The organism is Archangium sp., from assembly GCF_036277355.1.
Lineage (GTDB): Bacteria > Myxococcota > Myxococcia > Myxococcales > Myxococcaceae > Archangium.
Window position 1 is genome coordinate 1 of sequence record NZ_DASUNC010000204.1, and the last position, 43,636, is coordinate 43,636.

Genomic DNA, 43,636 nt, shown 5'->3' on the forward strand with positions numbered 1-43,636 from the left:
CCTCGACGCCAGCTGGCCCGAGTACAACCGCCTCTACGCCCACCCCTTCACCTGGTCCTGGACTCGCGCCAAGATGCACTCGTGGGTGGACCGGCACCTGTCCTGACTATGTTGAAAAACTTGTCGGACAGTCCACTAGGCCAGCAGAAGCAGGTTCTTTCAGGCGCCTTCCGGCCGCGGGGCCATCCAACGGGTCCGACCATCGGACCCGTTGCTCCCCCTCGCGGCCGGAGCCGCCGGCTACCGGCCCGGACCTGCCGGCTCGATGGCGAAGATGAGCGTCACCCTCGCCGTCACCGTCTGCTCCTCCGGCTGGATGGGCGTCGTCACGTCCGCCGCGCCTCCCGCTCGCGCCATCTCCAGGCGCGCCACCGCGGGGAAGGGATGCGGCGGCTCGGAGACCGTGCTCGCGTCCAACACCGGCCCCAGCTTCACCCCCAGCGCCGTGGCCAGCACCTGCGCGGATTGCCTCGCCCGCTCCACCGCGTTGCGCAATGCATCCCCCTGCACCACCTCCGGCTTGCTCAGCCCGAAGCGCACCGAGTCCACCCGGTTCGCCCCCGCCCCCAACGCCGTGTCCAGCAGCGTCCCCACCCGCGACAGCTCGCGCACGTGCACCTCCACCAGGTTGCTCACCCGGTAGCCCCTCAGCTTCGGCGCCTCCTCCGGCCTCGGCTGCGGCTGGTACTCCGGGAACACCGAGAAGTTGCGCGTCTCGATCTCCTTGCGCGGAATGCCCGCCTGCACCAGCGCGGCGATGACCTTGTCCATCTTCCGCGCGTTCTCCTCCGCCGCCGCCTTCGCCGTGGGCGCCAGCGTCTCCATCGCCACGTCGATGAAGGCCTCGTCCGGCGCCACCTTCACCTCGCCCACCCCCTCCACCCGGAGGGTGCGCTCCAACGGGCTCACCTGCGGCGCGGGCGGGGGCTGGGGGACGACCCGGGGCTGGGCCTGCGCTCCCAGGGTCAGGGTGCCACCCATCAACAGGACGAGCAGCGGGGCTGTACGCATCACCGGCATCGTGGGCCTCCTCCCGAGGCGGGCTCCGCCTCAAGGTGTGTCCGTGGCAAGGCGCTGGCTCGCACGGACGGAACAGTGGGTTGAATGCTCGCACGGAGGGTAACAGGCGGGGTTCGACCCGAGGCACGAGATACCCTCACCCCGTCCCTCTCCCGGGGGGAGAGGGGAGGACTCGCGAGAGGGAGTTGGGTGGAATCCTCTCGCTCTCCTGGAACCCTCGCTCCCTTCTCGCGGAGCGGTATTCTCGCGCCTGCTTGCCCCGGCTCGCGTGTTCGCGGCCTCGGCCCTGGGGATCTCCATGCGGATACTGCTGTTCCTGGTCGCGCTGCTCTCGGGCGGTTACGCCGGTTACCTCTCCACCGTCGCCAAAACCTCCTACTCGTCCTTCTCGCCCGCCCAGCTCGATCAGATCGAGGCCGAGCAGATGCGGCAGCTCGACAGGACCTCGGGCGACGAGCGCGACAACCACCTCGTCTCCCTCTCCCTCCTCCGCGACGAGCGCACCCGTGTCTCCCGTCTCCCGGTGGCCGGCGGCGTCGCGGGGCTCTCCCTCCTCGGCGCGCTCGTCCTCACGCTCGTGGGCGCGCTCCGCAAGGGCTCGGAGCAGGAGGAGGAGTCGTCTGGCGCTCCGTCCGAGTCCGGTGGCTCCCGGCAGATGGATCGCAACCGGGCCGCGGCGCTCCTCGGCGTGCGCCCCGATGCCCCCCGCGCCGTCATCGAGGCCGCCCTCCAGGCCCAGCTCGCCGAGAAGGATCCCTCGCAGCTCGGCGGGCACGACCCCAGCCTCCGTCAGAAAATCCACCAACAGCGCGAGGAGCTCCAGGCCGCCGCCCATGTGTTGCTGGACCGACGCGAGCTCGCCTTCACACCCGATGGAACCCAGGGCTGAGCCCCATCCGGCGGCCGCCGCTGTCCACCTTCCATCGAACCAGATGTCCCCCGGTCCGTTGCTCCGGGGATGGACGCTGTCCATCCTCCCGACGGCCTCGCCGGATTCTTTCAACCACCCGGTGAGGCCCTGATGTCAGGGGGAACCACACCGTGGCCCAAGACAGCCTCAGCCTGCGCGTCCAGCGCATCTCGCCCGAAGCCGAAGGCATCCTCTCCTACGAGCTCGTCCCCGCGGACGGGGGCGCGCTGCCTCCCTTCGAGGCCGGCTCCCACCTGGATGTCCACGTCCCCGGCGGCTTCCCGCGCCAGTACTCGCTCTGCAACGACCCCGCCGAGACGCACCGCTACCTCATCGCCGTGCAGCGTGACGCCAACGGCCGCGGCGGCTCCCGGGCCATGCACGAGCGCGTCCGCGTGGGCGACGTGCTCACCACGAGCCTCCCCCGCTGTGACTTCCCCCTGCTCCACGCGCGCGGCTACGTGCTCGTGGCCGGTGGCATCGGCATCACCCCGATGCTCTCCATGGCGCACCAGCTCCAGCGGCAGGGCACGCCCTGGCACCTGCACTACTGCACGCGCTCGCCCGAGCGCACCGCCTTCCGCGCGCTGCTCGCCTCACCGGCCTTCGCCGGCCGCGTCACCTTCCACCATGACGGGGGAGACCCGGCCCGCGGGCTCGACGTGAAGGCCCTGCTCGCCACGCGCACCGGCGGCACCCGCGTCTACTGCTGCGGCCCCGCGCCCCTCATGCGCGCCGTGCGCGACGCCACCGTGCTCCACGCCTGGCCCCGCGAGAAGGTCCACTTCGAGGCCTTCTCCGCCGAGGCCACCGGCGCCATCAGCGGCAGCGCCGACACCGGGCTCCAGGCCGTCATCCGCGGCACCGGCGCCACCTCCCCCGTTCCTCCCGGGTAGACGGTGCTCGACCTGTAGAGCGCCTCAGGCCGCCTGGCCCGGCCCTCCGCCGCGGGACCTGGCCACCCAGTCCCGCACCTGCTCGCGCAGTTGCTGCGGATCGAACGGCTTGTCCACCCGCGCGTTCTGCACCGTCTCCATGAAGGAGCGCGCCGCGGGCGTGAAGGCTCCACCCGTGACGAACACCATGCGCTGCGCCACCTCCGGTGCCGACGTCACCAGGTCCGCGTGCAGCTCCATGCCCGTCAGGTCCGGCATCATCAGGTCGCAGAGCACCACGTCCACCTCCGCGCCCTTCGGACCCTTGAGCAGCTCCAGCGCCTGACGCGAGCTCGTCACGACCTCGACGTCGTGCTCACGTGCCAGCGTCCGGCGCAGCGCCGAGCTCACCATCACATCGTCATCGACAATCATTACCCGGCCGCGCACGCGCGCACCCTCCTGCTCTTGTTGCATCGGACGCACTCCCTGGAACTGCCCCACGGGCGCCGCCGCGGCCCGTAGTGTCACACGAACCACGGTCCCCTTGCCCGCCTCGCTCTCCACGGCGATCTCCCCCCCCATGGCCGTGATGAATCGGTGACACAGGGCCAGCCCCAATCCCGTACCCACACCCACGGGCTTTGTGGTGAAGAAGGGGTCGAAGATGCGACCTATCACCTCCGGGGGAATTCCACACCCGGTGTCGCGCACCTCGGCCACCACCCGCTCGCCCTGCACCCGCGTCACCAGGCGCACCTCGTGGCTCGCCGCCTGGCCCTCGGGCAGCGCCTGGGCCGAGTTGATGATGAGGTTGAGGAAGACCTGGGCCAGGCGGGACTCGTTGCCGTCCACCCACGCGGAGTCGCCGTACTCCTTCACCAGCCGGGCCCGGGGCGCCAGCTCGTTGCCGGCCAGCTTCGCCGCCGAGTCCAACACCGCGTGCAGGTCCACCGGCCCGCGCACTTCCTCGTCGCCCCGGGAGAACGTCTTCAGGTCCTGGACGATGCGCCGCACCCGGTCCGCGCCGTGCCGGGCCTCGTTCAGCGCCCGCTCCATGTCCTCCAGCCGCCTGCGGCCCGGGGCATTCAACGGCACGTCCTTCTTGAGCGCCGCCGTCTCCGAGCTGACGTGGTCCAGGTTGGAGACGATATAGGCCAGCGGGTTGTTGATTTCATGGCCCACGCCCGCGGCCAGCGTGCCCACCGCCACCATCTTCCCCGCATGCACCAGCTGGGCCTGGGCCTGGCGCAGGGCGCGCAGGTTCTCGTCCAGCTCGCGGTTGGCCCGGGCCAGCTCGCGCGTGCGCTCCTCCACGCGCGCCTCCAGCCAGCGCTCGCGGCGCTTGAGCCGGCCCACCCGCCACACGTACGCGCCCACGGCCAGCGCGCCCACGCCCAGCGTGCCCAGCGCGTAGAACCACAGCGTCTCGTGGAAGCGTGGAATGACGGTCAGCGCCACCACCGGGCCCGGGTCCGTCCACACCGCGTCCCGGTTGGCCGCCGTCACCATGAAGCGGTAGTCACCCGGAGGCAGGTGCGTGTACGAGACGGAGCGCCGGTCCTCGGCGTCCACCCAGTCCGGGTCCTGTCCCTCCAGCCGGTAGCGCAGCGGCGGCCGCGTGGAGTCCCCCAGCGACAGCGCGGTGAAGCGGAACTCCACGTCGCGCTGCCCCGGCTCCAGCACCAGCCTGCCGGCGAGCGGCACCGGCCGGCCCTGCACCCGTATCTCCTCCAGGCGCGGCTGGGCCAACGGCCGGTGCACCACCAGCTTCGCCGGGTCCACCGACACCAGGCCCCGCAGCGTGGGGAACCACAGCTTCCCGTCGCGCGCGCGCCAGCCCGAGGGGAACATGCCCCCGCTGCACTCGGCGCTGCGCATGCCGTCGCGCCGGTCGAAGAGCAGCGGCCGCACCGTGGTGCGCTGGCCGTTGGCCACCTCCTCCAACTGGTACCGCGGCACGCGGGAGATGCCCCGGTTGCAGCTGATCCACAGGGAGCCCTCGGCGTCCTCGAGGATGCGGAAGACGGCATCGTCCACCAGGCCCTGCGCGGTGGTGAAGCGGGTGAAACGGCCCCCGCGCACCAGCGTGAGGCCCGTGCTCGAGCCCACCCACACGCCGCCGCGCGGGTCCGCGTACACGTCCACCACGCGGTTGCCGGCCAGCCCGTCCGCCGTCGTGTAGTGGGCGAAGGTGCCGCCGGCGGGCAGCCGGTACAGCCCTCCGAAGGAGCCGAACCAGAGCGTGCCCTCGGCGTCCTCGGCGATGGAGACGACGGGCTGCTCCGGGCCGCCCTGCTCCGGGCCGTAGGACGTGAAGGTGCCCTCGTGCAGCCGGCTCAGGCCCGAGAGCGTGCCGAACCACACGTCCCCGCGCGAGTCGGCGAAGAGCGAGAAGAGCACCTCGTCCGGCAGCCCCTGCTCGCGGCCCACCCGCGTGAAGCTCCGGCCGTCGTAGCGGTAGGCGCCCGCGGAGGTGCCCACCCACAGCGTGCCGTCCCGGCCCTCGGCGAGCGCGCGCAGGTTGCCCGCGGGCAGCCCCTCCGCCGGGCCGAAGCGGGTGAGCTCCCCGTCCTTCAGGCGCGTCAGCCCCCCCGCGTGAGCGCCCACCCACAGCGCGCCCTCCCGGTCCTCCAGCACCACCGAGACCAGGTCATCGCCCAGGCCCTCGGGCTGGCCGAAGGGGACGAAGGGCGCGTCGCGCAGCCGGTTGAGCCCGCCCGACGTCGTGCCCACCCAGAGCGCGCCCTCCCGGTCCTCCAGCAGCGACAGCACGCCCGTGCCGGACAGGCCCTCGCGCGGCCCGAGCACCGCCAGGGTGCCTTCCTCCGACAGGCGCACCAGTCCACCCTCCTGGGTGCCCACCCACAGGTTGCCGTCCCGGTCCTCGGCGAGCGCCCGCACCTTGTCGTCCGGCAGCCCGTCGCGTGTGGTGAGGAGCCGGACACGCTCGCCCTGCACGCGCACCAGGCCCGACTCGGTGCCCACCCACAGCGTGCCGTCATGGGCCTCCAGCAGCGCGAGCACCCTCGTCCGGTCCACCGCTCCCGGCAGATGCACCGGCTCCAGCTTCTCCCCGGACAGGCGCGCCAGTCCCCGCTCCGTGCCCACCCACAGGACACCCGCGTGGTCCCTCAGCAGCGCGAGCACCTTCACCGAGGGCAGCCCCGCCTCGGTCCCGTAGCGCCGCGCCCGCCCCTCGCGCACGTGGAAGAGGCCGTCGTGGGTGCCCACCCACATGCCGCCGTCCGTGCCGGGCGTGAGCGCGTCCACCTCCACCTCGCCCGGCCCTTCCTTCAGGGCCACGCGGTGGAAGCGTCCCTCGCGGTAGGAGACGAGCCCCCGCGCCGTGCCCACCCACAGCGTGCCGGCCGCGTCCTCGGCGAGCGCTTCGATGTACTCGTCATGCAGCTCGGGCGTGTTGCGCTGGTCGTAGACGGTGAAGTGCACGCCGTCGAAGCGGACCAGGCCCTCCCAGGTGGCCACCCACAGGTACCCGTCGCGCGTCTGGGCGAGCGCGTACACGGAGTTCTGCGGCAGCCCCTCCACGTCCTTCCAGGCGTCGTGGCTGTATTGGGTGACACGGCGTGCCGGATCGAGCGCGAGCGCGGGAGCGCCCATGCCCATCACCATCGCCAGGGCCAGCATCCGCGGGCCGCACTTGCCGTATCGCCACAACATTCCCGGTAACTTGTGCCATGCCGGACAGCCCTGGAGCAAACCCGACCCCCAGGACAGCTCCGGAAAAGGCCGAGGAGCCGGGCGAGGGACTGCCCCGATGGGTCCTCCCGCGGGAGGGAGGTGCTATAGGGTCGCCCCTCCCCCCGCGATGAACTCCCCGAGTCCCCGGGCCACGCCCGACCCCCTCCCCGAGCCGCCGCTCCCCCCGCCCCCCTTCGAGGAGCCCCGCCGGCGCCGGCCCCGGGCGGACGGGCCGCGGCGGCTGAGCCTGGTGGCGGTGGTGGCGCTGGTGGCCTTCGAGTTCACCGTGCGGGGCAAGGATGCCCCCTGGCGCGAGGCGGTGGCCGCGAGCCTGGCCGGGGCGGTGGTGGCCACCTTCGCCGGAGAGCTGCTGCGCGACGCGTGGGCCTTCCGCCTGCGCCTGTGGCGCCACCGGTGGCCGGATCTGCTCTTCGCCGTGCCGGCGGTGTTCTCGCTGGGAGCGGCGGGGCCCCGGGGAGCGGCGACCCTGCTGTCCCTGCGCCTGCTCGCCCGGGAGCTGATCGACCTGGTGGCCTGGCGCCCGGCCCGTCCCTTCCTCCAGGCGCTGCTGCGCCGCCCGCTGCCGCTGCTGTGCCTGTCCTTCCTGCTCACCATCGCCGGGGGCACGCTGGCGCTGATGTTCCCCGCGGCCACGCGCGACGGGCAGGGCGCGCCCTTCCTGGTGGCCCTCTTCACCGCCACCAGCGCCTCGTGCGTGACGGGGCTGTCCGTGGTGGACCCCGGCAGCTACTTCAGCGCCTTCGGCCACTGGGTGATTCTGGGCCTCATCCAGGTGGGGGGCCTGGGCCTCATGACGCTCACCACCACGCTGGCCCTGGCCTTCCGCAGCCAGCTGTCGGCGCGCACGCGGGGGGCCATGCAGGAGATCCTCGAGGAGGAGACGGTCCAGGGCTTCCAGGGGCTGCTCTACTCCATGTCGCTCATCACCGTGACGCTGGAGGTGCTGGGGGCGCTGGCGCTCTACCCGTCCCTGGGTTTCGCCCCGGACGGGCGGGTGCTGTCCACCTCCGAGCGGGCCTTCTCGGCGCTGTTCCACTCGGTGAGCGCCTTCTGCAACGCGGGCTTCGGCCTGTACCCGGACAACTTCGTGCGCTTCGCGGGCAACCCCGGCGTCAACCTCACCGTCATGGCGCTCATCACCCTGGGCGGCCTGGGCTTCCCCGTCGTCACCTCGCTGCTGGACTGGGAGCTGTGGCGCGAGCGGGGCGTGCGCCGGGGCTGGCGCTTCCTCCCGGTGCACACGCGCGTGGTGCTGCTCACCAGCGCGGCGCTCGCGGTGGGCGGGGCGCTGGCGTGGCTGGTGCTGGAGTGGAACCACTCGCTGGCGGGGCTGCCCTGGGGCGAGCGGCTGTGGGCGAGCTTCTTCCAGAGCGTCTCGCTGCGCACGGCGGGCTTCAACACGGTGGACCTGTCGAAGCTGGGCACGCCCATGCTGCTGTTGAGCCTGGTGCTGATGTTCATCGGCGGCTCGCCGGGAGGCACGGCGGGCGGCGTGAAGACGACGACGGTGGCGGTGCTGGCGTTCACCTTCCGCGCGCTGCTGCACAACCGCTCCGAGGTGGACATCATGGGCCGCAGCGTGCCGCCGGCCACGGTGTACCGGGCGTGCGCGGTGGCGCTCATCTCCTTCGGGCTGCTCTTCGTGCTGGCCTTCCTGCTGTTCGCCGCCGAGCCGGACCTGCCCTTCCGGGACGTGCTCTTCGAGGCGGTGAGCGCCTTTGGCACGGTGGGGGTGACGACGGGGGTGACGCCGCAACTGTCGAGCGCGGGCCGGCTGGTGGTGTGCGCGTTGATGTTCGTGGGGCGGTTGGGCCCCTTCACCCTGGCGCTCGCGGTGGGCCTGTCCAAGGCGCGGGCGAGCTACAGCTATCCCTCGACGAAGATCGTCGTGGGCTGAGGAGCGAGGATGCGCACGTACGTGGTGGTGGGCCTGGGACAGTTCGGCGAGCACGTGGCCCGGCGCCTCACCGAGGCGGGGGGCGAGGTGCTGGCGGTGGACCTCTCGCTGGAGCGGGTGGAGGCCATCAAGGACGTGGTGGTGCAGGCGGTGAGGGCGGACTGCACGTCGGAGGAGGCGATGAAGGCGCTCGGGGTGGGGAAGGCGGAGACGGCGGTCATCGCGCTGGGCGAGGAGGACTTCGAGGCGGCGGTGCTGGGGACGTCGGTGCTCAAGGGGCTGGGGGTGAGGACGGTGGTGGCGCGCTCCTCCAACCGGCAGCGGGGGAAGATACTGGCGCTCGCGGGGGCCACGCGGGTGGTGTACCCGGAGGCGGAGATGGGGGATCAGCTGGCGCGGCTGCTGCTGCACACGAGCATGCAGTCGAGCACGGAGCTGCCCAACGGCTACGCGCTGGCCGAGCTGAAGGTGCCCGAGCACGCGGCGGGCAAGAGCCTGCAGGAGTTGAGGCTGAGGCAGACGCACGGGCTCAATGTCATCGCCATCCAGCACCGGGGCGTGGTGAACGAGCCGATTCCCGAGGCCATGCTCGGCGCGGGGGATGTGCTGCTGGTGGCCGGCCGGGGCGAGCGTGTGGCCGCGCTCGCGCGGCTGTGGGATCCGGGGCGGTAGCGAGGCCTGCTCGAGCGCCCCGCCGTCACGGACCACGAGCCGGAAGGCCGCGGAGAACCGCTACCGCGTCGTCGAAGACCTTGGCGAGGACGGGCTCCGCCGGACGGTGAGCCTCGAGAAGCTCGGTGTCCTCGGGCTTCCCCACGTATTGGAGCAGGACGGCGGCGCGCAGGGAGTCATCGTGAAGGGCGAAGGCTTCCACGCGCCTCCGGGCGACTTCCCGCAGCTCGGCGCGGCTTTCCGGTGGGAGCAGGGGAATCAAGTGCTCCCGGTGCCGCAGGAGCAGGATGAACAGGCGTTCGCAATAGTAGGAGGTCTCTCGATTCACCGCCCCACCGAGCAGCGCATGAGCGGTGGAGATGAAGGCGAGGACGGCCGGGACGAGCGGCTCTGGCACCTCCTCTTCGAGCACCGTGAGAACCTCCGTCTTGCGCTCCACGGACACCGAGCTGTCCAAGGCCCAGGACTGGAGCTCCCCTGGAGACTTCTCGAGAAGCACGAGCAGGCCGCCAAGAGAGTTCATCTCCGAAAGAGCCAACTTCTCCAGACCGCGCCGGACAACGGGGAGCAGCTCGGGGTGGCGTTTGTGCCAGAGGGCACGCGCGAGCGTGTTCACATCTCCCAGGTCCGGCTTGCCGGTGGCCAGCCGTTCGAGCCTGCGAACCAGACTCGCCCGCGCGCTCGTTTCCTCGAGTTCGCCCAGCACCCGGGTGATGGCCTCCGCGACGGAGTCCCCGTCACGGTCCCCGCGAGCTTCCTCGCGTACCAGTTGCTGCTCCAGGCGTCTGGCGCTGGCGGCGCCACCCAGCTCGGCCAGTCCGAGGACCGCGGCCTGCCGCACGAGGCCCTCTTCTGCATCCAACATGGACTCCAGCAGGGCTCGAGCCTTCCGTGGGCCGGGTTGCCGGACCAGGGCGCGGGCTCGCGCCTCCTCGCCGAATCTGCACGCCGCGACCAGCTCTTCCCGCCACTGCTTCACGTCCCACTCTCGCGCCATGGCTCGTCACCTCCTCTCGTCTACGGATAGCTCACCCCTGAGGGGACATGCCGTCTCACCAGGGTCCCATCGAGCATGTACAACTCATGGATGGCTCCCGGGTCCGCTCGGACCATGGAGTCAAACGCCTCCAGTTCCCGCTTCAGATCGCGCGAGTTGGAAACATAGTTGGTGTTGTGCCGCACGCCATCCGGCCGCACGGAGGATGCATCCGGCCTGCGGAACTTGATGCCACGCACGGGATTCGGGTCATCCAGTGGCTGTTGCTGGGCATCCACCTGCTGCTTGTTCTTCCGCAAGCCGGTATGCCCCGCGGCCTCCCGCGTGGCCAGTTCGCCCTCGATGGCCTCGTTGTGAGGCGGGTTCTTCCGGGTATGCGGCGGACCGTAGCGGGTGGATGGTCCGGAAGCACCACCAGGAGAGCCGGAGCTCGTCGAGCACAAGGCAAGGCCAGAGCAGGCCGCGGTCCCAGCGTTCACACCGGAAACGATGAGGGTGCCGTCCGCCATCACCTGGGCGGAGGAGGCGGACTGCTGCAAGAGAACGAGCCCCTCGGACGTCACCGGCGGCAGCAGCCGCCAGATTCCGCCCTCGGGTACCTGGGGAATGAAGCGAGCCAGACCCAGGGTACCCACCGTGACCAGGACGCGGAGATAGGTGCCCCCCATGGCCCTGCCGAAGCGAGCGGAGGCATCCTCGAGCGCTTCGGGTGTCGAGGCGGCTTCCACTTCCCGGTAGAGGCGCAGGCAGGCCAGTGCCACCTGACCGAGCTCCACGAGACCCACGACCAGGGACAGGCGCAGGGTGAGGGTTGCGGCGAAGGCCTTCGAGAAGAACGGCTCGGGCGCCAGCCAGGCGGAGAAGTAGAGGACGATGGACAGGCAGACGCTGATGACGAAAGCGGGAGAGGTGAAGAGGGCGACAGCGGCCTCGCGGATGCCATCGGCCATGTAGCGAGTGGAGAGCTGTAGCGCGAGGAAGAGGCGGCTGGCGGCGAGGGACTCAGGCAGTGGCAGCAGCGGAGGGCCGAAGCGCGACAGAAACTCCTGACGCAGGCGTGACTCCCACGGGGGCACGAGGCCTGGGGAAGCGCGGTCCACTCCTGGTACCTCCAGGAGACGCAGCCGAGGGCCATCTCGAGGCGCGAGGGGCGCGAGGGCATCGAGCAAAGGGCGCACCTCCTCCAGGCGCAGCACCTCCAGCGCCGGGTTGGGCAACCGAGGGGGAAGGAGGAGTTGCCAGCGGTCCTCGGGCAACTCGCGAATGCCCAGGGGCAGCGGTGGCACGAGAGTGGAGCCCGGCGCGAAAGGCTGCTCCTGCTGGGGAGACACAGGCGCAAGGCGCCGCGGAGTCTCGTCAGCGCGCTCGCCTTGCTGCGCGCCATGGACGACACCCCGCGGAGTGACGCACGAGACGCACAGCAGAACGAGGCCCAGGGCCAGGGACAGGCACTGCAGCGTGTGCGCTCTCTTCATGGCTCGAGAGCATGCACCAGCCTCTTCAGCCCGGCACGGCTGGCGCGCCGCTGCTCGGCCTCACGAAACGAACTGGGACCAGAAGCGGATCGGCCGGGCCTGCGCTGGCGGCGGGCCTCCCGGGAGGTTCATCCAGCCCCCCTCCGTTATCGAACCCCGTGAGTGCCCGCTCACCCGCGCTTCCACCGGTCGCGTGCGGCCCACATCGCCTCGCACGCGGCCACCGCGCCCACCTGAAGGTGCACGTCCACCACCCGCGACAGCTGCGTCTGCCCCGGGTTGATCTCCACCGTGGGCCGCTGGCGCGCCACCGCCTCCACCACCGGCGCCGTGATGTACGGGAACAGGCTCGACGTCCCGATCGAGAACACCACGTCGAAGCCCCGGGCGAACTCCCGCTCCATCACCGCCACCTTCTCCGGCGGCAGCAGCTCCTCGAAGAGCACCACCTCGGGGCGCACCACCGAGCCACACCGCGGACAGGACGGCCGGGGCGCCAGGTGCGCGTAGTCCGCCACCCGCTCCTCGAAATCACACCGCGTGCAGCGCAGCTCGTGGATGTCCCCGTGGATGTCGATGACGTTCTTCGACCCCGCCGCCTTGTGGAAGCCATCCACGTTCTGCGTGAGCACCCAGCAGCGCTCGAAGCAGCCCTCCATCCGCGCCAGCACCTCGTGGGCCCGGTTGAACCTGGCCCCACGGCACGCCCGTTCAATCTCGTGCAGGTGCCTCCACGTCAGCTCGGGCCGGCGCCGGAACATGCTCCCCGAGAGCGCCACCTCGATGGGCACGCCCCCCTCCGTCGTCTTCCCGTCGTAGAGCCCGCCAATCCCCCGGTACGTGGGGATGCCCGACTCCGCCGAGATCCCCGCCCCCGTGACGAACAGCACACTCCGGGCCCGGGACAGGTGCTCGATGACTCGCTCGAGGGCTTCTTCCATGGAGTGGAGCGTCGCAGCCCCGGTGCACCCTCGCAACCACGGGGGCAACCCGGGACCCGAGATACCCTCACCCCGGGGGGCGTGCCTCCCCTTTGAACGACGGGGGGCTCCTCTCCCGGGGGGAGAGGGGTTCTCGGCGACATGGGGTGGAGGGAAACGCGTTACTGCTGGGCCTTGGAGAAGATGCGCCGCAGCAGCGCCTCGCCCTCCGAGCGCGGCGGCGCCGCCGACACGAACGCCGGCAACCCATGGCTCTCGGAGCGGACCGCCTGCCCCGGGCTCCCCGCTCGCGACAAGCCCAGGCTCACCGCGTCCTGCTCGGTCATCGACTGCTGTCCTGGCTGGCGGAACATGGGAGAACCCCCTCGAAGGAACGCCGCACCTGACGCAGTATCCCCGCCCGGTCTGACATGTCCGGTCAGCTGACCCCGCACGTGGCTCAGTCCCGGTTGACTTCGCAGTAGGCGAAGTGGATGGCGTTGGTGTCCCTCGGCACCACCAGGTGCTGCACCTTGGACACGAAGCAGGCGCTCGAGTCCGGATCCACCGTGTAGTTGGGCCGGCGGCAGTCCAGCATGCTCCCGTTCTTCGTCGCCGGGTCCAGCAGGAAGTACCCGCCGCACCAGGGCGGCACCACCGTGTCCCCGTCGCTCACCACCGAGGCGTAGTGCACCGGGCCCAGGAAGGTGGCCCCGGGCGTCTCGTCGTTGGAGCCATCGCCCTCGGGCGCCACCCCGTTGAGCTTGCGCAGGAAGGCGCTGTTGGCGCAGTCCTCCGGGTTCACCCCCCCGCAGCCGGTGACGAGCCCGCAGTTGGTGATGCCGTTGTGCGGCGAGGACATCACCACCAGGTCATCCACCCCCCGGTTCGCCAGGAAGCGCGCGTAGTAGCGCGCCGTCACCGTCCCCTGCGAGTGCGCCACCAGGTCCACCGCCGGGCACGCGCCATTCACGCACGGCACCTTCTTGTCGATGAAGGACGCCAGGCACTTCGCGTAGCTCTCGTTGACGTAGCTGGCCGCGTACCCCGGCAGCACCGCGCAGTAGTCCTTCGCGCCGCAGTCACGCGCCGCGTCGAAACGGAACAGGTTGACGCCCTCCGTGTAGCCCCGCGCGCTCCAGCTGGACACCAGCGTGTCCCAACGCGTCGCGTCGTCGTTGCGGCCGTGCACCAGGATGACCGGGTGCTTCGGCGAGACGGTGGCGCACGACGTGGCGCACTGCGCCTTCGCCTCCACCGCCACCAGACACGACATACCCGCGACAAATGCCAGGAAACCCTTCATGGAAATTCCTCCCTCCGGTGAAGCGAGGGACCCCGCGAGCGCTCGAAAGAGCACGGGGAAAACGAGACACCCCCGCCAGGGCCGTCCCCCCCCCAACCAGGGGAGCGCGGTGGCGCTTCACCCACCGTTGCAGCCCCCTTCCACCCGACCACAGCTTGCCAGCGGACACTTGAAAGGAGTCCAAGTCATGAAGTCCATCATCCGTTTGGGGTTGTGTGGGGCGGCGCTGTGGGGCGGCGCGGCCCTGGCAGGCGATGAGTGGAAGGAGCCGGGCTACGGCGGCTCGGGCATCGAGCACGAGAAGTCGGTCATGAAGACCGAGGAGCGCGGCGCCGACAAGGGCCTCTACGTGCTCCTGGGTGGCGGCGCCGAGGGCTACACCGGCGAGCTCGCCTCCGATTTGAACGCGGGCTTCGCCTACGGTGCCACCGTCGGCTTCAAGCCCACCCGCGGCCTGGGCTTCGAGCTGGGCTACAACGGCGGCCTGTCCGACATCGACACGTTCGGGCCGGGCGGCGCGGCGAACGGCGCGGACATCATCCGCAACGGCGGCCAGGCGGCCGTCACCGTCGGCCTCGTCCCGACGAAGCTCCAGCCCTACCTGCTGGGCGGCATCGGCATCGAGAACCACAACGTGCGCGGCATCGCCCCGGTCGCCGGCTTCCAGGACGACACCAGCGGGTACGTGCCGGCCGGCGTGGGCCTGCGCTACAACATCGGCTCGCTGCTCACCGCCGACGCCCGCGTGAGCTACAACATCCCGTTCTCCCAGGACTTCGCCCCCGTCGACAACAACATCGGCAACGGGCGCTACCAGGCCCTGCTGCAGCTGGGCGGTACCTACTAGGCGGACGTGAGCCTCACCACGTGAACCTCACCACGTGAGCCTCACCTGGACCGGGAAGACCCCGGGGGCCCTCGAGCCCCCGGGCCTTCTCGTTCTTGCTTCCGGACTCAGGGGAAGCGCGCCACGAAGGCGCCCAGCTTCGCCCCCGCCGCGCGCGTCGCCGGGTCCAACGGCTTCGCGCCGGCCGCGGGCAGTTGCATCACCAGCTCCAACAGCGCCGGCTTCATCTCCTCCCAGGCGGCGTGGGCCTCGGCCTCGCTCCCGAAGAAGCGGCTGTGCACCAGCCAGCCCGCCACCCCACACGTCACCGCGTAGAAGGAGCGCGCGGGCTCCTCCTCCAGCGTGAGGCGCAACCCCGCCGGGTGCTCCTCGTCCCGGACGATGATGCCCCCTTCCGCCCCGCCCAACCCCAGCGTGCGCCCCTCCTCCACCGGCCTCCAGCTCTGCTCGTCGCTCATCGCCTCACGTGTCTCCCGCGCTCGGGCTCCACCCTCCTCCACCCGGGGCCTCCCCGGCAACACCCCGCCGCCCGCCCGCACGCCGCATTTTCCTTCCATCAACCCCGGCTGATGACCCGCACGGAGCGTATGGATTCCGGCGCTCCATACCGGGAATTGCCAGGAAGACCCCTCGGAATCCACACAAGCAAACGACCGGAATGAAGACGTGGGGCATTTGTATGAGGGGCGCCTCCCAGGCCGCCTGCACACCAGGCGTTCACCTTCTTCCCCAAGAGGAGTCCCACCGCCATGAATCGCATCACCATCGCCGTCCTGTTGCTGTCCGCCGCCACCGGGTGCGGCACGAGCCGTAGCGCGACCGGGAGCGCGCGCGAGGGCAATGGCACCGTGACGGGCATCATCACGCTGGCCGACGAGGTGGGCCCGAAGACGGGAGACTTCTGCGCGGGCCTGGACGTGCGGGTGACGCCCACGGGCGCGCCCCAGGAGGTGCTCGGCGACCGCATGGTGCGCGTGAGCCGCGGGCGCTGCAGCTATCAGGTCGCCAACCTGCCCGCCGGGAGCGAGCCGCTGGCGTTCTCCGTGAAGCCGCCGCCGGCCTGGCAGTGCGCCAATGGCGCCACGCCCACCGTCACCCCGGAGCCGCGGGAGCTGACGCTGCGGGACTACCAGACGGAGACGCGCGACTTCCGCGTGAGCTGCACGGCGCCGTCGGCCGGGACGTCCACGGCCACGCCGTGAGGTAGCCGCGTTCCACCCGGGCCCCGGTGCGCGCCGCGTGCCGGGGCCCGGCCGCTACCGGCGGGAGTCCTCGCCCAGGTGGCACTTCTTGTACTTCACGCCACTGCCGCACCAGCACGGCTCGTTGCGCCCGGGACGGGGGACGCGCCGGGCGGGCGGCGGAGGCAGCAGGTCGCCGCGGGAGAGGATGCTCTTGAACAGCTCGTTCAGCCGGCGACGCGAGCGCAGGGCCCGTTCCACCTTGTCGAGCTGTGCCGCGTCGAGCGTCCCGCCGAGCTGCTTGATGGCGTGCCGCAGCTCGATGATGTTCTGGTTGGCGAACAGGTCCACCGAGTCCTCGTCCACCTCGTGGGCCGCGAGCACGCGCTTCAGGGGCTCGATGGCACGCGGGTCGCCATAGACGGAGAGGTTGATGGCCGCGGCGGCGGGGTCCTCCTCGAGCTGCGCGAGGAGGGCCGTGGAGATGCGCTCGTCCTGGACGCCACAGCGGGACAGCACGGAGAGCAACCCGAAGCGCTCATCCGCGGTCCTCGCGTGGGCCAGGGACTCCAGGGCGGCGGGAGCCACCGCGGGCCCGAGCTCCTCCAGGGCGAAGAGGAGCGCGTCGTAGAGCACCTCGCCCGGCGCGCTGTGCGGGAGCCGCCGTACCATGGCCGAGATGGCCTCGGGCCCCTTGAGCTGCGCCAGCAGCTTCACCGCGTGGATGGGCGCGTAGCCTTCTCCGGGTGCCGTGACGTAGGACAAGGGTTCGTCGAGCAACAGCTCCACCAGGGGCTCCACCGCCTCGGCGCCGCGCGCGAGGATGTCCGCCCGCAGGGACTCGGGGAGCGTCTCCGTGTGCTCCAGGAGCTGGCGCACCAGGGCGCGGGTCTCCGTGTCACCCATGAGGCCAACCTCCCCGGAGGAAGCGGTGGACCTCCTCCACCAACAGGGGATCATTCGCCGCCGCGAGCTGCTCGGGCAGGGCGGAGAGCAGCCCCCAGGCCCGCTCCCACCACTCCGCCCACTCATCGTCCTCCACCAGCCCGAGCCGGAGCAGGTACTCGCCCCACGGACGCAGCGCGAGCGCCGTGGCGGCGTGCACGTGTGGATGCAGGGCGCGCTCCTGGCCCAGACCGCGCACCCAGTGCTCCAGGTCGGTGAGCACGGGCAGGAGCAGGTGCATGGGGCGCTCCACCACGCCGCCGTGGCCCAGGGGACCGGGCAGCAGGTGGAAGAGCTCCGGGTAGAGCAGCTGCGTACGGCCCCACGGCCAGCCCTGCCGCACCCGCAGCTCCGTCTCGAAGGTCATCACCAGCGCGCGTTGCTCGTCGAAGAACGCCTCCGGCGGCAGGCCGAGCAGTGCGTGGCCCTCGCGGCGGACCCAGGGCTTCCGGCCGGTGCGCAGCTCCAGCCCCTGGGCCACCCAGTGCGGCACCGCCCGGTCGAAGAGCGAGAGCTGCTCGTTCAACCGCTCCAGCGACAGGCCCGGCTCCTCGCGCAGCCCCGCGTCCATGCAGGTGAGCACCGCGCGCGTCACATAGTCCACGCGCGTCCACTCGGCGAGCGTCTCGTCCTCGCGCACCTGGGGCCACGCTTCCACGAGGCCCGCGCGCGCCTCGTGGAGCCGGCCCCGGTAGAGACACCACTCGGCCAGAGGCGACACCAGGGCCGCATCCCCCGTCCGCCTCGCCAGCGACACGAGCGCCGCCTTCACGTCCCGCCCTGGCAGCCGCAGCGCCAGCTCCACGCGCCAGGTGCGCACCGCCGGCTCGGCCTCGTACACGCGCGGGGCTCGTGCCTTCCAGGCGTCCAGGAGTGCCTCGAGCTCCGCGTACCGGCCCGATTGATTCAGGGCCTCCTCGACGTGGCTGCCCACCTCGAAGGCGTCCTCCTCGTCGAAGCCCGGGTGGCCGGCCGCCTCGCGCGCCAGCACCAGCTTCTCGTCCACGGAGGCCGCATGCAGGCGCTCGTAGAAGGTCAGCGGCAGCCCTTCCTCGAGCTGTTGATCCCGCAGTGCCTCGTCTTCAGGCCGTTCGTTCCCCATGCCCGGGCAGTGTAGACATGACCGCAAAAGTTGGCACGAAAATACGACCTGGAATGTCAGGTGCGAAGCGGGAGCCCGGGGCAAGAAGGGTGCCTCGGACTTCGGGCCCGGAAGGTTCGCGGTGAACTCCGAGGAGCAGGGGGTACTTACGTCCTCAAACCCTGTGTCGGGTAGCATGCAGTGAAGCAACAGAGGAGGCACGTCGTGCTCTCACCAGAGCTGTTCCAGGGAAACGTAGCGGCGCACCTACACTACGCAGCCAGCCTGCCAGCGGCGGAGGCCCTGAGCATCCTTCGCGGGCGGCTGAACGATGGCTCCTGGAAGGCGGAGGCAAAGCTCTGGATCCAGGTCGCATGCGGACTCGACGAGCGCACACAAAAGCAGGGAACGTCTGTCTCGCTCATCGCCGAGTGCGCCCACCATCTCCTCGGTGAAGAGCTCAGCGTCGAGCTCCACGACTTCCTCCCCCGAGTCTTCGAGGAACTCATCAAAGCTCCTGCGACCGCAGCTGCGACGGGCCCCGTTGTAGCTCGGATGGTGGAGTGGCTCATTGGAAACGCCAGGGCAGGAAACGCGGCCCTGGTCGCCGACATCCTGGACACCGCAACACGTCAGCTCTCCATGTCGGCGGACATGCTGAAGCATCTCCAGAATCTTCAAACAGATCGACAGACTGTCGAAATCTTCCAGGCCTTCGGTGCCTTGGTTGCTGCGGAGAAGCAGGAGACGGCGTCCGCGCCTTCCGGCGAGAGTACCCGCTCGGCCCTCTTCGACGAAAAGACCCGGCGCTCCGAATTGCTGCGCTTCTTCAGACCGCTCGCGCGCTGGCTGCTGGAAAAAGGCGCTGCGGAGCTTCGCCGGGCCGAGCGTGTGGATCTGCTCGTCACGATGCTGGAGTGCCTCGCCGATGGGACGACCGCGGAGCTTCAACTGCTGCTGCGCACCATCTCCTTTCAACCCCAAAAACAAGGAGGATTCTGGCGCAACCACGTGGCCCTCTTCTGGCGTAGCGCGGAGCGGATGCTCGTGGCAGGAGGGAGTAGTTGGACGCTTCTCTGCGAGCTGGTGGCGAGCATGTACCGCGGCAACTGGTTTGCCGAGGATTGCGTCCATCCGCTCACCCACACGGAAGCGCTGCCCCTCGCGCGCGACGCCATTCTTCGAGGCCTTTTCGCCGGCCACTTCGACAGTCTGAAAGACCGATTCCCCTCTGTCGCATGGGGCACCGTCTTCAGTCGTCCTCCCGAGAACCCCGAGGCGATCAGGTTCTCTCATGGCAGCACCCTCGAGCGGGCACGCACCGTATTGAGTCAGCTGGCTGCCCAGAAGGATCCACCGGAAGCCCTGGCATCCTGGGCGCACGTCCTGACTTGCGAGTGGATCCAGGTCCATGGGCTCCGGACGGAGCTCCTCACGCCTTTGCAGCAGTTGGCGGAGTCTCCCGGCATGGGGAGTGCCGTCGCCACGGCATTCCAGAAGCTCCTCGCCGACGCCGTCCAGACCCCTGAGGTCCAACTCGCGCGCCGCATCCTCGAGGATTCTCCCGAGGCGACAAGCGCAGTCCGTGCGGTGCTCTGCCTGGATCTTCATAAGCGGCCCGCAGCCACACCTTCGGCCACCGATAACCGCCTTGGCCTGCTCCTGGAAGAGTTCCAGCGGATCATCCACCTCCCTTGGAGCGAACCGGTCTTCGGCCTCGATCTCGGACGGCTGCTCAGCAACATCCAGGAAGTACGATTCACCGCTCTGGAGGGGGAAGACCTCGTGCAGAAGCAGGAAAGGCGACTCGCCCTCCATGAGCCGCCCTACCGGCAGATGGCTGAAACCATCCAGGAGGAAGAGGAGTTCCTGGCGAACGCCACACTCTACTTCCTGCACGAACTGGTTCATCTGGAGCAGGGAATCGGAGCCAAAGCCTTCGTGGACCGGCTGAGAGAGACGGGGGGCGAGTCCACGCTGATGCACCTCGATCTCTCCGCTGACCATGCCGCAGCCAGACTTGCCCATCAGGCCGTCCCTCGATGGACCCTCACCTGGCTCAAGGATCTTCAGGGCCGCTCCCTGCTCGGCTACCCGGTTGGACGTGGTCACACCGCAGCCTCACGTGACCGCAAGGCGTCCCGGCTCATCTCCCTGCGCCTCGATTATCTGGTACGCGCCGCATCCACTGCTCCCACGTGGAATGAGAAGATCCGCGACGGTTATGTCTTCACCGAGCTCAACCCTGGAGGCGGCGCGATGTTGCTATTCGTCAGCGGCCCACCCGTCTCCCTGGTCGCCAGCACCAGTCTCCATGCCGGGCAAACAGCACACCTGACCTCGGCCATGGATGAGCGCGAGGACACGACAGCCAGGATCGATGAAATCGATTACCTGCTCCGCAGCAGTTTCAGGTTGAACTGAAGGAGCCCTGCACGAAGGTGGCAGAGTACGAGGTGGACCAAGAGATGCGAGTGCTCATACTGATCGCGGTTGCAGCGATGGCAGGCGCCGGATGCGCCCACGCGCAACGAACCGAGGCCCGAATCCATGTCATTTCCGAGGACGCCGTGGGGGTCGGAGAAATGCTCGGACACGGCGGTTCGGGCGACGCCATCTGTCAGGAGGAACTCGAGAAGTGCATGACTCTCTGCTGGGAGAAGTCCCAATGGCCGTACCCTCACAATCCCAAGCAGGCAGGTTGGTACTACAAGCGTTGCACCACAGACTGCAACAAGGACTTCACAGATTGTGAAGAGGAGTACGAAGAAGCTGCGAGAGAGCGAGAAAAGAAACTGAAGTTCTCGCGTATGAATGAAGCAATCGAATGGATCAGGGCGCACAAGAACGAGGTGGCACTTGGAACCGTCGTCATCGTCGCTGGCATTACCTTCGTCCTCACGACGGGCGGCTCTGGCGCGCTGATCCTCGCTCCGCTCGCCCTCTAACATCCACACCCAATGATATACAATCACAAATTCGACGTCGACTCGGTTTTCAACATCCTGCGCACGGTGAATGAGAAATACCAAGAAGGCTCGCCAGAGGACGAAGCGCTCCGAATCGCCGCAGTGGCGTTATTTTACGTCCGTGAAATCCAGAAGCTGGATGATTACCGCGAGTTCTTTCGCTCGTTCTACACTCCCGCCATCGACTATATCGTCGTCGCCCAAACGTTCGCGACACGAGAAGAGGCAGACGCGTGGCTGGCCAGTGGGAAGGCCAGTGATGGCGAACTCGTTAGAATCGCGGGCCAGGGCTTCCAAATCATGCCCGAGCGAAAAGGAACGGGGTTGCGGTTCGTTCGGATGCCCCTTCCGGAGGAACTGATGAAAAAACATCCTCCGGGCACCGAGTAGGAACGCGGGGGATGCACGGGCTCGACCCGGGGAGCCCGGCACCCTCACCCCAACCCTCTCCCGGAGGGCGAGGGAGTGGTTCTTCCGAGCGCCGCCATGAGCGCGGACATCTCTCCCGGCGTGAGCGTCTGGCTCGCCGCCCCCAACGCCCTCGCCGCTCCCGGCATCCCGTCCACCACGCAGCTCGCCCCGTCCTGTGCCACCGTCAGCGCTCCCGTCTGCCTCATCGTCAGCAGCCCCCTCGCCCCGTCCTCCCCCATCCCCGTCAGCAACAACCCCACCGCCCTCGAGCCGAAGAACCCCGCCACGCTCTCGAACAGCGCGTCCACCGACGGCACCGCCACGCCCCTCGAGGGCTGCGTCTGCAGCTTGCCCCCTCGCACCACCAGGTCCCTGTCCGCCGGCGACACGTACACCACTCCCGGCTCCAGCCACTCCCCTCCCTGCGCCGCCACCGTCCGGTGCCCCGTCCCTCCCAGCCACCGCGCGAATCCCGGCTCGAAGCCCCGCACGATGTGCTGCGCCACCACCACTGGAAACGGCGCCGGGGACGGCAGCGCCTTCAACAGCTCGAACACCAGCGGCGGCGCTCCCGTCGAGCCTCCAATCGCCAGCAGCGAGCATGGCTTCGACTCGGGCACCGCGGCCACCTGCGACGGCGGCGGCGGCACCACCGCCGGCATCCGCAGCGACATCCGCCTCCGGCCCAGCACCCGCGCGTGCGCCATCACCCGCACCGTGCGCAGCAGCCGCTCCCGGAACTCCTTCACCGCCTCCAGCCCGCCCACCGTGGGCTTGGCCAGCACGTCCACCGCTCCCGCCCTCAAGGACTCGAACGTCCTGTCCCGCCCCGGCGTCTCCAGCTGCCCGCTGAGCACCACGATGGGACACGGCGCCGTGGCCATGATCTCCGTGATGGCCTCCACCCCGTCCATGCCCCCGGGCAACACCAGGTCCATCAGCACCAGCTGGGGACTCCAGCGCTGCACCGCCACCACCGCGTCGCGGCCATTGGCCACGTGCGGCAGCAGCTCGATGTCCGCCTCCCGGCGCAGAATCTGCTCGAGGAAGGCGACGACCGAACGCGAGTCCTCCACCAGCAACAGCTTCAACGGAGAAGCCTCCCACCGTGACCACGCATGCGTCCACTCCCGTCCCACTCCCGGCGCCACCCCGCGGACGTGACGGGAGAGGTTACCAGGATGCCGGGCGTCCGGGGTCTCCCACCGCCCTCACTTCTTGCCGAAGCCCTTCCCCGGGCCCTTGCGCAGCCGCGCCGTCACCTTCACCAGCGCATCATGCGGGCACACGGTGCGGTGCTTCGCCTTCTCGTAGCCACGCAGGGAGAACTCCACCAGCACCGGCGTCCCCGGCAGGCACTCGAGCCCCACCGACACCGGCGTCTCGCCCTGGTCCTTCCCGTCCACCAGGATGGTGGCCCCGGACGGCTCCGACTCGACCATCAGGATGGCCCCCTCGAAGTCCGCGCGCTCCTCGCGGATGCCCGTCTCCGGCGGCGGCTCCGCCGGGGCCGGGATGCCCGGTGTGGCGTCCTCGGCCGGGCGCTCCACCGGCGCCGAGGAGAAGGTGGGCTGGAGGGTGATCATCCGCGGCCCCGTCGTCAGCTCGCCCTGAAGCAGCGGGCGCACGAACAGCCCCACCGCCACCAGCGCGCTCAGGGCCGAGGCCAGCTTCAGCCCCGCGGCCAGTCCCTCCCACCGCGCGCCCCGACCCGCCGCGGGAGCCGCGGGAGCCGCGGGCGCCACCGGACGCACGGGCTGCGCCGGGACGGCCCCCGCGCCCCTGTTTCCGGAGGGGGACGGACTCGGCTGGGATGCATTGCCACTCACGACGCCACCTCGCACGAATCAGCGCACTCAACCGACCACACGGAAGACCTCACGCAACGTCGTGGTTCCGGCATTCACCTTCGCCAGGCCGGCGGCCAGCAGCGGCACCATGCCCTCGGACACCGCGAGGTCCTGGATGCGCGACGTGGGCACCTTGGTGTGGACGCACTCGCGGATGGCCGGCGTCACCTTCAACACCTCGTAGAGCGCGGCACGCCCCAGGTAACCGGAGCCCCCGCACCGCTCGCACCCCACCGGCACGTAGAAGGGGCCCGTGGTGGGCAGCCCCGCCGCCTCCAGCCGCGCCAGCTCGTCGATCTCCGCGGGGGCGGCCATGCGGCAGTGCGGGCACAGCGCGCGCACCAGGCGCTGCGAGATGATGGCCACCGACGCGGAGGCGAGCAGGAAGGGCTCCACCCCCATCTCGATGAGCCGGTTGAAGGCCCCCGCGGATGAGCTCGCGTGCACCGTGGTGAGCAGCAGGTGGCCGCTGAGGCCGGCCTGGATGGCGGTGCGCGCCGTCTCCGCGTCGCGAATCTCTCCCACCATGATGACGTTGGGGTCCTGGCGCAGCACGGAGCGCAGGCCCTGGGCGAAGGTGAAGCCCTGCTCGGCGTTCACCTGCGTCTGGGAGAAGAGCGGCACGTCGTACTCCACCGGGTCTTCAATGGTGGCGATGCGCGTCAAATCTCCCCGCGTCTGCTTGATGTGGCCGAGCGAGGCATACAGCGTCGTCGTCTTGCCGGCGCCGGTGGCACCCGCCACGAAGATGATGCCCTGGGGCGCGTCCAGCAGGCGCTGGTAGGCGGTGAGGACCTCCGGCGCGAAGCCCAGCCGGGGCAGCTCCGGCAGCCGCACGGTGCTGCGGGCGATGCGCAGCGCCACGGACTCGCCGTGGTTGGTGGGCAGGAGCGACAGGCGGATGTCCGCGGGGCCCTCGGGCGTGCCGAAGGAGAAGTGGCCGTCCTGCGGCCGGTCCGAGCGGAAGAGCACCACCTTGGCCAGCACCTTGAGGCGGTTGATGAGGCGCGGGTGGTGCTCGCGCGGCATCATCATCACCTCCTCGAGCACGCCGTGGACGCGGAAGGCCAGGCGCGTGCCCGTCTCCAGCGGGTGCATGTGCACGTCGCTGGCGCCCACGCGCACGGCCCCATCCAGCAGCACGTCCACGAAGGCAATCATGTCCGGCTCGGGGCGGGAGATGTAGCCGCGCAGCAGGCCCTGCAGCTCGACGAGCATCTCGCGCACGGCGAACGCCGTGTCCGCGTCCACCACCGCCAGCGGCGAGAGCGACGGCCGGCGCGCGAGCACCTGGCGCGAGCGGCGGGCACGCGCCTCCAGGGCGGAGCCCGCGGCGCCCAGCACGAGGCACAGCCCCACGCAGCCCAGCACGGCCGGCGTGAGGGCGAGGCCCAGGTAGCGGCCACCGAGCCGCCGCGCGGTCTCCGCGTCCTGGATGGGATTCTGGGACAGCCACATGCCGATGCTCCCCAGGAACACCAGCACGGCCAGCACCCAGGTGGCCTGGGCGGCTCTTCGGACGGGCAGACTCATTCGGAGCCCCGTACGCTAACAGGCGCCTCCCGCCGCCTCAATGCGCAGACACCCCGCGTGCGGGTCCGCACGCGGCTGGAGCTCGCGCGCGGCACGGCCCACCCGAGGCGGATGGCTCCACGGAATATTCCAGGGTTACAGTGCCCTCCCGAGCGGGCCCGCGCCGAGTCCCGGACGCACTGGACCCGAGAAGGAAGACATGCCGATGAGCCGTCCCTCCCCGCGCACCTGGATGCTGGCGAGCGCCCTCTTGAGCACGTGGGGCCTGTCCTGCACGCCCCCGGAAGAGCCCTTCCCCAACCAGGACGAGCTCGAGGTGCTCCAGAGCCTGCACACCCCCTCGCCCCTGCCGCCGAGGGACCCCACCAACAAGTACGGGGACAACCCGGCGGCGGCCGCGCTGGGCCAGCGGCTCTTCAACGACCCGAGCCTCTCCAGCTGCGGCGACGTCTCCTGCAAGAGCTGCCATGACGGCGAGGGCCGCTCGGTGGACACGGCCGTGGCCCGGGGCTGCAACGGCACGCTCACCGGGCGCAACCCGCCCACGGTGTGGAACGCGGGCTACAGCACCTGGTTCATGTGGGACGGCCGCGCGGACCGGCTGTGGAACCAGGCCCTGCTGCCCCTGCTCAACCCCGTGGAGATGAACTCCAACGCCGGGCACCTCAAGGCGCGGCTGGAGGCGGACTACGCGGACGAGTACCTCGCCGTCTTCGAGAAGGAGATTGGCAAGGAGACCGACCCCGACCGGGTGCTCGCCAACTTCGGCAAGGCCATCGCCGCGTACGAGCGCACCCTCAACCGCCACGACGCGCCCTTCGACCAGGACGTGCGCCGCTTCCTCGAGGCGGCGAAGGCCGGCAAGGCGGAGGAGGATCCCGCATACCTGGGGCTGAAGACCTTCGTGCGCAAGGGCCAGTGCAGCGCGTGCCACAAGGGCCCCATGCTGAGCGACGACCAGTTCCACAACATCGGCGTGAAGGACCTGAGCGACGGCCAGCGCGGCGTGGCGGCGGCGGCCAGCTCGATGCTGGAGTGGACCTTCAACTCGGCGGGGCCGTACAGCGACGCGCCCGGCGGCGTCGAGTCCGCGCGCCTGCTGCGGCTGCGCAACGACCTGAGCCAGAAGGCCCGCGAGCTGGAGGGCGCCTACAAGACGCCCACGCTGCGCAACGTGCAGCTCACGGCGCCGTACATGCACACCGGCGAGCTGAAGACGCTCGAGGACGTCATCGACCTGTACGACAAGGGCGGCGAGCCGGTGGGCAACTACGCGGGCAGGGTCTCGGTCACCGTCAAGCGCCTGGACCTCACCCCCGAGGAGAAGAAGGCCCTGCTCGAGCTGCTCGAGTCGATGACGGGCACGGCGAAGTAGCGTCCACGAAGTTCCTGGACAAGGCCCGAGAGCCCGTGGATGTCCCCTCTCCCTCTGGGAGAGGGAGCATGCGCAACACCGGCGGACTCAGCGGCCAGTGGGCGCGGGGGCCGGCTTCACGTCCGTGTTCTGGCCCGCGACGATGGCCCACTTGCCTCCCGTCTGCTTCAGCACGTAGCGCATGCGGGTGCGCAGCACGCCCGGCTCGGTGGCCTGCACTCCCGGAGGCAGCCCCGTGTAGTTCGTCACCACGTGCTCGGTGTCCACCACCGCCACCCCGGGGGTGACGAAGACGATCTTCCGCACCGTCACCTCCGAGTGGCTGTCCTTGAAGAGGCTCGCGAACACCGCGGCGTGCCGCTTCTGGATCTCCTCACGGCCGCTGAAGACCGTGCCCACGATGTTGATGAACTCGGCGTCCGGCGCGAAGTCCTTGCTCCACGCGGCCGCGTCGTGACGGTTCCAGGCCTCGGTCTGCTCGGCCACGAGCTTGCGCAGGCTCGCCTCGTCGCGGGGCTGGCCCCGGCCCTGCTGGGCCTGGACGGGTGAGGCAACGAGGAACGACAGGACCACGGCCATGACGGCCGAGCTTCGCGCGAAGGTGTTCATGAAGGGCTCCCCTGGAATGCAATGACGGGGGCCCGTTCTACCAGCGCCCCTCGTGCGTGCGAGACATTCCCATTCCCCGGGAGCGCGGGAGCCTCACGCCGAGGACGGAGGCGGCGCGGCGGGGCTGGCGGCTCGGGGCGGCTGGATGAGGGGCCAGGCGCGCTTGAGGGTGACGGCGGCGGAGGCGGCGAGCGCGGCCTTCACGCAATCCCCGGGCACGAAGACGAGCGAGCCCAGCGCGGCCTTGGCCAGCGGCAGCTTCGCGGCCACGGCGAGCCAGGGGATGCCCACGGCATAGAGGACGCAGATGCCACCGAGCACGTTGATGGCGAAGGCGAGCGGCACGGACAGCCGCGACCAGGCGCGCTCGGTGAGCCAGCCGATGAGGAAGGCGGCGGGCAGGAAGCCCACGAAGAAGCCTCCGGTGGGCCCCACGTACACGGCGAGCCCACCATTGCCTCCGGCCAGCAGGGGCAGCCCCGCGGCCACGAGCAGGTGGAAGAGGAGCAGGGACAGCAAGCCCTTGCGCGCCCCGAGGATGGAGCCGGCGAGCATCACCCCGAGCGTCTGCGCGGTGATGGGCACGGGGATGAAGGGCAGCGCGAGCGGTGGTAGCAGCCCGAGCACGGCCATGAGGGCGGCGAACAGGGCGACGTGGACGAGATCTCGGGTCTTCACGAGGGTTCCTCGGGGTCGAAGCAGCGCGCGTCGATGGCATCGGCGAGCGTGTCGGCGGTGCGGAGGGTCTTCACGAGCAGCGGGACGAGCACCGCGACGGGATTGCGCTCGAGGCCGCGCACGCGCTGGGCCTCTTGAATCTCCCGCAGCCACGTGGCGAGCAGGGGGATGAAGCGCAGGGTGAGGGAGAGCAGCAGGCCGAGCCGCGCGGGATTGAGGCCGAAGCGGGCCAGGGGACGCAGGGCCCGCTCCAGCGCGTCGAGCATGTCCGAGGCGCGCGTCGTCAGGGACACGAGCGTGGCGAGCAGCACCAGGACGGCGAGCCGCAGCACGGCCTCGAGCGCGGGCGCCCAGCCGGACACCAGCGCGTGCAGGACGAGGAGCGGGACGAGCACGAAGACGGAGAGGCGGAGGACGGGAGCCACCTCGCGCGGACGCAGGCGGGCGAGCGCGTAGAGGCCGAGCGTGGCCACCAGCGCGCCGGAGAGCACGGGCAGCGAGGAGAAGAGCAGCAGTCCGGTGCCGGCGGCGAGCAGGGCCAGCATCTTCGCGCCCGCGGGGACGGCATGCACGGGCGAGTCCCGGTGGAGGTAGAGGCCGAGGCTCACGTCATCATCCGGACGTAGGCGTCGAGGGCGACGGAGGGGACGTCATCGACGACGACGCGGCCCGCCTCGAAGACGAGCACACGGTCGAAGTCGCGCAGCAGCTCCAGGTCGTGGGAGACGACGATGGCCGTCTGGGGCAGCTCGTGGATGGCCTGCGCGAGCCGGCGCTTGTTGCGCAGGTCCAGCAGCGTGGTGGGCTCGTCGAAGACGATGTAGCGCGGCTCCATGACGAGCACGGAGGAGAGCGCGAGCAGCTGCTTCTGGCCCCCGCTGAGCAGGTGGGCCGGGTGGTGGCGGAAGTCCTCCAGGCCATAGCGGCGCAGCACGGCGGTGACGCGCGCGGAGATGTCGGCCGGCGGCAGCTTGAGGTTCTTCAGCCCGAAGGCGAGGTCCTCCTCGACGGTGGGGAGGACGATTTGATGATCGGGGTTCTGGAAGACGAAGCCCACCTTGCGGCGGATGGCGCGGGCATCCTTCCGGGTGTCGAGCCCTTCCACGAGCACCTGGCCCCGCTCGGGCACGAGCAGCCCATTGAGCAGACGCGCGAAGGTGCTCTTGCCGGAGCCATTGCCGCCCACCACGGCGATGCGGCGCTCGGAGAGGGTGAGCTCGAGCCCCTCGAGGACGGGGCGCTCACCGAAGTGGTGGCTGACGGCGTGGAGTCGAATCATTCGCGACCGCTAAGGCGGGGCGAATGTAACGCCTTTCTGGCTCCATGCACGTCCCCTGTCCCCCAGAGAGGGAGTCCCACGCGCTCAGTGCAGGTGCGAGGGCTCCGGCTCGGTCCCCGTCAGGCCGATACCCGGCTCCGGAGCGTGCTCGCCGGACGTGGCCGGAAGGCGCTCGGGTTGGATGGCCGGGAGCTTGTTCGCATGCAGGCCGGTGATGAGGCGCACGTCCCGCCGCCTGGTCAGGTAGGTGTAGGCCCAGTCCAGCATCACCGCCAGCTTGTTGCGGAAGCCCACCAGGAAGGTGATGTGGATGCCGAGCCACATCAGCCACGCGGGCTTCCCGCTCAGGCGAATCTTGTCGTAGAGCACGCCGATCGCCGAGCCACGGCCGATGACGGCGAAGGAGCCCTTGTCGCGGTAGCGGAACGGCTCCAACGGACGGCCCGCGAGCCGGTAGCGGATGTTCTTCGCCACGTGCCGGCCCATCTGCATGGCCGCGGGGGCGATGCCCGGCACCGGCTTGCCGTCCTGCACCAGCGAGGCGAGGTCTCCAATCACGAAGACCTCCTCATGGCCGGGGATGTTCAGCGGGGGCTCCACCTTCACGCGGCCCGCCTTGTCGACCGGTACGCCCAGCGTCCGGCCCACGGGGGAGGCCGCCACGCCGGCGCCCCAGAGCACCGTGCGCGCCACGATGCGGGTGTCGCCCACGGAGACGCCCAGGTCGTCCACGCCCGTCACCAGGGTGCCGGTGCGCACCTCCACTCCGAGCTTCTCCAGGTCATCGCGCGCCCTCGCCGAGAGCTCCTCGGGATAGGTGTTGAGCACCCGGGGCAGGCCCTCGAGCAGGAGGATGCGGGCCTTCGACGTATCGACGCGGCGGTAGTCACGGGGCAGCGAGTGCCGCGTCATGTATGCGAGCGCGCCCGCCAATTCCACGCCCGTGGGCCCCGCGCCGATGATGACGAAGGTGAGCCACTCGCGCTGACACTCGGGGTCGGGCTCGCGCTCGGCGGCCTCGAGCGCCAGCAGCACGCGCTCGCGGATCTCCCGGGCGTCGTCGATCGTCTTGAGTCCGGGAGCGAATGGGGCCCACTCCGGGTGGCCGAAGTACGAGTGCGTGGCGCCCATGGCGAGCACCAGCGTGTCATAGGGAATCTCCCCGCCATCGGAGATGACCACCTTGCGCGCGAGGTCCACGGAGTGGACCTCGGCGAGCAGCACGGTGGTGTTCCGGCCGCGCAACACCTGGCGGATGGGGGCGGAGATGTCGCCCGGGCTGAGGACGGCGGTGGCCACCTGGTAGAGCAGCGGCTGGAAGAGGTGGTGGTTGTAGCGGTCGAGCACCGTCACTTCCACGGGGGCGCGCTTGAGTCCGAGCGCCGCCTGGAGCCCACCGAAGCCGCCACCCACGATGACCACGTGATGCCTTCCCGGGGTGTTTTCCATGGCGGAAAAGGTGCGGAGCCCGGGGGAATCCGGCCACCGTCCCGGGGGCCCAGCCCGTCTGACGGGGAGCGCCGCCTGCTCGCTCGCCGTCCGGACGAGAAACGAGGCGCCCGCCGAATGCCAGGGAGCCCGAAGGACCGTTTTCAGAATGTCCGCTTCAGCTCCCCCCATCCCAGCTGGAGAGAGGGAGGAAACCCGGACGGAGCAGCCACCAGGTGGTGGGGGTCCGCCAGCCTCCGTGCGGCGTCCTTGTACTCCTCCGTACTCTTCGCGGGCCGCTTGTAATCGGTCTCCTCGTCGACAGGTCCGCTGACGAGGCAGTGGACCCAGGTCTCGATGTTCCGCTTCGGCACGAGGATGCAGATCATTTCGTCCGGGGAACGTCCCTCCAACTCCGCCTCTTGCAACGATTGCTCGAGTTGCTCGAAACGCTGCCGGACAGGAAGGACATCCGCGTCGATGATCGTCACCAGCTTACAGTCCTGCCCCCCTGCACGCCGACGGTGGGTCTGGACCTGCTTCGCATACTGCTCGCGTACGTACTGCTCACCCGCCCCTTTCCCCGCGGGTACGGGGAGCAGACGAATCTTCCCGCGCTCGATGCCACGCTGCCTGAGCCAGGAATAGACGAAGTTCTGGTGCTGCCGGTCCTCGGAGAGCACCACGACCTGAGCGCTATTTCCCATCTTCCCAACCTCGGGCAACGAGCTCCGCGGCAGGCACCGCGGCCTCGGGCGGCGCCTGGAAAGGGCCGACGCGTACAGGGCCATTGGCGATGCGCTCGAACCAGAGTCCCGACTCCGGAGCCAGCAGGTTGATGACCTCGGGATGGTGAGAGATGAGCAACGCCTGGAGGTGCTCCTGCTCACGCAAGGCCAGCAGAAAGGGCTGGATTTCGCTCAACGCCACGAAGTTGTCGGGTTCGTCGAGACAGAGTGTTGCACCAGAGCCAGACAGGAAATGGAGCAGGGTATAGAGACCAATGAGTGCTCGCTGCCCCTCGGAGAGCTCATCGAATGTGTACTCGTCAGAGGCAGAGACGCTCGCACCACTCGCTTCACGCCTCCAGAGCGCGCGAAGCATCCGAATCCCCTCGCCTCCCGACTTGAGGATCAGCGCATCGAATCCATCGAAGATGCCACGCAGATCGTCCCGGAGCCGGACCACTTCATTGAGCCGCTCCTGTGCGAGATGCCGGTACCACGAGGCGAAGTTCGACAGGTCCTCCGCGGGCGTGGCCTGCTCCGCCTCGCTCCGTCCAGTCATGCGGCGCGGATCGATGCGCACGACATACAGGCGCTCGAACCAGCTCGCGAAGCGCCTGAGCTTCGGATGCCAGGGGGCTGAGTCTCTAAAGAAATACAACCCCGTGCGCTCCGGGCCTGGCCAGATCAAGTGGGTTTGACCATCCTGGGCCAGGAACTTCGCGAACTCCTGGCCTGGCTCGTACACGAAGAGCGAAGTCCCCTCGTGATGCAGCGCCTCCCTGTCGACACGACTGCGGCCCTGTTCGGCGTCGTGCTCGACTTCAAGGCGGTAGCGATAGACCTCTCCATCCAGGGACACTTCCAGCTCGAAGACCTGACGGGTACGCCGCTGCCACCGGGTCAGCGTCGCAGGTGGGAAGACCTCGGACACTGCCGCGCCCTGGGACTGGAGCCGACGAAGCGCGGAGAGCACCTCGAAGACGGTCGTTTTCCCCGTCCCATTGCGCCCCATCAACAGGTGCTCCCGGCCAAGGCGCAGGTCGAAATTCACCAGGCACTTGTAGTTATCGACATAGAGACGGGTGAGCATCGGTGACTCCGCGGGCACACGCCGAAGCGTGGTGCGTTCCCAGTCGGGCCGCAGCGGCCAGACAGGCGAGCGGACCCTACCGCATCCGCTCGCCCCCCGCTTGAGAAGCTGTAGCCCCATCCACGCTGGAGGGGCTACCCGCCGTCTACCGCACCAGGTGGAACGCCGTCTGCCGCTGGAAGGCCCAGCGCACCTTGCCGCTCGCATCCAGCATGACGTCCTCCTCCTGCGCCGAGCGCACCTTCTGCCCGCCCCACTCCGCCACCGGGCTCGTCGCCTGCAACTCGATGGAGAACCACTGGTTCGTCATCACCTGGTGGTCACCGTTGCCCGGCACGCCCTCCTGCCGGTCCCACAGGCCGATCATCGGCCCCGCACCGTGCCCGTTGAGGCCAATCGGGTGCGAGTACACCGTCCCCTCAATCCCCTCGGCCTTCATCCGCTCGCGCGAGGCCTTGAGAATCTCATTGCCCGAGCGCCCCGGACGCAGCTCCTCGAAGACGATGTCCTGCAGCCGGTTGGAGCGCGCCAGCGCCGCCTTCAGCCCCGCGGGCGCGTCCGTCTCGCCCTCGCGCAGCACGTAGCCCATGTGCTGCGTGTCCGTGTTCAACCGCAGCGCCGTCACCCCGAAGTCGCAGTGCAGCACATCCCCCCGCTCGATGAGGGGGTCCTCTCCCACGTCCGCCTCCGTCTTCCCCTGCCGCTGCACGCTCACCGACGGCTGGAACCACGTCCCCAGCCCCAGGTCGTTCACCCGCTGGCGCATCCACCACACCACGTCACGGGTGCGCGTCTTCCCCGGCGTAATCACCTGATTGGAGAAGCCCGTCTCGATGATGTTCCACGCCAGCTTCGTCAGGTCCTCGTAGAAGCGCTCCTCGTCCGCGCCCCGCCAGGCGATGAGGTCCACCGGCAGGCCCCCGGACGGCTTCAGCCGCGCCGTCCACTCGGGCCCGAGCGCCTCCGTCATGCCCTCGTACTCGCCATGCGTCAGCCCGTCCGCGAAGGCGAACGTGCGCGACACGTTGATGGCGATGGCCTTCGGCTGCCGCTCCTCCAGCACCGCCTTCAGCACCTTCCACTGGTCCGGGCCCCACAGCTCGGCCTGCCGGGTGACGCCGCCTCCGTCCACCTGCATCTGCGCGCGCCGCGCCTCGTACACCCCGCCCTGCGTGCCCCCGCCCAGCGCGAGCCGCTCCACGCCCTTCTCCGGGCCCCGGTCATGGAACACGTAGATGGTGCGCCGCCGCGCCGCGAACGTGGTGGGCGCCACCAGCGCCGGGAAGACGGGGTCCTCGTTGTACTCGCGCATCGGCACCACCCACATCTCGATGCCGTACTGGCGCATCAACGCGGGCAGCGCCTTGTCCAGGCGCTCGCGCAGCCACTCCTGCTGCCGGGTGGCCTGCTCGCGCAGCGTGCCGAAGGGACGCTCGGGCCGGGTGGCCTCCGGCGCTCGGGAGGCCGGCGCGGGGGTGGCACAAGCGGACGTGAGGAGGAACAGGGGGACGAGGAGACGACTCCGGGTGTTCTTCATGGCCGCGCAGCATCGCACGGACGGGCCCGGCCGGGACTCAGGACGCGGCCTTGACGGGGCTCCCCACCGGGAACTCCAGGCGCAGGCGCGCGCCCCCCTCCTCCCGGTTCTCCGCCACCAGGGTGCCCCCACACTGCTCCACCAGCTCCCGCGACAGGGCCAGCCCCAGCCCCGTCCCCTTCTCCGGGCCCTTCGTCGTGAAGAACGTCTCGAAGAGCCGCGGCAGCACGTGCGGGGGAAATCCCGGACCGTTGTCCTCCACCCGCAGGACGACCCGCCCGCCCTCCTGCGCGCCGATGATGCGCACCTCGGAACCATCGCGGCCTCGCGCCTCCAGCGCATCCCCCGCGTTCACCAGCAGGTTGAGCAGCACCTGCGCCAGCCTCCGGCGCACCGCGAGCACCGGCGGCAGCGCCTCCGGGATGTCCACCTCCAGCCGCGCCACGTGATGGAGCCTCAGCCGGGCAATCCGCACCGCGTCACTCACCACGTCCGCCACCGCGCACTCGGTGGGCTCCTCGGTGTCCATGCGCGAGAAGCCCCTCAAGTCCCCGATGATCTGCCGCACGCGCTCCACTCCCATGCGCGTCTCGCGGAACACCTCCGCCAGATCCTCCCGGGTGGCTTCCCTCGGCTCCGCCAGCACCTCGCGCTCCAGGTAGTCGAGGTTGGCGCCGATGAAGGCCACCGGGTTGTTGATTTCATGCATCACGCTCGCCGCGAGCTGGCCGATGGTGGCCAGCTTCTCCGAGTGCGTCCGGCGGCGCTCACTGATGGCGAGCGACTCGAGGGCCTCGCGGCGCGCGCGCTCCAGCCGGCCCTCGTTCTCCGCCCGCTGGGCCTTGCGGAACTCACTGGCCCCGTACGCGCCGACGAGCGTCACCGTCACCACGACGCCCACCCACAGCAGCACCTGGGACGGCGGGCGTCCCGCCATCCACAGCATGACCGCGGCCCCCGCGCCGCACAGGACGCCGGAGATGGTCGCCGAGAGCGAGTCCTGCGGATAGATGAGGCACAGCAGGAGCGGGAGGCAGGGGAAGAATTGGAAGTACACGCCGTCACAGCCCCCCGACACGAGCACCAGGGCGATGAAGCAGAGGCTGCCCACCGTGCACTGGAAGGCCGTGTGCAGACGCATCGACGGCGCGGAGTGCTCGTCCATCCGCAGCGCGGAGAGGGCCACGGCCAGGGCCCAGACGCAGCGGATGGCGAGCATCCGGAGCTCCGGTCCCACGGCGAGCACGTCCAACACGTATTGGGACAGCAGTGACGGGGCCAGCCAGAGCAACATCTTCCGGCGGGGCCCCCACGTGCCGGACGCCGCCACCTCAGGCGCCGCGGGCCACGGCCCGGCCTGATCCGGATGCTTCGGGGATGGCGCGTCGAGGGGCGGCAACGCCCTCCATCGTACCCGGTTCCCGCCTCGCGGTCCGAGCCCGCCCCTTCCGCGAAGGCGGAAGCGGAGCACCGGCCCCGCTTCCGCGCCTCACCGCCGGGTGAAGGCGAGGTCCTCCGCCTCGTCGAACACGCCGCAGCCCTCCTCGACGCACGGCGGCATCGCCGTGCACGCGCCGCACTCCAGCGTCCCGCCGCACCCGTCCGGCACCGTGCCGCACGCCGCCTCGCACGTCAGCGGCGTGCACACGCCCGGGTCGTACCGCTCGCTCGTGGCCAGCGTGCCCTCCAGGTCGTTGGAGCCTCCCACCACCAACACCGCCCCATCCATCAGCGGCACCAGCCCCGCCCCCCGCCGCGCCTCCCACAGCGACGGCTCCACGCTCCACGTGTCCGCCACCGGGTCATAGCTCTCCACCGACGCCAGCGAGCCCGACATCACGTGGAAGCCCCCCACCACCAGCACCCGCCCCTCGGGCGTCACCAGCGCCCCGTGCGCCTCGCGCGGCATCATCGGCGACGCCGCCAGCTTCCACTCGCCCCGCATCGGCTCGTACAGCTCCGCCGTGGCCGCCGCGCGCGACGTCGTGCCGCCCACCACCAGCACCCGCCCGTCCGGCAGCACCGTCACCGTGTGCCCCGAGCGGTGCGTGCCCGCCGCGCCTCCCACCGGGCCCGTCTTCGTCCACTGGCCACTCACCGGGTCATACAGCTCCGCCTGCAGCCCGCTCACGAAGAGCACCTGGCCGTTGCCCAGCACCACGCCCGTCCGCGCCCCGGCGCGCGCCGACGCCGGCGCTCCCGTGCGCGTCCACTCGCCCGTCGCCGGGTCGAACAGCTCCGCCGAGCGCACCGGGTGCCGGTCCACGTCGAAGCCGCCCGCCACCAGCACCCGCCCGTCCGGCAGCAGCACCGCCGCCGGCTCGTTGCGCGCCTCGCCCATGTCCCGCACGGCCGTCCACCGGCCCGTGCCCGGGTCGTACACCTCCGCGCTCGCCAGCGCGCCGAAGGAGGCCGAGAACGTGCCCCCCGCCACCAGCACGCGCCCGTCCGCCAGCCTCACCGCCGCGTGGTTGCGCCGCGCCGTGCGCATCGCGCCCGTGGCGTACCACTCGCCCGTCTCCGGCTCGTACACCTCGCAGCTCGTCAGCGTGCGGCTGCCATCATGTCCACCCGAGGCCAGCACCCGCCCGTCCGCCAGCGCCACCCACGGCAGCAGCTTGCGCGGCGTGCTCAGCTCCCGGGACACCATCCCCTGCTCCAGCCCGTCCGGCGGCGGCGCCGAGCTGCAGGAGAACACCATCGTGAAGAGCGCCAGCATGGCGCAGGACGTCGAAACCCTTTTCATGACCCACCCACTCCGTTCCGAGACGGACGGGTCTACACGCCGGGTCTGACATTCCCGGCGACGGATTCCTCCATGATTCCAAGTGTTTATCGTCCCATGTATGACAGACCCGTCAGGTGGTGCGCGGGACATGCCGCACCCCGTCATGCGCCTGTCATGGCCGCGTCATGTGCCGCGGCATGTGACGCCTCAGGCGCCCGGGTGGGAGGCCTCCACGTCCTCCAGGTTCACCGGCTCGGCGTCCATGCCGTTGTGGTGGCGCGGCGGCAGCGCTCCGCCGTCGTCGTCCTCCAGCTTCAACAGGTGCGGGGTGCGCTCCAGGTACAGCTCGCCGTCGCGCACGAGGCGCACGTCCGAGAACTCCACGAGGAACTCCTCGCGCGACAACAGGCGCGGCTCGAGCTCGAAGTGCGTCTCGCCCACCGCGCGCACACGGCCCACCCTGCGCCCCTCCATGTCCCGCACCACCATGCCTTCGCGCACGTCGTCCTGCACCACCATGGCATCCTCCTCGGCGAGCCCCCGGGCCCTCCCGTCCCGGTGCGCATCCCTTCTGAGTGGGGAACACCCGGCGCTCCGGCAACCCCTGGCGGCTGGCAGGAAGGGCGGCCCTGGACACGTGCGGAAGCCGGGCCGCCAGGGCTCGCGTTCCGGGCGGTGCCTAACGTTCCTCCGAATGAGAGGAGGAGGCCGTCATGCTCCTGGAACTGACCGCCATCGAGGCCCGTGATCTCAAGGAAGTCCTCGACTCGTCGCTGCGCAAGCTGCTCGACGAAATCGCCCACGCCGACCACCGCGCCTACCGCGAGATGTTGCAGGCGCGCTATGCCCGGCTCGAACAGCTCAACCACCGGCTGGACACGTCCGTGGAGAGCGACCAGGTCTACGCCTGAGCCCCCGCCCGCGCGCTCGAGGCCCTGGGGACCCATACGGCTTCCATGAGGCCGTAAAACACGCGTCCCATGGCATGGCGGTGGCGTCCCACCGCGCCGCCTGAAACGTGCGCGCGTTCTGGACGTCCGGCATGCTTGGACGCACGTGACGACGACCCCGGCCGCCCCCATCCGCTTCCTGCTGTCGCCGTCCCTGGGCGAGGTGAAGGAGCACGTGCGCGCCGAGCTCTTCAGCCGGGCCCTCACCCAGCGGCTGGGCCGGCCGGTGGTGGTGGAGCTCGCCCCCTCGTACGAGGCGCTGGAGCGGGAGCTGGCGGAAGGCCGGGTGGACCTGGCGTGGGCCACGGCCGAGCAGTGCACCGCCTTCGAGCCGCAGGCCCGCGCGGTGCTGCGCGCCGTGCGGGCGGGGCTCTGGTACTACCACGCGGCCCTGGTGTGCCGGGCGGATGCGCCGCTCACGCTGGGGACGTTGAAGGGCACGCGCGCCGCGTGGGTGGCTCCGCGCTCCACCGGCGGCCACCTCATGGCCGTGCGCCACCTGACGGCCCGGGGGCTGTCCGTGGCGGACACCTTCTCCGAGCAGCGCTTCCACGGCACCTACCGCAAGGCCCTGCTGGCCGTGCTGGCGGGCGAGGCGGACGTGGCCGCCATCTACTCGAGCCACCCGGAGGAGAACACGGTGCGCGCCTACCTGGCCGAGCACGTGGGCGCCGACGAGCGCAAGCTCATCCCCTTCGAGTTCACCGGGCCCACGCCCGCCGACGGGCTCATCTTCACCCCGCGCATGCCGGAGGCGGACGTGACGGCGCTGGTGTCCGTGCTCACCTCGCTGGCGGGCAGCGGCGCGGGGCTGGAGCCGCTGCTGGGCCTCTTCGACAGCGAGGGCTTCGTCCTGTCCTCCAAGCCCCGGCCGCCGCCTCCCCGGACGGCCCGGCGCGCGGAATACCTCGCGGTGGACCTGGACGCGCAGGAGCGGTGCATGCGGCTGTGGACGCCCACGGGGGTGGCCTTCGGCCGGGACGTGCGCCAGGCGGAGGGGCGGCCGCTGGAGGCGGTGCTGGGGCCCGAGGCGGGGGCGGCGCTGGTGGCGCTCGCGCGCGCCGCGCGGCACAGCGGCGTGGGAGGCCGGGTGGAGTACCGCATGGAGGTGGAGGGCGAGACGCGCTGGTACTCGGCCGAGGCCACGGTGCGCCCACCGGCCACGGAGGCGGCGAGCCCCACCACGGCGCTGCTGGTGCGGGACGTGACGGAGCTGCGCGCGCTGGAGGAGGAGCTGTACCGGCTGGCCTCCTTCCCGCTGCTGCACCCCGAGCCGATGCTGGAGCTGGGCCCGGGCGGCGAGGTGCACTACGCCAACCCGGCGGCGCACACGGCGTTTCCGGACCTGCTGGTGCGCGGGGTGGGGCACCCGCTGGTGGAGGCGGCCCAGGCGTGGGCGCGGCGCGGCGCGGCGGTGGGGGAGTCGCCTCCGGTGGTGCAGCTGGGCGGCCGGCACTGGGAGCTGACGGTGTCGCCGCTGGTGGACCCCGAGGGGCTGCGCGTCTTCGCCAAGAACGTGACGGCGCGCAAGCAGATGGAGGCGCAGCTCTTCAAGGCGGACCGGATGGCGGCGCTGGGCTCGCTCGCGGCGGCGGTGGGCCACGAGATGAACAACCCGCTGGCCTTCATGCTGGCCAACCTCGGCTTCGCGCGCGAGGAGCTGGCGCGGCTGAAGGCGGCGCTGGGCGAGGAGGGCCACGCGCTGGCCGGCGACGTGGACGACATGCTGGAGGCGCTGACCGAGGCGGCGGACGGGGCGGACCGGCTGAAGGGAATCGTCCAGGACCTGAGGCTGCTGTCGCGCGCGCCGCCGGAGCACCGCGAGACGGTGGAGATGGTACCGGTGCTGGAGCACGCGCTGGGCCTGGTGCGGGGCGAGCTGCGCCACCGGGCGAGGCTGGAGAAGGACTTCCGGCCGGTTCCGCGGGTGGAGGGCGACGAGGCGCGGCTGGTGCAGGTGTTCGTGAGCGTGCTGCTCAACGCGGTGCAGGCGATGAACGAGCTGGACGCCCCGCGCAACGTGCTGCGGGTGTCCGCGTACACGGGCCCGGCGGGCGAGGCGGTGGTGGAGGTGCAGGACACGGGCGTGGGCATGCCGCCCGAGGTGCTCGCGCGCCTCTTCGAGCCCTTCTTCACCACGCGGCCGGCGAGCACGGGCCTGGGGCTGTCGGTGAGCCACGCCATCGTCACGAGCCTGGGCGGTACGCTGCGCGCCGAGAGCCGCGAGGGCGTGGGCACCACCCTCACCGTCGTCCTCCCGGCCGCCCTCCCCTCTCCCTCTGGGAGAGGGCCAGGGTGAGGGTGCCACGGTCCCCGGGTTGATACCGTATCAATCGCGAGAACAGCTCGTGGTGACCTTGATGGATGGCATCTAGCATCAACTGGTGCACACAGAAGAGTGAGGGCGGGCATCCGGCATCGCCCTTTGACTGTGCTCAGAAACAAGGACGTAGCGCTGGCGCTGCTTGTCGAAGTGCGTACCGCATCGGTACGTTCCAACTATGTCCACGAGCGGTAGTAGTACGCGTAGGGTCGATGTCGTAGTCCTGACGGCGATAACCCTGGAGTACCAAGCGGCGCTTCAGGTGGAGGCCGGCGCTTGGGAAGGAAGCCGGTGGGAGGAACAAAAGGGCCCCAATGGCCTTCCAGTCGCGTTCCGCGCGTTCCACGGCAAGGGTGGTCGGCCACTGCGCGTGGCGGTTGCGCAGGCGGGGGACATGGGGCCCGTATATGCAACGAATGCGCTACTGCCACTGGTTGATGCCTACCACCCTCGTTACGTGGCGATGTGCGGCGTGTGCGCGGGACGTCCAGGAAAAACGCTCCTCGGCGATGTAATCGCAGCAGAGCGGTTGTTCTTTCACGATACCGGCAAGCGGCTCACCAATAAGGTGCAGCAAGACCTCAAGACGTACAACCTCCGCGACGACTGGAAGGTGGCTCTTGAGCACTTCGATTTCGTAGCGCGCTTTCGGGATGAAGCGTGGTGGAAGATGCGCCCTGTACCCTACGAATGGCAGGAAAACTGGGTGCTGGCGAAGCTGCGCGAGGGAATTGCAGATCCGTCAACGCTTCCCGATTGCGACGAGAACTGTCCGCAGTGGGAAAAGGTCATCAACCTGCTTTGGAAATCCGGTGATTTGCAAGACGGCACGCTCACCCTCTCCGACAAGGGGCGGGAGCGCATCGGTCGACTGATGATCCAACATCGCAACCGGTTCCCCGATACGTCTCCCACGGGCGCACTACTCCCCTTCAAGGTCCACGTCGCACCAATAGGCAGCGGTCAGCAGGTTGTCGAGGACGAGAAGGTCTGGGGCTTTATTGGCGAGTACTTACGCAAGACGGTCGGCATGGAAATGGAGGCGGCGGCTATAGGTGCTCTGGCCCACGCCCAACGGGAGCGGAAGCTCGACGCACTAGTGATGAAGGGCGTGATGGACTTCGCCAATGAAGGCCGTGACGACCACTTCAAAGAGTTCGCCGCCCGTGCCTCGGCCGAGTGCCTGCTGGCATTCCTCCGCGACCAAATCGAAGTGGAGATGCTCCCAGATATCGACGACATCTTGGTGTCAGGGGCCGATGAGGAACTACCTGAGAACCCGCCGCCATCCGCGCTGCTCAACGCGCGCTACGAGGTTGTACCCTTTCACGAGCAGGGCCGAGAGGCCATCCTTGCGGAACTCGAACGCTGGTGCGTTGCAGGACCGACTGTCGCAGTGCGTATGCTCCATGCGGAAGGAGGGGTGGGAAAGACACGGCTCGCGATCGAGTGGATACGCCGCCGTAGAGCGTTAGGGGAGGCAGCAGGCTTCTTGCCGAAGGAGGTACCCGAAGACTGGTTTGAGCGCCTGGGGTCGCTCGGACAGCCAGTTTTGGTGGTAATTGACTACGCCGAGAGCCGCTCCGACCTACGCGAGATGCTCATGCGTGTACACCGCTACTCCCAGCAGGGGAAAACAGGTGTGCTACGCCCGATGCGCATCCTGCTTCTTGCTCGGAACAACGGCGATTGGTGGCAGTCGTTGCGGTCCTCCGATGCAGCACTTGGTACATGGCTCGACACCACACCTCCATATGAGTTGCCAGCGTTAGCCATGAAGGATGCCGAACGCGAGCAGGTGTTCCATGAGGCCGCAGCAAGGTTTGCTGCGAAGCGAGGGAAGGCGTACGGGAAGCGAACTCCATTCCCACTTAGCGACGAACACTTCGAGCGAGTGCTCTATCTGCACATGGCCGCGCTAGCAGCAGTGGAGGAACTCGCATTCAATGCAAACAGATTGATGGACGTAATCCTCGATCATGAGGAGCGATTCTGGGACATACGCGCCCGGCAGGCTGACGTGACATTCGCGATGCATCGGTCATTGGCTCGCCAAGTGGTTGCCGCCGCGACTCTACGTGGAGGGCTCGCAGACCATTCCGCGACGTCCATCATCACCGGACGACTTCTCGGTCGTGCCCCCACTCCGGATGAAGATGCAATGCTCCGATTGCTTCATCGCATCTACCAACGCACCAAGAAGGCGACTGCTGTATTTCTTCCCGCATTGGAACCAGATCTCCTCGGTGAAGGAGTAGTACTTCGTGTCGCCTCACCAAAGCTTGAGGAAGATCGCCCTGTGTCTGATTGGATCAGTCGGGTATTTCCGCCCGAAGAAGCGACACATGTGGTGGTCTCTGGGTTCGAGATACTCGGCCGCGCATCTGCCAGTCATCCGGATGTAGTTCGGCCATGGCTCGAACAACTCCTTAGCGACTCATTCCAGTCGCGCGCACGCATCGCGCTCCTGGCAGCGCGGGCCATTGGGTTGCGTACCGCATTCTCGGCGCTCGGAGACGTACTGGCCGACCGACTCGAAGTGGACGGTGACGTAGAGCTAGCTCGTGAATTGAGTGCTATCGGTATTCCTACCTCTACGGTTTCACTTCGTCGAGTCGCTGAGTGGACGAGCCGTACGCTCTTACAGGCCCCGCAGGCCGTTCAAGATAACAAACGGACGAAGCATCTCAACAACAAGGGCACATGGTTTCGCAGAAGCGCCACTTGGACGAAGCATATAGTCCTGCGGTTTCTCAAACTATTGATGGGTTCGCAGGGTCTCGCCAAACGTGCAGCGCTTCTCAATAATTGGGGCATCCAGTTACTCGAATTGGGCCATCGTGAGGAAGCACTAGTGGCTACACGCGAGGCTGTTGAGATCTACCGGACATTAGTGCAACGCAACTCCGAAAAATTTCGGCCTGATCTCGCAATGAGCCACAATAACCTTGGTAACATTTTAGGTGAGCTTGGCCGTCATGAGGAAGCAATAGAGGCCACACGCGAGGCTATTAAAGACTACCGAGCGTTGGCGCAACACGACCCCGAGACCTTTCGGCCCGAACTTGCCCACAGCCTCAACAACCTGGGCTTACGGCTGAGAGACCTAGGCCGTCGAGAAGAAGCACCGATGGTCACGCGTGAAGCTGTTGATCTCTACCGAATGCTGGCGCAGCGCAACCCCGATACATTCTGGCCCGACCTTGCCATGAGTCTCCACAACCTAGGCGCCACATTGATCGATTTGGGCCATCTGGAAGAGGCGCTGAAGGCCACGCGTGAAGCCGTTGAACTCCGCCGAACTCTTGTGCAGCGCAACCCCGACGCATTTCAGCCCGTCCTCGCCAGCAGTCTCAGCAATCTCGGAGCCACACTGACCGACTTGGGCTCTTACGAGGAGGGGCTGAAGGCCACGCGCGAAGCCGTTGAACTTCGCCGAGCGCTGGTGCAGCGCAACCCTAACGCATTTCAGCCCGACCTCGCTATGAGCCTCAACAACCTGGGCATCATGCTGAGAGACCTTGGCCATCACAAGGAGGCGATGGAACTCACACGCGAGGCGGTTGAACTCTACCGGGTGCTAGCGCAGTGCAACTCCGACGCATTCCGTCCCTACTTCGCACTGAGCCTAAACACCCTGGGCACTGTGCTGAGAGACCTGGGCCTTCTTAAGGAGGCACTGGAGGCCACACGCGAGGCGGTTGAACTCCGTCGAGAGTTGGCGCAGCGCAACCCCGACATTTTCCGGCCCGCCCTCGCCGTGAGTCTCAACAACCTGGGCGCTATATTGAGGGATCTGGACCGTTTTGAGGAGGCACTCGCCTCAGTGGGGGATGCCGTCGATAATCTTTGGCCCTTTTTCGAGCGGCTCCCATCTGCCTTCGGGCAAAACATCAAAATCATGCTCCGTCTTCTGCTGGCACTTCACAAGTCACTCCAGCGCCCACTCTCCGCCGTGCTTCAAGAACGCATGGCCACTTTCGAGCGCCTCACGCCCAAATGAGCAGCAATTCTAATCCTATCCGCCACATGACTTACGACATGTAGTGCAGAACAAGAACGTTGGGCACCAGCTGGTAGGGCGACTTTAGCGTCGATAGTGGGTGAGCCCCTCCCATCGTGCACCTGAGGAGATGCCGTTGCTGGAGCACGCGCGGAGCCTAGTACTACAGTTGGACTTCCAAAACAGATTGAGAACCGTCGCGCTGGCCGGGGGCAATAGAGGAACCGCACCTTGAGGCAGGCAGACCTCGTCATTCATAGGAGTAACGGCGTCGCCCCTGGCTCGCAACTTCTCAG

The 43,636-nt window shown here is 69.3% G+C and carries 37 protein-coding genes; 13 read left to right on the forward strand and 24 right to left on the reverse strand.

From position 1 onward, the window contains the following. Window positions 1-240: 240 nt before the first annotated feature. The gene (locus VFZ09_RS50235) at window positions 241-1,020 is read right to left on the reverse strand and encodes an SIMPL domain-containing protein (protein WP_329735006.1); all 780 of its coding nucleotides are present in this window, start codon (window positions 1,018-1,020) and stop codon (window positions 241-243) included. Between the two features lie 298 nt (window positions 1,021-1,318). Here VFZ09_RS50235 and VFZ09_RS50240 point away from each other — a divergent pair, with 298 nt between their 5' ends. After that, window positions 1,319-1,909, forward strand: coding sequence for a hypothetical protein (locus VFZ09_RS50240; protein WP_329735007.1), 591 nt, complete (start codon window positions 1,319-1,321; stop codon window positions 1,907-1,909). 152 nt (window positions 1,910-2,061) lie between these two features. Next, on the forward strand, window positions 2,062-2,826 hold the full coding sequence (locus VFZ09_RS50245; RefSeq protein ID WP_329735008.1) for a ferredoxin reductase: 765 nt from the start codon (window positions 2,062-2,064) through the stop codon (window positions 2,824-2,826). 24 nt (window positions 2,827-2,850) lie between these two features. On the opposite strand, the gene VFZ09_RS50250 is transcribed toward VFZ09_RS50245, so the two are convergent. Continuing rightward, entirely contained in the window at window positions 2,851-6,486 is a 3,636-nt protein-coding gene (locus VFZ09_RS50250) for a two-component regulator propeller domain-containing protein (RefSeq protein WP_329735009.1), read from the reverse strand. Between the two features lie 148 nt (window positions 6,487-6,634). Here VFZ09_RS50250 and VFZ09_RS50255 point away from each other — a divergent pair, with 148 nt between their 5' ends. Both VFZ09_RS50255 and VFZ09_RS50260 read left to right on the forward strand, forming a co-directional pair. Then, window positions 6,635-8,425, forward strand: a complete 1,791-nt coding sequence (locus VFZ09_RS50255) for a TrkH family potassium uptake protein (protein ID WP_329735010.1) — start codon at window positions 6,635-6,637, stop codon at window positions 8,423-8,425. A 9-nt stretch (window positions 8,426-8,434) separates the two neighbouring features. Next, complete coding sequence (locus VFZ09_RS50260; protein ID WP_329735011.1) at window positions 8,435-9,097, forward strand: TrkA family potassium uptake protein; 663 nt, start codon at window positions 8,435-8,437, stop codon at window positions 9,095-9,097. A 25-nt stretch (window positions 9,098-9,122) separates the two neighbouring features. Here VFZ09_RS50260 and VFZ09_RS50265 read toward each other — a convergent pair whose 3' ends face one another. The 5 genes from VFZ09_RS50265 to VFZ09_RS50285 all read right to left on the reverse strand — a co-directional run bounded on the left by VFZ09_RS50265 (window position 9,123) and on the right by VFZ09_RS50285 (window position 13,795). After that, a complete protein-coding gene (locus tag VFZ09_RS50265; protein ID WP_329735012.1) occupies window positions 9,123-10,094 on the reverse strand; it encodes a hypothetical protein in 972 nt (323 codons plus the stop codon). 20 nt (window positions 10,095-10,114) lie between these two features. After that, a complete protein-coding gene (locus VFZ09_RS50270) occupies window positions 10,115-11,569 on the reverse strand; it encodes a hypothetical protein (RefSeq protein WP_329735013.1) in 1,455 nt (484 codons plus the stop codon). Window positions 11,570-11,739: 170 nt separating this feature from the next. Then, a complete protein-coding gene (locus VFZ09_RS50275; RefSeq protein WP_329735014.1) occupies window positions 11,740-12,510 on the reverse strand; it encodes an NAD-dependent protein deacylase in 771 nt (256 codons plus the stop codon). Window positions 12,511-12,671: 161 nt separating this feature from the next. Then, the gene (locus tag VFZ09_RS50280) at window positions 12,672-12,863 is read right to left on the reverse strand and encodes a hypothetical protein (RefSeq protein WP_329735015.1); all 192 of its coding nucleotides are present in this window, start codon (window positions 12,861-12,863) and stop codon (window positions 12,672-12,674) included. 86 nt (window positions 12,864-12,949) lie between these two features. Continuing rightward, on the reverse strand, window positions 12,950-13,795 hold the full coding sequence (locus VFZ09_RS50285) for a hypothetical protein (protein ID WP_329735016.1): 846 nt from the start codon (window positions 13,793-13,795) through the stop codon (window positions 12,950-12,952). A 187-nt stretch (window positions 13,796-13,982) separates the two neighbouring features. On the opposite strand from VFZ09_RS50285, the gene VFZ09_RS50290 reads away from it, so the two are divergent. Next, window positions 13,983-14,642 (forward strand): hypothetical protein, encoded by a 660-nt coding sequence (locus tag VFZ09_RS50290; RefSeq protein ID WP_329735017.1) that lies wholly within the window; start codon window positions 13,983-13,985, stop codon window positions 14,640-14,642. A 107-nt stretch (window positions 14,643-14,749) separates the two neighbouring features. Here the strand turns inward: VFZ09_RS50290 and VFZ09_RS50295 are convergent, their stop codons facing one another. Then, a complete protein-coding gene (locus VFZ09_RS50295) occupies window positions 14,750-15,100 on the reverse strand; it encodes a hypothetical protein (protein WP_329735018.1) in 351 nt (116 codons plus the stop codon). Between the two features lie 291 nt (window positions 15,101-15,391). Here VFZ09_RS50295 and VFZ09_RS50300 point away from each other — a divergent pair, with 291 nt between their 5' ends. Then, complete coding sequence (locus tag VFZ09_RS50300; protein WP_329735019.1) at window positions 15,392-15,844, forward strand: hypothetical protein; 453 nt, start codon at window positions 15,392-15,394, stop codon at window positions 15,842-15,844. Between the two features lie 54 nt (window positions 15,845-15,898). On the opposite strand, the gene VFZ09_RS50305 is transcribed toward VFZ09_RS50300, so the two are convergent. Then, window positions 15,899-16,729 (reverse strand): SEC-C domain-containing protein, encoded by an 831-nt coding sequence (locus tag VFZ09_RS50305; protein ID WP_329735020.1) that lies wholly within the window; start codon window positions 16,727-16,729, stop codon window positions 15,899-15,901. Then, window positions 16,722-17,870 (reverse strand): hypothetical protein, encoded by a 1,149-nt coding sequence (locus VFZ09_RS50310; RefSeq protein WP_329735021.1) that lies wholly within the window; start codon window positions 17,868-17,870, stop codon window positions 16,722-16,724. The genes VFZ09_RS50305 and VFZ09_RS50310 overlap by 8 nt, the downstream gene beginning before the upstream one ends. Window positions 17,871-18,074: 204 nt before the next feature. Here VFZ09_RS50310 and VFZ09_RS50315 point away from each other — a divergent pair, with 204 nt between their 5' ends. Genes VFZ09_RS50315 through VFZ09_RS50325 form a run of 3 tightly spaced genes read left to right on the forward strand, consistent with a single transcriptional unit; the run spans window position 18,075 to window position 21,208 of the window. Next, entirely contained in the window at window positions 18,075-20,273 is a 2,199-nt protein-coding gene (locus tag VFZ09_RS50315; RefSeq protein WP_329735022.1) for a hypothetical protein, read from the forward strand. A 17-nt stretch (window positions 20,274-20,290) separates the two neighbouring features. After that, window positions 20,291-20,797, forward strand: a complete 507-nt coding sequence (locus VFZ09_RS50320) for a hypothetical protein (RefSeq protein WP_329735023.1) — start codon at window positions 20,291-20,293, stop codon at window positions 20,795-20,797. 12 nt (window positions 20,798-20,809) lie between these two features. Further along, entirely contained in the window at window positions 20,810-21,208 is a 399-nt protein-coding gene (locus VFZ09_RS50325) for a hypothetical protein (protein WP_329735024.1), read from the forward strand. A 44-nt stretch (window positions 21,209-21,252) separates the two neighbouring features. Here VFZ09_RS50325 and VFZ09_RS50330 read toward each other — a convergent pair whose 3' ends face one another. The 3 genes from VFZ09_RS50330 to VFZ09_RS50340 all read right to left on the reverse strand — a co-directional run bounded on the left by VFZ09_RS50330 (window position 21,253) and on the right by VFZ09_RS50340 (window position 24,612). Further along, window positions 21,253-22,320: a chemotaxis protein CheB gene (locus tag VFZ09_RS50330; protein ID WP_329735025.1), complete on the reverse strand. Its 1,068-nt coding sequence runs from the start codon at window positions 22,318-22,320 to the stop codon at window positions 21,253-21,255. A gap of 120 nt (window positions 22,321-22,440) precedes the next feature. Next, entirely contained in the window at window positions 22,441-23,058 is a 618-nt protein-coding gene (locus VFZ09_RS50335; RefSeq protein WP_329735026.1) for a PEGA domain-containing protein, read from the reverse strand. Between the two features lie 27 nt (window positions 23,059-23,085). Further along, complete coding sequence (locus VFZ09_RS50340; RefSeq protein WP_329735027.1) at window positions 23,086-24,612, reverse strand: GspE/PulE family protein; 1,527 nt, start codon at window positions 24,610-24,612, stop codon at window positions 23,086-23,088. 205 nt (window positions 24,613-24,817) lie between these two features. Here VFZ09_RS50340 and VFZ09_RS50345 point away from each other — a divergent pair, with 205 nt between their 5' ends. Further along, a complete protein-coding gene (locus VFZ09_RS50345) occupies window positions 24,818-25,987 on the forward strand; it encodes a cytochrome-c peroxidase (RefSeq protein ID WP_329735028.1) in 1,170 nt (389 codons plus the stop codon). Window positions 25,988-26,074: 87 nt separating this feature from the next. Here VFZ09_RS50345 and VFZ09_RS50350 read toward each other — a convergent pair whose 3' ends face one another. The 11 genes from VFZ09_RS50350 to VFZ09_RS50400 form a co-directional block, all read right to left on the reverse strand. Continuing rightward, a complete protein-coding gene (locus VFZ09_RS50350) occupies window positions 26,075-26,596 on the reverse strand; it encodes an SgcJ/EcaC family oxidoreductase (protein WP_329735029.1) in 522 nt (173 codons plus the stop codon). Window positions 26,597-26,689: 93 nt separating this feature from the next. Next, the gene (locus VFZ09_RS50355) at window positions 26,690-27,274 is read right to left on the reverse strand and encodes a biotin transporter BioY (protein WP_329735030.1); all 585 of its coding nucleotides are present in this window, start codon (window positions 27,272-27,274) and stop codon (window positions 26,690-26,692) included. Beyond that, on the reverse strand, window positions 27,271-27,882 hold the full coding sequence (locus VFZ09_RS50360) for an energy-coupling factor transporter transmembrane protein EcfT (protein WP_329735031.1): 612 nt from the start codon (window positions 27,880-27,882) through the stop codon (window positions 27,271-27,273). Before VFZ09_RS50360 ends, VFZ09_RS50355 begins: the two co-directional genes overlap by 4 nt. Then, the gene (locus VFZ09_RS50365) at window positions 27,879-28,553 is read right to left on the reverse strand and encodes an ABC transporter ATP-binding protein (RefSeq protein ID WP_329735032.1); all 675 of its coding nucleotides are present in this window, start codon (window positions 28,551-28,553) and stop codon (window positions 27,879-27,881) included. Before VFZ09_RS50365 ends, VFZ09_RS50360 begins: the two co-directional genes overlap by 4 nt. 84 nt (window positions 28,554-28,637) lie before the next feature. After that, window positions 28,638-30,002: an NAD(P)/FAD-dependent oxidoreductase gene (locus VFZ09_RS50370; RefSeq protein WP_329735033.1), complete on the reverse strand. Its 1,365-nt coding sequence runs from the start codon at window positions 30,000-30,002 to the stop codon at window positions 28,638-28,640. Window positions 30,003-30,145: 143 nt separating this feature from the next. Next, entirely contained in the window at window positions 30,146-30,667 is a 522-nt protein-coding gene (locus tag VFZ09_RS50375; RefSeq protein WP_329735034.1) for a hypothetical protein, read from the reverse strand. A gap of 10 nt (window positions 30,668-30,677) precedes the next feature. After that, window positions 30,678-31,799 carry an ATP-binding protein gene (locus VFZ09_RS50380; protein ID WP_329735035.1) on the reverse strand — a complete coding sequence of 374 codons (1,122 nt, stop codon included), beginning with the start codon at window positions 31,797-31,799 and terminating at the stop codon, window positions 30,678-30,680. A 145-nt stretch (window positions 31,800-31,944) separates the two neighbouring features. Continuing rightward, complete coding sequence (locus VFZ09_RS50385; protein ID WP_329735036.1) at window positions 31,945-33,336, reverse strand: M24 family metallopeptidase; 1,392 nt, start codon at window positions 33,334-33,336, stop codon at window positions 31,945-31,947. Between the two features lie 37 nt (window positions 33,337-33,373). After that, the gene (locus VFZ09_RS50390; protein ID WP_329735037.1) at window positions 33,374-34,630 is read right to left on the reverse strand and encodes a sensor histidine kinase; all 1,257 of its coding nucleotides are present in this window, start codon (window positions 34,628-34,630) and stop codon (window positions 33,374-33,376) included. Window positions 34,631-34,825: 195 nt separating this feature from the next. After that, window positions 34,826-36,082, reverse strand: a complete 1,257-nt coding sequence (locus VFZ09_RS50395) for a Kelch repeat-containing protein (RefSeq protein ID WP_329735038.1) — start codon at window positions 36,080-36,082, stop codon at window positions 34,826-34,828. Between the two features lie 189 nt (window positions 36,083-36,271). Beyond that, window positions 36,272-36,583: a DUF2171 domain-containing protein gene (locus VFZ09_RS50400; RefSeq protein WP_329735039.1), complete on the reverse strand. Its 312-nt coding sequence runs from the start codon at window positions 36,581-36,583 to the stop codon at window positions 36,272-36,274. 194 nt (window positions 36,584-36,777) lie between these two features. Between VFZ09_RS50400 and VFZ09_RS50405 the strand changes: the two genes are divergently transcribed. The 3 genes from VFZ09_RS50405 (at window position 36,778) to VFZ09_RS50415 (ending at window position 43,340) form a co-directional block, all read left to right on the forward strand. Further along, the gene (locus VFZ09_RS50405) at window positions 36,778-36,975 is read left to right on the forward strand and encodes a hypothetical protein (protein ID WP_329735040.1); all 198 of its coding nucleotides are present in this window, start codon (window positions 36,778-36,780) and stop codon (window positions 36,973-36,975) included. A gap of 145 nt (window positions 36,976-37,120) precedes the next feature. Next, entirely contained in the window at window positions 37,121-39,313 is a 2,193-nt protein-coding gene (locus VFZ09_RS50410) for a sensor histidine kinase (RefSeq protein ID WP_329735041.1), read from the forward strand. 418 nt (window positions 39,314-39,731) lie between these two features. Further along, complete coding sequence (locus tag VFZ09_RS50415) at window positions 39,732-43,340, forward strand: tetratricopeptide repeat protein (protein WP_329735042.1); 3,609 nt, start codon at window positions 39,732-39,734, stop codon at window positions 43,338-43,340. Window positions 43,341-43,636 lie beyond the last annotated feature (296 nt).

Bases quoted from the DNA above. Each gene is read 5' to 3' on its own strand.
- VFZ09_RS50250 (WP_329735009.1), bottom strand. From the start codon at position 6,486: ATGTTGTGGCGATACGGCAAGTGCGGCCCGCGGATGCTGGCCCTGGCG.
- VFZ09_RS50265 (WP_329735012.1), bottom strand. From the start codon at position 10,094: ATGGCGCGAGAGTGGGACGTGAAGCAGTGGCGGGAAGAGCTGGTCGCG.
- VFZ09_RS50370 (WP_329735033.1), bottom strand. From the start codon at position 30,002: ATGGAAAACACCCCGGGAAGGCATCACGTGGTCATCGTGGGTGGCGGC.
- VFZ09_RS50405 (WP_329735040.1), top strand. From the start codon at position 36,778: ATGCTCCTGGAACTGACCGCCATCGAGGCCCGTGATCTCAAGGAAGTC.
- VFZ09_RS50350 (WP_329735029.1), bottom strand. From the start codon at position 26,596: ATGAACACCTTCGCGCGAAGCTCGGCCGTCATGGCCGTGGTCCTGTCG.
- VFZ09_RS50365 (WP_329735032.1), bottom strand. From the start codon at position 28,553: ATGATTCGACTCCACGCCGTCAGCCACCACTTCGGTGAGCGCCCCGTC.
- VFZ09_RS50300 (WP_329735019.1), top strand. From the start codon at position 15,392: ATGAATCGCATCACCATCGCCGTCCTGTTGCTGTCCGCCGCCACCGGG.
- VFZ09_RS50400 (WP_329735039.1), bottom strand. From the start codon at position 36,583: ATGGTGGTGCAGGACGACGTGCGCGAAGGCATGGTGGTGCGGGACATG.
- VFZ09_RS50305 (WP_329735020.1), bottom strand. From the start codon at position 16,729: ATGGGTGACACGGAGACCCGCGCCCTGGTGCGCCAGCTCCTGGAGCAC.
- VFZ09_RS50415 (WP_329735042.1), top strand. From the start codon at position 39,732: ATGGGGCCCGTATATGCAACGAATGCGCTACTGCCACTGGTTGATGCC.
- VFZ09_RS50345 (WP_329735028.1), top strand. From the start codon at position 24,818: ATGAGCCGTCCCTCCCCGCGCACCTGGATGCTGGCGAGCGCCCTCTTG.
- VFZ09_RS50285 (WP_329735016.1), bottom strand. From the start codon at position 13,795: ATGAAGGGTTTCCTGGCATTTGTCGCGGGTATGTCGTGTCTGGTGGCG.
- VFZ09_RS50290 (WP_329735017.1), top strand. From the start codon at position 13,983: ATGAAGTCCATCATCCGTTTGGGGTTGTGTGGGGCGGCGCTGTGGGGC.
- VFZ09_RS50255 (WP_329735010.1), top strand. From the start codon at position 6,635: ATGAACTCCCCGAGTCCCCGGGCCACGCCCGACCCCCTCCCCGAGCCG.
- VFZ09_RS50280 (WP_329735015.1), bottom strand. From the start codon at position 12,863: ATGTTCCGCCAGCCAGGACAGCAGTCGATGACCGAGCAGGACGCGGTG.
- VFZ09_RS50380 (WP_329735035.1), bottom strand. From the start codon at position 31,799: ATGCTCACCCGTCTCTATGTCGATAACTACAAGTGCCTGGTGAATTTC.
- VFZ09_RS50260 (WP_329735011.1), top strand. From the start codon at position 8,435: ATGCGCACGTACGTGGTGGTGGGCCTGGGACAGTTCGGCGAGCACGTG.
- VFZ09_RS50275 (WP_329735014.1), bottom strand. From the start codon at position 12,510: ATGGAAGAAGCCCTCGAGCGAGTCATCGAGCACCTGTCCCGGGCCCGG.
- VFZ09_RS50340 (WP_329735027.1), bottom strand. From the start codon at position 24,612: ATGAGTCTGCCCGTCCGAAGAGCCGCCCAGGCCACCTGGGTGCTGGCC.
- VFZ09_RS50235 (WP_329735006.1), bottom strand. From the start codon at position 1,020: ATGCCGGTGATGCGTACAGCCCCGCTGCTCGTCCTGTTGATGGGTGGC.
- VFZ09_RS50270 (WP_329735013.1), bottom strand. From the start codon at position 11,569: ATGAAGAGAGCGCACACGCTGCAGTGCCTGTCCCTGGCCCTGGGCCTC.
- VFZ09_RS50295 (WP_329735018.1), bottom strand. From the start codon at position 15,100: ATGAGCGACGAGCAGAGCTGGAGGCCGGTGGAGGAGGGGCGCACGCTG.
- VFZ09_RS50240 (WP_329735007.1), top strand. From the start codon at position 1,319: ATGCGGATACTGCTGTTCCTGGTCGCGCTGCTCTCGGGCGGTTACGCC.
- VFZ09_RS50310 (WP_329735021.1), bottom strand. From the start codon at position 17,870: ATGGGGAACGAACGGCCTGAAGACGAGGCACTGCGGGATCAACAGCTC.
- VFZ09_RS50385 (WP_329735036.1), bottom strand. From the start codon at position 33,336: ATGAAGAACACCCGGAGTCGTCTCCTCGTCCCCCTGTTCCTCCTCACG.
- VFZ09_RS50395 (WP_329735038.1), bottom strand. From the start codon at position 36,082: ATGAAAAGGGTTTCGACGTCCTGCGCCATGCTGGCGCTCTTCACGATG.
- VFZ09_RS50325 (WP_329735024.1), top strand. From the start codon at position 20,810: ATGATATACAATCACAAATTCGACGTCGACTCGGTTTTCAACATCCTG.
- VFZ09_RS50390 (WP_329735037.1), bottom strand. From the start codon at position 34,630: ATGTTGCTCTGGCTGGCCCCGTCACTGCTGTCCCAATACGTGTTGGAC.